Origin of the sequence: Pseudomonas sp. BF-RE-25 (assembly GCF_019956105.1) — a bacterium.
In the GTDB taxonomy this organism is placed as follows: domain Bacteria; phylum Pseudomonadota; class Gammaproteobacteria; order Pseudomonadales; family Pseudomonadaceae; genus Aquipseudomonas; species Aquipseudomonas migulae.
Map to the genome: position 1 here is coordinate 57,672 of NZ_JAHBDB010000004.1, position 55,598 is coordinate 113,269.

The 55,598-nt window shown below is 58.4% G+C and carries 56 protein-coding genes, 3 tRNA genes and 1 pseudogene (2 of these 60 cut by a window edge); 29 read left to right on the forward strand and 31 right to left on the reverse strand.

Going from position 1 to position 55,598, the window contains the following annotated elements; translation table 11 throughout:
- The 3 genes from KGB24_RS02135 to KGB24_RS02145 form a co-directional block, all read right to left on the reverse strand.
- Positions 1-1,118, reverse strand: the 5' portion of a protein-coding gene (locus KGB24_RS02135; protein WP_223416074.1) for a methyl-accepting chemotaxis protein. Its footprint begins 508 nt before the window's first position; 1,118 of the gene's 1,626 nt are visible here — the first part of the coding sequence; its start codon is at positions 1,116-1,118; the stop codon falls past the left edge of the window.
- Positions 1,119-1,464: 346 nt separating this feature from the next.
- Positions 1,465-2,607: a glycerate kinase gene (locus KGB24_RS02140; RefSeq protein WP_223416075.1), complete on the reverse strand. Its 1,143-nt coding sequence runs from the start codon at positions 2,605-2,607 to the stop codon at positions 1,465-1,467.
- Positions 2,608-2,848: 241 nt separating this feature from the next.
- A complete protein-coding gene (locus KGB24_RS02145; RefSeq protein WP_008036866.1) occupies positions 2,849-3,970 on the reverse strand; it encodes a sugar diacid recognition domain-containing protein in 1,122 nt (373 codons plus the stop codon).
- 161 nt (positions 3,971-4,131) lie between these two features.
- On the opposite strand from KGB24_RS02145, the gene KGB24_RS02150 reads away from it, so the two are divergent.
- The 3 genes from KGB24_RS02150 (at position 4,132) to rarD (ending at position 7,736) form a co-directional block, all read left to right on the forward strand.
- Positions 4,132-5,442, forward strand: a complete 1,311-nt coding sequence (locus KGB24_RS02150) for an MFS transporter (protein WP_008031098.1) — start codon at positions 4,132-4,134, stop codon at positions 5,440-5,442.
- A 194-nt stretch (positions 5,443-5,636) separates the two neighbouring features.
- Positions 5,637-6,650, forward strand: coding sequence for an aldo/keto reductase (locus KGB24_RS02155; protein WP_223416076.1), 1,014 nt, complete (start codon positions 5,637-5,639; stop codon positions 6,648-6,650).
- Between the two features lie 198 nt (positions 6,651-6,848).
- Positions 6,849-7,736, forward strand: coding sequence for an EamA family transporter RarD (gene rarD / locus KGB24_RS02160; protein ID WP_223416077.1), 888 nt, complete (start codon positions 6,849-6,851; stop codon positions 7,734-7,736).
- 83 nt (positions 7,737-7,819) lie between these two features.
- Here the strand turns inward: rarD and hppD are convergent, their stop codons facing one another.
- Both hppD and KGB24_RS02170 read right to left on the reverse strand, forming a co-directional pair.
- Positions 7,820-8,896: a 4-hydroxyphenylpyruvate dioxygenase gene (gene hppD / locus KGB24_RS02165; RefSeq protein WP_008031092.1), complete on the reverse strand. Its 1,077-nt coding sequence runs from the start codon at positions 8,894-8,896 to the stop codon at positions 7,820-7,822.
- A gap of 252 nt (positions 8,897-9,148) precedes the next feature.
- On the reverse strand, positions 9,149-10,093 hold the full coding sequence (locus tag KGB24_RS02170; RefSeq protein WP_008031089.1) for a DMT family transporter: 945 nt from the start codon (positions 10,091-10,093) through the stop codon (positions 9,149-9,151).
- A gap of 78 nt (positions 10,094-10,171) precedes the next feature.
- Between KGB24_RS02170 and KGB24_RS02175 the strand changes: the two genes are divergently transcribed.
- The 3 genes from KGB24_RS02175 to KGB24_RS02185 all read left to right on the forward strand — a co-directional run bounded on the left by KGB24_RS02175 (position 10,172) and on the right by KGB24_RS02185 (position 13,294).
- Positions 10,172-11,044: a LysR family transcriptional regulator gene (locus tag KGB24_RS02175; RefSeq protein WP_223416078.1), complete on the forward strand. Its 873-nt coding sequence runs from the start codon at positions 10,172-10,174 to the stop codon at positions 11,042-11,044.
- A gap of 115 nt (positions 11,045-11,159) precedes the next feature.
- Entirely contained in the window at positions 11,160-12,695 is a 1,536-nt protein-coding gene (locus tag KGB24_RS02180; RefSeq protein ID WP_223416079.1) for a cyclic diguanylate phosphodiesterase, read from the forward strand.
- Positions 12,696-12,928: 233 nt separating this feature from the next.
- Positions 12,929-13,294, forward strand: coding sequence for a histone-like nucleoid-structuring protein, MvaT/MvaU family (locus KGB24_RS02185; protein ID WP_008031084.1), 366 nt, complete (start codon positions 12,929-12,931; stop codon positions 13,292-13,294).
- 165 nt (positions 13,295-13,459) lie between these two features.
- Here KGB24_RS02185 and KGB24_RS02190 read toward each other — a convergent pair whose 3' ends face one another.
- Complete coding sequence (locus KGB24_RS02190) at positions 13,460-13,984, reverse strand: DUF4946 domain-containing protein (RefSeq protein ID WP_223416080.1); 525 nt, start codon at positions 13,982-13,984, stop codon at positions 13,460-13,462.
- 145 nt (positions 13,985-14,129) lie between these two features.
- Here KGB24_RS02190 and gloA point away from each other — a divergent pair, with 145 nt between their 5' ends.
- Positions 14,130-14,651 (forward strand): lactoylglutathione lyase, encoded by a 522-nt coding sequence (gene gloA, locus KGB24_RS02195; protein ID WP_008031081.1) that lies wholly within the window; start codon positions 14,130-14,132, stop codon positions 14,649-14,651.
- A gap of 175 nt (positions 14,652-14,826) precedes the next feature.
- Here gloA and ahpF read toward each other — a convergent pair whose 3' ends face one another.
- The 3 genes from ahpF to KGB24_RS02210 form a co-directional block, all read right to left on the reverse strand.
- Positions 14,827-16,392 carry an alkyl hydroperoxide reductase subunit F gene (gene ahpF, locus KGB24_RS02200; RefSeq protein WP_223416081.1) on the reverse strand — a complete coding sequence of 522 codons (1,566 nt, stop codon included), beginning with the start codon at positions 16,390-16,392 and terminating at the stop codon, positions 14,827-14,829.
- 144 nt (positions 16,393-16,536) lie between these two features.
- On the reverse strand, positions 16,537-17,100 hold the full coding sequence (gene ahpC, locus KGB24_RS02205; protein ID WP_007975937.1) for an alkyl hydroperoxide reductase subunit C: 564 nt from the start codon (positions 17,098-17,100) through the stop codon (positions 16,537-16,539).
- Positions 17,101-17,237: 137 nt separating this feature from the next.
- Positions 17,238-18,176, reverse strand: coding sequence for a site-specific integrase (locus tag KGB24_RS02210; RefSeq protein WP_223416082.1), 939 nt, complete (start codon positions 18,174-18,176; stop codon positions 17,238-17,240).
- Positions 18,177-18,456: 280 nt separating this feature from the next.
- On the opposite strand from KGB24_RS02210, the gene KGB24_RS02215 reads away from it, so the two are divergent.
- The gene (locus tag KGB24_RS02215) at positions 18,457-19,467 is read left to right on the forward strand and encodes a DNA-binding protein (protein WP_223416083.1); all 1,011 of its coding nucleotides are present in this window, start codon (positions 18,457-18,459) and stop codon (positions 19,465-19,467) included.
- Here the strand turns inward: KGB24_RS02215 and gorA are convergent.
- Positions 19,464-20,822, reverse strand: a complete 1,359-nt coding sequence (gene gorA, locus KGB24_RS02220; protein WP_223416084.1) for a glutathione-disulfide reductase — start codon at positions 20,820-20,822, stop codon at positions 19,464-19,466. The genes KGB24_RS02215 and gorA overlap by 4 nt on opposite strands.
- Positions 20,823-20,953: 131 nt before the next feature.
- A complete protein-coding gene (gene galU / locus KGB24_RS02225) occupies positions 20,954-21,793 on the reverse strand; it encodes a UTP--glucose-1-phosphate uridylyltransferase GalU (RefSeq protein ID WP_008031071.1) in 840 nt (279 codons plus the stop codon).
- Positions 21,794-22,072: 279 nt separating this feature from the next.
- Between galU and KGB24_RS02230 the strand changes: the two genes are divergently transcribed.
- Together KGB24_RS02230 and KGB24_RS02235 are read left to right on the forward strand one after the other, a co-directional pair.
- On the forward strand, positions 22,073-22,261 hold the full coding sequence (locus tag KGB24_RS02230; RefSeq protein ID WP_008031068.1) for a hypothetical protein: 189 nt from the start codon (positions 22,073-22,075) through the stop codon (positions 22,259-22,261).
- Positions 22,262-22,403: 142 nt separating this feature from the next.
- Positions 22,404-22,685, forward strand: coding sequence for a hypothetical protein (locus tag KGB24_RS02235; protein ID WP_008036896.1), 282 nt, complete (start codon positions 22,404-22,406; stop codon positions 22,683-22,685).
- An 11-nt stretch (positions 22,686-22,696) separates the two neighbouring features.
- On the opposite strand, the gene KGB24_RS02240 is transcribed toward KGB24_RS02235, so the two are convergent.
- On the reverse strand, positions 22,697-22,927 hold the full coding sequence (locus tag KGB24_RS02240) for a hypothetical protein (RefSeq protein ID WP_008031064.1): 231 nt from the start codon (positions 22,925-22,927) through the stop codon (positions 22,697-22,699).
- A gap of 72 nt (positions 22,928-22,999) precedes the next feature.
- On the reverse strand, positions 23,000-23,359 hold the full coding sequence (locus KGB24_RS02245) for a hypothetical protein (protein ID WP_223416085.1): 360 nt from the start codon (positions 23,357-23,359) through the stop codon (positions 23,000-23,002).
- Positions 23,360-23,571: 212 nt separating this feature from the next.
- On the opposite strand from KGB24_RS02245, the gene KGB24_RS02250 reads away from it, so the two are divergent.
- From KGB24_RS02250 to ada, 5 genes are all read left to right on the forward strand, one after another.
- Positions 23,572-23,874 (forward strand): DUF1883 domain-containing protein, encoded by a 303-nt coding sequence (locus KGB24_RS02250; protein ID WP_008031060.1) that lies wholly within the window; start codon positions 23,572-23,574, stop codon positions 23,872-23,874.
- A 34-nt stretch (positions 23,875-23,908) separates the two neighbouring features.
- Positions 23,909-24,079: a hypothetical protein gene (locus KGB24_RS02255; RefSeq protein ID WP_162130704.1), complete on the forward strand. Its 171-nt coding sequence runs from the start codon at positions 23,909-23,911 to the stop codon at positions 24,077-24,079.
- Positions 24,080-24,204: 125 nt separating this feature from the next.
- Complete coding sequence (locus KGB24_RS02260) at positions 24,205-24,912, forward strand: 2OG-Fe(II) oxygenase (protein WP_223416086.1); 708 nt, start codon at positions 24,205-24,207, stop codon at positions 24,910-24,912.
- Entirely contained in the window at positions 24,902-25,582 is a 681-nt protein-coding gene (gene alkB / locus KGB24_RS02265; RefSeq protein WP_223416087.1) for a DNA oxidative demethylase AlkB, read from the forward strand. Before KGB24_RS02260 ends, alkB begins: the two co-directional genes overlap by 11 nt.
- Positions 25,583-25,668: 86 nt before the next feature.
- Complete coding sequence (gene ada, locus KGB24_RS02270; protein WP_223416088.1) at positions 25,669-26,733, forward strand: bifunctional DNA-binding transcriptional regulator/O6-methylguanine-DNA methyltransferase Ada; 1,065 nt, start codon at positions 25,669-25,671, stop codon at positions 26,731-26,733.
- Between the two features lie 47 nt (positions 26,734-26,780).
- On the opposite strand, the gene KGB24_RS02275 is transcribed toward ada, so the two are convergent.
- Complete coding sequence (locus tag KGB24_RS02275) at positions 26,781-27,764, reverse strand: MDR family oxidoreductase (RefSeq protein ID WP_223416089.1); 984 nt, start codon at positions 27,762-27,764, stop codon at positions 26,781-26,783.
- A gap of 187 nt (positions 27,765-27,951) precedes the next feature.
- On the opposite strand from KGB24_RS02275, the gene KGB24_RS02280 reads away from it, so the two are divergent.
- The 9 genes and pseudogenes from KGB24_RS02280 (at position 27,952) to KGB24_RS02320 (ending at position 33,535) form a co-directional block, all read left to right on the forward strand.
- A complete protein-coding gene (locus KGB24_RS02280) occupies positions 27,952-29,016 on the forward strand; it encodes an NAD(P)H-dependent flavin oxidoreductase (RefSeq protein ID WP_223416090.1) in 1,065 nt (354 codons plus the stop codon).
- A gap of 135 nt (positions 29,017-29,151) precedes the next feature.
- Positions 29,152-29,919 carry a molybdate ABC transporter substrate-binding protein gene (gene modA / locus KGB24_RS02285; RefSeq protein WP_008031048.1) on the forward strand — a complete coding sequence of 256 codons (768 nt, stop codon included), beginning with the start codon at positions 29,152-29,154 and terminating at the stop codon, positions 29,917-29,919.
- A complete protein-coding gene (modB, locus tag KGB24_RS02290; RefSeq protein WP_192416215.1) occupies positions 29,920-30,600 on the forward strand; it encodes a molybdate ABC transporter permease subunit in 681 nt (226 codons plus the stop codon).
- Between the two features lie 3 nt (positions 30,601-30,603).
- Positions 30,604-31,683 (forward strand): molybdenum ABC transporter ATP-binding protein, encoded by a 1,080-nt coding sequence (gene modC / locus KGB24_RS02295; RefSeq protein ID WP_192227046.1) that lies wholly within the window; start codon positions 30,604-30,606, stop codon positions 31,681-31,683.
- A gap of 39 nt (positions 31,684-31,722) precedes the next feature.
- A pseudogene (locus KGB24_RS02300) lies at positions 31,723-31,836 on the forward strand (DNA topoisomerase IB); the annotation flags it as partial.
- 72 nt (positions 31,837-31,908) lie between these two features.
- Entirely contained in the window at positions 31,909-32,130 is a 222-nt protein-coding gene (locus KGB24_RS02305) for a hypothetical protein (RefSeq protein WP_223416091.1), read from the forward strand.
- Positions 32,131-32,245: 115 nt separating this feature from the next.
- Positions 32,246-32,476 carry a hypothetical protein gene (locus KGB24_RS02310; protein WP_008031039.1) on the forward strand — a complete coding sequence of 77 codons (231 nt, stop codon included), beginning with the start codon at positions 32,246-32,248 and terminating at the stop codon, positions 32,474-32,476.
- A 301-nt stretch (positions 32,477-32,777) separates the two neighbouring features.
- Positions 32,778-33,062 carry a hypothetical protein gene (locus KGB24_RS02315; RefSeq protein WP_008031038.1) on the forward strand — a complete coding sequence of 95 codons (285 nt, stop codon included), beginning with the start codon at positions 32,778-32,780 and terminating at the stop codon, positions 33,060-33,062.
- Between the two features lie 263 nt (positions 33,063-33,325).
- A complete protein-coding gene (locus tag KGB24_RS02320) occupies positions 33,326-33,535 on the forward strand; it encodes a hypothetical protein (protein ID WP_008031035.1) in 210 nt (69 codons plus the stop codon).
- Between the two features lie 85 nt (positions 33,536-33,620).
- On the opposite strand, the gene KGB24_RS02325 is transcribed toward KGB24_RS02320, so the two are convergent.
- From KGB24_RS02325 to KGB24_RS02355, 7 genes are all read right to left on the reverse strand, one after another.
- Positions 33,621-33,971, reverse strand: coding sequence for a hypothetical protein (locus KGB24_RS02325; protein WP_223416092.1), 351 nt, complete (start codon positions 33,969-33,971; stop codon positions 33,621-33,623).
- Positions 33,972-34,091: 120 nt separating this feature from the next.
- Positions 34,092-34,178 (reverse strand) — tRNA-Leu (locus KGB24_RS02330).
- Positions 34,179-34,373: 195 nt separating this feature from the next.
- A tRNA-Cys gene (locus KGB24_RS02335) sits at positions 34,374-34,447 on the reverse strand.
- Between the two features lie 251 nt (positions 34,448-34,698).
- Positions 34,699-35,139, reverse strand: coding sequence for a CBS domain-containing protein (locus KGB24_RS02340; protein ID WP_008029579.1), 441 nt, complete (start codon positions 35,137-35,139; stop codon positions 34,699-34,701).
- Between the two features lie 40 nt (positions 35,140-35,179).
- The gene (gene nirD, locus KGB24_RS02345; protein ID WP_008029576.1) at positions 35,180-35,557 is read right to left on the reverse strand and encodes a nitrite reductase small subunit NirD; all 378 of its coding nucleotides are present in this window, start codon (positions 35,555-35,557) and stop codon (positions 35,180-35,182) included.
- Positions 35,557-38,118, reverse strand: a complete 2,562-nt coding sequence (gene nirB / locus KGB24_RS02350) for a nitrite reductase large subunit NirB (RefSeq protein WP_223416093.1) — start codon at positions 38,116-38,118, stop codon at positions 35,557-35,559. Before nirB ends, nirD begins: the two co-directional genes overlap by 1 nt.
- Before the next feature lie 338 nt (positions 38,119-38,456).
- Positions 38,457-39,626, reverse strand: a complete 1,170-nt coding sequence (locus tag KGB24_RS02355) for a DUF1624 domain-containing protein (protein WP_223416094.1) — start codon at positions 39,624-39,626, stop codon at positions 38,457-38,459.
- Between the two features lie 285 nt (positions 39,627-39,911).
- Here KGB24_RS02355 and KGB24_RS02360 point away from each other — a divergent pair, with 285 nt between their 5' ends.
- Positions 39,912-41,651 carry a dipeptidase gene (locus KGB24_RS02360; RefSeq protein ID WP_223416095.1) on the forward strand — a complete coding sequence of 580 codons (1,740 nt, stop codon included), beginning with the start codon at positions 39,912-39,914 and terminating at the stop codon, positions 41,649-41,651.
- Positions 41,652-41,939: 288 nt separating this feature from the next.
- Positions 41,940-43,196, forward strand: a complete 1,257-nt coding sequence (locus KGB24_RS02365; RefSeq protein ID WP_192227021.1) for an OprD family porin — start codon at positions 41,940-41,942, stop codon at positions 43,194-43,196.
- Positions 43,197-43,259: 63 nt separating this feature from the next.
- On the opposite strand, the gene KGB24_RS02370 is transcribed toward KGB24_RS02365, so the two are convergent.
- The 3 genes from KGB24_RS02370 to KGB24_RS02380 all read right to left on the reverse strand — a co-directional run bounded on the left by KGB24_RS02370 (position 43,260) and on the right by KGB24_RS02380 (position 45,929).
- On the reverse strand, positions 43,260-43,724 hold the full coding sequence (locus KGB24_RS02370) for a RidA family protein (RefSeq protein ID WP_223416096.1): 465 nt from the start codon (positions 43,722-43,724) through the stop codon (positions 43,260-43,262).
- 79 nt (positions 43,725-43,803) lie between these two features.
- Positions 43,804-44,553, reverse strand: a complete 750-nt coding sequence (locus KGB24_RS02375; RefSeq protein WP_223416097.1) for a creatininase family protein — start codon at positions 44,551-44,553, stop codon at positions 43,804-43,806.
- Between the two features lie 62 nt (positions 44,554-44,615).
- Positions 44,616-45,929, reverse strand: coding sequence for an MFS transporter (locus tag KGB24_RS02380; RefSeq protein ID WP_008037095.1), 1,314 nt, complete (start codon positions 45,927-45,929; stop codon positions 44,616-44,618).
- 138 nt (positions 45,930-46,067) lie between these two features.
- Here KGB24_RS02380 and KGB24_RS02385 point away from each other — a divergent pair, with 138 nt between their 5' ends.
- A complete protein-coding gene (locus KGB24_RS02385; protein WP_223416098.1) occupies positions 46,068-47,006 on the forward strand; it encodes a LysR family transcriptional regulator in 939 nt (312 codons plus the stop codon).
- 131 nt (positions 47,007-47,137) lie between these two features.
- On the opposite strand, the gene KGB24_RS02390 is transcribed toward KGB24_RS02385, so the two are convergent.
- From KGB24_RS02390 to KGB24_RS02415, 6 genes are all read right to left on the reverse strand, one after another.
- Positions 47,138-47,213, reverse strand: a tRNA-Gly gene (locus KGB24_RS02390).
- 67 nt (positions 47,214-47,280) lie between these two features.
- Positions 47,281-47,838 (reverse strand): CDP-diacylglycerol--glycerol-3-phosphate 3-phosphatidyltransferase, encoded by a 558-nt coding sequence (gene pgsA / locus KGB24_RS02395; RefSeq protein ID WP_008029556.1) that lies wholly within the window; start codon positions 47,836-47,838, stop codon positions 47,281-47,283.
- Positions 47,839-47,870: 32 nt separating this feature from the next.
- Complete coding sequence (gene uvrC, locus KGB24_RS02400; protein WP_008029554.1) at positions 47,871-49,694, reverse strand: excinuclease ABC subunit UvrC; 1,824 nt, start codon at positions 49,692-49,694, stop codon at positions 47,871-47,873.
- A gap of 2 nt (positions 49,695-49,696) precedes the next feature.
- Positions 49,697-50,338, reverse strand: a complete 642-nt coding sequence (gene uvrY / locus KGB24_RS02405) for a UvrY/SirA/GacA family response regulator transcription factor (RefSeq protein ID WP_008015884.1) — start codon at positions 50,336-50,338, stop codon at positions 49,697-49,699.
- Between the two features lie 126 nt (positions 50,339-50,464).
- Entirely contained in the window at positions 50,465-50,908 is a 444-nt protein-coding gene (locus tag KGB24_RS02410; protein ID WP_223416099.1) for a GNAT family N-acetyltransferase, read from the reverse strand.
- Positions 50,908-51,666, reverse strand: coding sequence for a carbon-nitrogen hydrolase family protein (locus KGB24_RS02415; protein WP_223416100.1), 759 nt, complete (start codon positions 51,664-51,666; stop codon positions 50,908-50,910). The genes KGB24_RS02410 and KGB24_RS02415 overlap by 1 nt, the downstream gene beginning before the upstream one ends.
- Positions 51,667-52,293: 627 nt before the next feature.
- Between KGB24_RS02415 and KGB24_RS02420 the strand changes: the two genes are divergently transcribed.
- Positions 52,294-53,370 carry a 3-deoxy-7-phosphoheptulonate synthase gene (locus KGB24_RS02420; protein WP_223416101.1) on the forward strand — a complete coding sequence of 359 codons (1,077 nt, stop codon included), beginning with the start codon at positions 52,294-52,296 and terminating at the stop codon, positions 53,368-53,370.
- A 235-nt stretch (positions 53,371-53,605) separates the two neighbouring features.
- Complete coding sequence (locus tag KGB24_RS02425) at positions 53,606-53,965, forward strand: hypothetical protein (protein ID WP_008029545.1); 360 nt, start codon at positions 53,606-53,608, stop codon at positions 53,963-53,965.
- Here the strand turns inward: KGB24_RS02425 and KGB24_RS02430 are convergent.
- Positions 53,962-55,598, reverse strand: partial view of a colicin-like pore-forming protein gene (locus KGB24_RS02430; protein ID WP_223416102.1) — the 3' portion only. 55 nt of this gene lie beyond the right edge of the window; 1,637 of the gene's 1,692 nt are visible here — the last part of the coding sequence; its start codon lies off the right edge, out of view; the stop codon is at positions 53,962-53,964. The genes KGB24_RS02425 and KGB24_RS02430 overlap by 4 nt on opposite strands.

Genomic DNA, 55,598 nt, shown 5'->3' on the forward strand with positions numbered 1-55,598 from the left:
TTGCCGATGTCCCGGCCCTGAGCGGCTAGGCCTTCGATCATCAGCGAGGTGTTCTGCACGTCGTGGGTCATGGTCTGGATCGCATCGACGGTTTCCACCACGCGGTCGCGACCTTCACGAGCAGCCTGGGTCGACTGGTTCGAGGCTTCGGAAGTCGACACGGCGTTGCGCGCCACTTCTTCCACGGCGGCGGTCATTTCGTTGACAGCGGTGGCGGCTTGTTCGATTTCATTGTTTTGCTGTTGCAGACCGCGGGACGCTTCTTGCGTGACCGTGCTCAGCTCTTCGGCGGCGGCGCCCAACTGCGTGGCGGAACCGGCGATCTGCTCGATGGTTTTGCGCAAGTTGGCCTGCATGTTGGACAACGCGCTGAGCAAGCGGGCCGGTTCATCCTTGCCATCGATTTCGATGGCTTTGCTCAGGTTGCCGCCGGCGATGGTTTCGGCCGCCAGTAATGCGCGGTTCAGCGGCGTTACGATGCTGCGGGTCAGCAACCAGGCCAGCAACACGGTCATCAGTGCCGCGACCACCGCCACGACGATGATGCCGGTGATTGCGTTGTTGTATTCCTTGCCAGCCTCGTCCAAAGCGGACTTGGCGTAGTTGGTATTGAGTGCCACCAGTTTATTGAGCTGCTCGCCCATCTGGTCGGTGCCATCCTTGATCCGCGTATTGATGAGGGTGCGCATTTCATCAAGCTTGTTCTGCCGCGACAGCTCCATCATCTGGTTCTGCGCTTGCATGTAGTTGTCGAGGGTGGCCTTGAACGTCTTGTACAGCGCGGCTTCTTCCGGCCGGGCGGGCAACGCGGCATAACTGGCCTGGGCGCTGTGCAGCTTGTCAGTCAGGACGCCAATCCGGGTCTGGGCTTCCTGCAACGCCGCCGGTTCACGGTTGACCAGCACTCGGAACGAGAGGATGCGCATACGCAAGACGCTTTCAGTCATGTTGCCGAGGAAGCCGACGCTGGGCAGTTGCGTCGAGCCCATATCAACCGAGGCCTGGCGGATGATCGACATGCGGTTCACGGCAAACACGCCCAGCACAATCACCAGCAAGGCGATGAAGGCAAAACCCAGGAAAGCTCGAGGCGCGATATTCAGATTACGCAGGGACATAGGACGATACTCGGGTGATTGAGTCTTCGAGCGTCCTTGCCGTGATCACTGGCGGGCGGGCGTGGAGGCGCAACCGGTCAGTGGGCGCCACTGTTGTAATAGGTTTGTGTGCGCCTGATATCTGTATCGGCTGGGGTTGAGGATTTTTGCGGGGATTTACGAAATATATTTCAAGGGATTACGAGTGTTTCATCCGTGAAACACTGATCTTTGATTCGCCGCATCCCCCTGTAGGAGCGAAGCTTGCTCGCGAAGGTCGTCAACGATGACGCTGGTTGTCTGGATGAACGCGTTGCCCTCACGTTCTTCGCGAGCAAGCTTCGCTCCTACAATGGCCGTGGGGTATTCAGGATTGGCGTTTGGCGATACGCCAGACCCGGGCGATGTCGCTCGCCCGCTCACGCAACAACCGTGACGCCTCGGTGCACGCCTGCTCCAGGGTCATCGGCCCGCTCGCCAAGGCAAACGCGGCGTCGATGCCATGTTCGTACAGGGCCTGATAGCCCTCGCCCAAGGTGCCGGCGATGACGATGACCGGCACGCCGTGTTGCCCGGCGATGCGTGCGACACCAAACGGTGTCTTGCCGCGCAGGGTTTGCGCATCGAAGCGGCCTTCGCCGGTGATCACCAGGTCGGCGCCCTTGACCGCATCGGCCAGACCAACCAACTCCGCGACCACTTCAACCCCGGCCTTGAACTGCGCGCCCAGGAAGGCCTTGGCGGCAAACCCCAGGCCACCCGCCGCGCCGCTGCCCGGCTCGTCACGCACGTCATTGCCGAGGACCTGGGCGCAAAGCCCGGCGAAGTGCCCGAGGGCGCGATCCAGTTGCTCGACCTGCGCAGGCGTTGCGCCTTTTTGCGGACCGAAAATCGCGGAGGCGCCGTGGGGGCCGCACAGGGGATTGTTAACGTCGGCGGCAATGTCGAAACGCACTTCGGTCAGACGCGGATCGATGTCACTGAGATCGATGCGCGCCAGTTGCGCCAGTGCCAATCCGCCGGGCGTCAGGGTTTGGCCTTGTGCATCGAGCAGTTTCACGCCCAGCGCTTGCATCGCCCCTGCGCCGCCGTCGTTGGTGGCGCTGCCGCCAATCGCCAGGATCACCCGTTGCGCCCCGGCGTCGAGTGCCGCGCGGATCAACTCACCGGTGCCGAAGGTGCTGCTGATGCACGCATCGCGTTGCCCCGGCGGAACGAGTTGCAGGCCGCTGGCCTCGGCCATCTCGATGATGGCGGTGAGGCTCTGGGGCAACCAGCCCCATGCGGCGTCGACCGTTGTACCCAGCGGCCCTTTGACGCGGGTGCGACGGAGTTGACCTTCGCAGGCGGCCAGAATCGACTCGACCGTGCCTTCGCCACCATCGGCCATCGGGCATTTGACCAGTTGCGCATCGGGCCAGACTTCAACCAGACCAAGGGCAATGGCATCGGCCACGCCTTGTGCGCTGAGGCTGTCCTTGAACGAATCGGGGGCGATGACGATTTTCATGCGAATTCTCCAGTTCCAATGCCCCCATGCTGCCAGCCGGCCTGAACAATAACGCCGGTCCGCTGCACAAGTGGCACGGAGGATTATTGTTCATTTTCACAAAACCCTGTGGGAGCGAGCCTGCTCGCGAAAGCAATCTCAAGTACGCCGAAAAACCTGTAGGAGCCCGGCTTGCCGGCGATGGCGATTTCGAGGACGCCATCGCCGGCAAGCCGGCTCCTACAAGGACGTGTTCACAACGTCATGGATTTGCGTCGGTTTGTGGGAGTAGCTGCACGCCGAGGTACAGCGCCAGCATGCCATCGAGGCGCAACGGGTCGACGCCGCTGAGCTCGGCAATCCGCTCCATCCGGTAACGCAGGCTGTTGCGGTGAATGCCCAGCGCATCGGCGCAGGCCTGGCTCTGGCCATCGTGATCGCACCAACTGCGCAGCGTCGCCAGCAATTGGCCGTTGCCGTCCTTGGCGATGACTTTGCGCAAGGGCTTGAGCAATTCGTCCAGCGCATCATCGTTGCGATGGCGCCAGAGCATCACCGGCAATCGATAGCGGGTCAGCGTCAGCAGACGCGAATGCGGCAGTACATCGCGCCCATAGGCCAGCAAGTCGCCGACCCGCCGATAGCAACGGCGCAAGCCCGACAAGCCATCGGCCTGCCCGCCCACGGCGATGCGCAAGATATTCCAGCCGAGGCCGTCGAGTTTTTCCAGCAAGCGGTCGTTCTCTATCGCCTGGTTGGCCGGCCGGCACCACAGCAACGACGACTTGGCCGAACTCACGCACCAACTGTCCGGGTAGCGCGAGGTCAGCCAGGCGCTGAGTGCGTCGACGGTTTGCCCCGGACCGTGCTCCATTCCCAGCTCGAACAAATACGGCACCCGCGTCAATTGCGGTTTGAGCCCAAGCTGTTGCGCCTCATCGATCAAGCGCGGCGAATCCCCTGCCTCGCTGAGCAGCAACGCCAGCAAGTCATCGCAACGCTGGCGCCGCCATTGCTGCTCGGCCTGCTGATTGCGCTGGCCCACCAGCATCTCGGCGGTCATGCGCACCAGTTCGGCGTAGGTGCGCAATTGCTCGGGTTCGCCGGTGATGCCGAGCACGCCAATCAGCCGTTGATCGAGCAACAGCGGCAGGTTGATACCCGGTTGTACGCCCTTGAGGTGGATAGCGGTTTGCGCATCGATTTCCACCACCCGCCCGTTGGCCAGCACCAGTTGCGCGCCTTCGTGCCGGGTGTTGACCCGCTCCGGTTCACCGCTGCCGAGAATCAACCCCTGGCTGTCCATGACGTTGACATTGTAAGGCAGGATGGCCATCGCCCGGTCGACGATGTCCTGGGCCAGGTCGTGATCGAGTTCGAACATTGTGGTGGTCCTTCAAAGCACGGTTGTTCACCCGCACAGGGCTTGGTTGCAAACCCTGTGCTCAGGCACAAAGACAGCAGCCCTGAGGGTGGTCGAGACTCTCAGGGCGATCAACGTTACCCTTTGCATCGCAAAAAATCATAATAAAGAGAGAGCCCGCCATGTCACAGAGCGCCGCCGCTACCCAGGCCATCGTTGACGAAAAAAATGCCGTCTACAAACGCATTACCCTGCGTTTGATCCCCTTCATCTTCATCTGCTACCTGTTCAACTACCTCGACCGGGTGAACGTTGGATTTGCCAAGCTGCAGATGCTCGACGCGCTGAAATTCAGTGAAACCGTGTACGGCCTCGGCGCCGGGATCTTCTTTATCGGCTACGTGCTGTGCGGCGTACCGAGCAACCTGGCGCTGACCAAATTCGGCCCGCGCCGCTGGATCGCGCTGATGATGATCACCTGGGGCACGCTGTCGACCTGCCTGCTGTTCGTCACCACCCCGACCGAGTTCTACACCTTGCGCCTGTTCACCGGCGCGGCCGAAGCAGGGTTCTTCCCGGGCGTGGTGTTGTACCTCTCGCAGTGGTTCCCGACCTTCCGCCGTGGCCGCATCATGGCGCTGTTCATGTCGGCGATCCCGGTGTCCGGCCTGCTCGGCAGCCCGTTTTCCGGCTGGATCCTCAACCACTTCGCTGCGGGCCAGGGTGGCCTGGCCGGCTGGCAGTGGATGTTCCTGCTGCAAGGCATCCCGACCGTGATCCTCGGCGCCCTCGCCTACTTCCTGCTGAGCGACAGTTACGCCAACGCCAAATGGCTCACGCCGTTCGAACGCTCGGTGCTGGAAGCCGACCACGCTGAAGACCTGGCCAACAAACCGAAAACCACCACCGACTCGCTGCTGGCGGTGTTCAAGAACCCGGCGATCTGGGCGTTCGGCTTGATCTACTTCTGCATCCAGAGCGGGGTCTACGCGATCAACTTCTGGCTGCCGTCGATCATCAAGAACCTGGGTTTCAACGATAACCTGGTGATCGGCTGGCTGAGTGCGATCCCGTACCTGCTGGCGGCCGTGTTCATGCTGATGGTCGGCCGCTCGGCGGACTTGCGCAAAGAACGTCGCTGGCATTTGGTGGTGCCCATGTTGATGGGCGCAGTGGGCCTGCTGATTGCCGTGAACTTCGCCACCACGCCAGCCATCGCCATCCTTGGCCTGACGATCGCCACCATGGGCGCCCTCACCGGCCTGCCGATGTTCTGGCCGGTGCCGACCGCACTGCTGAGCGCCGGCGCGGCTGCCGGTGGTCTGGCGTTGATCAACTCGATGGGCCAGATGGCCGGCTTCCTCAGCCCGTACCTGGTCGGTTGGGTCAAGGACACTACTGGCTCGACCGATGCCGCGTTGTACTTGCTGGCGGGCGTGATTGTCTGCGGCAGCCTGCTGGCGTTGCGCATGACCCGCACCCTGCGCGTCTGACACCTGTCCCCTGTGGGAGCGAGCCTGCTCGCGATGAGGGCCTGACATTCAACATCTTGATTGACTGATCTGGCGCTATCGCGAGCAGGCTCGCTCCTACAGTTTGATCTGGGGGGTGTTCAATAATTGTGTTTGCCCCGTGCGGTTGTTCTGGTATTTGATTGAGCCTTTCCCACTGGTAAAAGGATTTCGTCATGAGCTACCGCACGCTGGGTCACTCGGGATTGCAGGTGTCCACCCTGACCCTGGGGACCATGATGTTCGGCGAACAGACCAGCACCGAAGATTCCCTGCGGATCATCGACAAGGCCTGGGACCAGGGCATCAATTTCATCGACACCGCCGACGTCTACACCAACGGTCGCTCTGAAGAGATCGTCGGCGAAGCGATCGCCGGCAACCGCCACGAATGGGTGCTCGCCACCAAGGTCGGTTTCGGCCCGGTGGACGGTGTGCCGAACCGCAGCGGCCTGAGCCGCAAGCACATTTTCAATGGCATCGATGCCAGCCTCACGCGCCTGGGCACCGACTACGTCGACCTCTATTACCTGCACCGCGAAGACCACAACACGCCGCTGGAAGTGACGGTGTCGGCCATCGGCGACCTGATTCGCCAGGGCAAAATCCGCAACTGGGGGTTGTCGAACTACCGTGGCTGGCGCATCGCCGAGGTCATTCGCGTGGCCGACAAACTGGGTGTCGACCGCCCTGTCATCAGCCAGCCGCTGTACAACATCGTCAATCGCCAGGCCGAAACCGAACAGATCACCGCCGCACAGAACTACGGCTTGGGCGTTGTGCCTTACAGCCCTCTGGCGCGTGGCGTGCTCAGCGGCAAATATGCACCGGATGTAAAACCGGATGCCAACAGCCGCGCCGGGCGCGCCGACAAACGTATTCTGGAAACCGAATGGCGCGTCGAATCCCTGCGCATCGCCCAGCAGATCCAGCAATACACGCAAGATCGTGGTATCGGTATCGTCGAGTTCGCGATTGCCTGGGTGCTGAACAACAGCGCCGTCACCTCGGCCATTGTCGGGCCGCGCACCGAAGAGCAATGGGATGCCTACACTAAGGCGCAGGCGGTGAAGATCACGGCGCAGGATGAAGCGTTTATCGACTCGCTGGTGACACCGGGGCATGCGTCCACGCCAGGGTTCAATGATGTGAGCCATTTCGTGTCGGGCCGTAAACCGCGCAACGCCTGAATCAACACAAGACAACTGTAGGAGCGAGCTTGCTCGCGATGGTGCATCAGCTACATCGGTGTCAGCTGACACACCATCGCGAGCAAGCTCGCGCCTACAGGGTGTCGGTGTTGTAAATATTGATCATCCGGACAATATTCAGCACAAAAACCACGTATCCTCCGCACCCCGTTTCACGTTCAACTTCGCGAGGACAGTTTGTCTAAAGGTATCGCTCTATCGGTTTCGGCCTCTGTGCTGTTTGCCGTCATGTATTACTACACCTCACTGCTCAGCCCGTTGAGCGGTGTGGAAATTTTTGGCTGGCGCATGCTGCTGACAGTGCCGTGCATGACCGTGTTCATGGTGGTGTCCCGCGAATGGAAGCGCGTGGTCGAGCTCGTTCGCCGAGCCATCGCCCAGCCGAAACTGATTGCCGCCCTGATCGCCTCTTCGGCCCTGCTGGGCGTGCAACTCTGGCTGTTCATGTGGGCGCCGCTCAACGGCTACAGCCTTGATGTGTCGCTGGGCTATTTCCTGTTGCCACTGACCATGGTCCTGACCGGACGGCTCGCCTACGGTGAGCGCCTCTCCTACCTACAGAAAGTTGCCGTGTTTTTTGCCTGCCTCGGTGTGATCAACGAGCTGTATCAGGTCGGCGGGTTTTCCTGGGCGACGTTGCTGGTGTGCATCGGCTATCCAACGTATTTCGTCCTGCGCAAGCGTCTGGCGACGGACAACCTCGGCGGCTTGTGGCTGGACATGGCGTTGATGCTGCCGGTGGCCTTCTGGTTCGTACAGACCGGCGAGCAAGGTTTCAATGTGTTTGATCAGCATCCGTGGCTGTCACTGTTGATCCCGCTTCTCGGCGTAATCAGTGCGTCGGCGCTGGTGATCTACATCATCGCAAGCCGGCTGTTGCCCTTCAGCCTGTTCGGGCTGTTGAGCTACGTCGAGCCGGTGCTGTTGCTTGGCGTTGCGTTGCTGCTTGGGGAAAGCATCAAGACCGGGGAATGGCTGACCTACATTCCGATCTGGATGGCGGTGCTGGTGCTGATGTTCGAAGGGTTCAAGCACATGATGCGACAAAGACGCGGTTCCATGTAGGAGCGAAGCTTGCTCGCGAAGGCGTCTTCGAAAACGCCAGAAGCTTCGCGGGCAAGCCTCGCTCCTACAAGGTTCTAAAGCGCTTAGTCGGTGGAGAGCACACCACGACGAACCTGGTCACGTTCGATCGATTCGAACAGTGCCTTGAAGTTACCCTCGCCGAACCCGTCGTCGCCTTTACGCTGGATGAATTCGAAGAACACCGGGCCCATCAGGGTTTCCGAGAAGATCTGCAACAGCAGACGCTTGTCGCCCGACTCGGACGAACCGTCCAGCAGGATGCCTCGCGCTTGCAGTTGATCTACCGGTTCGCCGTGGTTCGGCAAGCGGCCTTCAAGCATTTCGTAATAGGTTTCCGGTGGCGCCGTCATGAAGCGCATGCCGATACTTTTCAGGTGATCCCAGGTCTTGATCAGATCATCGCTGAGGAACGCCACGTGCTGGATGCCCTCGCCGTTGAACTGCATCAGGAACTCTTCGATCTGCCCGGCGCCCTTGGAGGACTCTTCGTTCAACGGGATGCGGATCATGCCGTCCGGCGCGGTCATCGCCTTGGAGGTCAGGCCGGTGTATTCGCCCTTGATGTCGAAGTAGCGGATTTCACGGAAGTTGAACAGCTTCTCGTAGAAGTTCGCCCAGTACGCCATGCGGCCGCGATACACGTTGTGAGTCAGGTGGTCGATGATCTTCAGGCCGGCACCGACAGGGTTGCGGTCAACGCCTTCGATGAACACGAAATCGATGTCGTAGATCGAGCTGCCTTCACCAAAACGGTCGATCAGGTACAGCGGCGCGCCGCCGATGCCTTTGATCGCCGGCAGGTGCAGTTCCATCGGGCCGGTTTCGATGTGGATCGGCTGCGCGCCGAGTTCCAGCGCACGCTTGTAGGCCTTTTGCGAATCCTTGACGCGGAACGCCATGCCGCACACCGACGGGCCGTGCTCGGCCGCGAAGTACGAAGCGACGCTGTGAGGTTCGTTGTTGAGGATCAGGTTGATCGCGCCCTGGCGATACAGGTGCACGTCTTTGGAACGGTGAGTCGCGACTTTGGTGAAGCCCATGATCTTGAAGATCGGCTCCAGCGTGTTCGGGGTTGGCGATGCGAATTCAATGAATTCAAAGCCCATCAGGCCCATCGGGTTTTCGTATAAATCTGCCATGGTCGGCGCCTCATCATTTTCTGGTCAATTAACGAATCGTTAGTTGCTGGCAATGCTGAGACCGGCGGGTGGCGCGCAGGAGATGCCCCGCACGCTGCGCGCGAGGAAGTCACCGTAGATCAATTGAAACCCAAAACTCTTCATTGTCGACCCAAGGCTATTACGGGCGAGGCTTCTGCTGCCAGAAGCCATTTATTCTTATATGCGTAACCGGATTCTACACAGCGTAAATAGGTTTGTCCGCCTTCTGTATCAAATCCCCTTTTTCCCTACTCGCGCAAGGGGTTTGTTGCAGAGGAAAATCCCCGCCAGAATCAGCCCGCCGCCCAGACACATCGTCAGGGTCAATTGCTCGCCGAGCAGCAACGCACCCAGGATGACAGCGGTCAGCGGATTCAAGGCGATGAACACCCCGGAACGGGTCGCGCCGATTTTGCGCAGGCCGTCGTAATAGCCAATATACGCCAGCGCCGAGCCCAACACGCCCAGATACATCAGGCTCAACCATTGCGCCGGGTCAAGGCTGACCAGCGCCGCGACACTCACCTCGCCTCTGATGGCACTGGCCACCCAGAGCATCACCGTGCCCAGCAAAATCGAATACGTCACCGTTTGCACCGGCCCCAGGGTTTGATTCAGATCCTTGGAGAACAGTGAGTAAATGCCCCAGCCGAGCACGCAGCCGAAAATCAACAGATCGCCGAACCAGGCATCCGCCTGACCGGCCAGCAACTGCGGATGACGACTGACAATCACCAGGCTTGCCCCGGCAATGCAGATCGCGATGCCGATGACTTTCGCTCGACTCAAGCGCTCCTTGAACAGCAGCCACGAGGCCAGTCCGATCACGGCCGGGTTCAGCGCCACGATCAATGACGCCCGCGAGGCATTGATGTAGTGCAGGCCATAGAAGAAGCACAGGTTATAGAAAAAAATCCCGAAGAAGCCCAACAGCGCCAGTTGCAACCATTGCCGAGGACTCGGCCGAGCCAGTGGAATGCGCGCGAGCAGCAAAAACAGGAGCAGCGCCGCGCTGGCCAGCAAAAAACGCAGGCTGGCAGCGAACAACGGGCTGAGGCTGTCCGCAAGAAACCGCCCCGCGACGAAAGTGCCGCCCCAAATCATGGTGACCGCCGCGAGTTTGAAATAAACCGCGACATCAGACGGCTCCGACAGGCTTTGCTCACATGCAGTCATAAGTCTCCAGAACGACAGATCGATTCGATGACGTATCATTCCGCTAATATTCGATCATCGTAAAATGAGTAAAAGCTCATGACCCTCACTCAGCTGGAGATCTTCTCGCTCGTTGCCGAACTTCACGGCTTTACGGCGGCGGCCAATCGTCTGGGCATTTCTCAATCCGCGGTGTCTCACGCCCTCAAGTCGCTGGAACAGGAACTGGGCGTAGAGCTGCTGCGCCGGCATCAGTCTCAGGTCGAACTCAGTGACATCGGCCAACAGCTGCTATTACGCGCCCGGGCAATGCTCGGGCTGGCCAACACCTTGCGCCAGGAAGCGGCGGATGCCCGCGGTATGAAACGCGGCACGTTGCGCATCGGCTCGTTCGGCCCGACCTCGTCGATCAAGTTGTTGCCGACGATCCTGCAGCACTACCGCGCCGCTCACCCCGGCATCGAGGTGCACATTGATGAAGGCCCCGACCGCCAGGTGATCCAGTGGCTGGAAGAGCGACGCATCGACATCGGCTTCGTGGTGTTGCCCGAGGAGCGCTTCGACACCTTTACGTTGTTCGAGGACCAGATGGTCGCGTTGCTGCCCGCCCGTCATCCGCTGGCGGCTCATGCCAGCCTGACCTTGGGCGATTTGTGTCACGATCCGTTCGTGCTGACCGAGGCCGGCTCTTCGGAGCTGGTGTCCCGTTTATTCAGTGCCGCGCGGTTGAAGCCGAACATCCGTTATCGCTGCTCGCAGTTGCTCAGCACGCTGGATACCGTTGGCCGGGGCGATGCCTTGACTGTGGTCGCCGAAGGCTCGCTGCCCACGCATCACGACGACCGCTACCTGAAAAAACCACTGTCGCCAGCGATCGCACGCCAGGTCGGCCTGGCCGTGCTCGACCAACGCCAGAGCTCTCCGGCAGCACTGGCCTTTATCAAACTGGCCACAAGTCTGGCCTACCGTTGAGCGGCATTAGCCACAAAGGCCAACTATCATGGCCTCTGACCGAACTCTTTTGGGGAGGCGTGCCGTTGTCCTGCCTGCATTTGAGAGCCCTATTTCATCGCTACAGGTTTCGCAAATGCCACTGACTGTAAAAACCCGCCGCCAACGCGGCAGACGAATTATTGTCACCCTATTGAGTGGTTTGCTCCCGATGTTGCTCGGGTTCGCCATTCTTTACCTGCAAGCTGAGCGCGCGCTTGAGCAAAGCACCCGACTGACCGCCGAAGAAGCCATACGCCAATTCGAACTGATGCTCGACAACACCGCGCAGGCCGCACGCGAATTGCTGCCGCTGGCCGGGAAAAGTTGTATTGACGTCAATCTGGCCTTGCGCGAGCAAGTCACCCGCCGTCCGTTTGTGCGTTCGACCAATCTGGTGTGGGACGACATCAATTACTGCAGTTCTTTGTTCGGCGACTTTCGCGAAAAAATCGAGGCGGGCGACTACAGCAACGGCACGTTGCAACTGATGAAAGGTAATCTGGTCACGCCCGATTCCGCGGTGCTGGTGTATCGCATCGGCGAAGGAAAAAAAGGCGCGCTGAGCACACTGGATGGTTATCACCTGAGCAACGTACTGCGCATGATCGGCCGCTCGACAGTACTGATGCTGCAAGTCGGCCCCCATTGGCTGACCGCCGATGGCCAGTTCCATCAAGACCCCCTCCCCACTTTGCCCGTGGCGCAAACCAGGCTCGGTTCCTCGCGCTACGCGTTCTCTGTGACGGCCGGATTTCCCGAAGGCGAAACGTGGCGCTACATGAGTAGCGAATATCCGCCGCTGTTCAGTTTGTTGATCTTCTTCGGCGTGGTATCAGGTTCCATCGGGCACTTTCTACAAAAGCGCTCTTCGTCGCCAAGCCATGAGCTACGCCGTGCGCTGGAAGCGGCGGAGTTCGTTCCTTACTTTCAGCCGGTGGTTCATGGCGACAGCAAAAAGTGGTCAGGCGCCGAAGTGCTGATGCGCTGGAAGCACCCGAAGGAAGGGCTGGTTCGTCCCGATCTGTTTATTCCGTTCGCCGAGCATTCCGGGCTTATCGTGCCCATGACCCGTTCTTTAATGCAGCAAACCGCCGCATTGCTGGCGCCCTTGTCGACCTCATTCGAAAGCCCGTTTCACGTGGGCATCAACATCACTGCCAGCCACTGCAAGGACTTGGAACTGATCGAGGATTGCCGGGCATTTCTGGGCAACTTTGCGCCGGGCTCCATTCACCTGGTACTGGAGCTGACCGAGCGTGAACTGATCGAGCCCACCGCCATCACGCTGCAGTTGTTCGAGCAACTTCATGCGCTGGGCGTGATGATCGCCATCGATGACTTCGGCACCGGTCATTCAAGCCTGGGTTATCTGCGCCAGTTCAATGTCGACTTCCTGAAAATCGACCAGAGCTTTGTCGCCATGATCGGTGCCGACGCCCTCTCCCGGCACATTCTGGACACCATCATCGAACTCTCCGCCAAGCTCGATCTGGGCATCGTCGCCGAAGGCGTGGAAACCGAAGAGCAAAGTGACTACCTCACCGCCCATGGCGTGAACTTTCTGCAAGGATATCTGTTCGGCCGGCCGATGCCCGGTGCAGACTTCATTAAGGCATTAAGTCACCATTAACTAATGGCATTAAGCGACGAGACAACGGCGATGCGCACCAAATTGAATCAAAAGACTACTCTCGTTACATGAAGAAAAAGTCAGGATTTACTCTTTTCCCATTAACTACTACAATTTTTCATGCCTGCTATAAATTGGCAGGTGAGCCACTATCACCGAGTCGCTACAAGGCTCTTGGCTTATAGCTTTGTTTGCGGTTGGTATCAGCCAAACACACTATTGGAGTAAAGATATTGTCCAGACTCGCTGAATTTCGTGCAGCTGAAAAGGCCCTTCAAGAGCAGCTCAAGCAGCTGGAATCCCTGAAGAACGATGCCGGGCTCAAGAAAGAAATCGAATTCGAAGAAAAGCTCCAGGGGCTGATGAAAACCTACGGCAAGAGCTTGCGCGACATCATCGCCATTCTCGATCCGAACCCGGCAAAATCCGGCCTGCAGCAGGCCGCCGCGCCGAAAACCCGCCGCGCTCGCGTGGTCAAGGTTTATCAGAATCCGCACACCGGTGAACTGATTGAAACCAAGGGCGGCAACCACCGCGGCCTGAAAGCCTGGAAGGAACAATACGGTGCCTCCACCGTTGATTCCTGGCTTCGCGGCTAAGCACTCGCGGTGACAAAAAAGCCCTGCATCAAGCAGGGCTTTTTTATGGATACCTGTTAAATGCAACGATTGAAATCGATCAATTCGCTACATATCGACTAACTTTGTGCTTAATCCCTTTGGGTATCTAAACATTGCGAAATGCACGACCGTGCAAACCGTTATCTAAAGTTTCAAGCTGTTACGAGCAGCCTCTATTTCACCCAGGCTTGCCTTGTAAGCCTCTGCCTGACCTGCGTACGAAAGAACATAAGCCTTATCGGCATCCACCGCCGCGACCAATGTTTGCGAAAGCACGTGGCGTCCGTTCTGCGTAATGGTGCAGGTAGTTTCCAGTGCCTCCAGGCGGCTCAACGTTGCCGGATGGATTTTGTTGCACACGCTTTGATAGCCGCCCTGAAAGAAGTCCTTCTGCACGGACTTGCGCATTTCCAGCAGCACACCTTGCAGATTGACCTGATGACCGCTTTCCACTGTCGTCATGGTCAACTCCATCACCATCAACGGCGTACCGCCCTGATCGTTTTTCACCGCGCGCTGCCGGGACACTTGAGGCGTAGCCTGATCTGGCGGGGTGGCTTCGACTTCCCAGCCATCTGGCCAGGTCACGATCGGGGCATCCGCATGAGCACAGGTAACGCCTGACAGCAGGAAAATCAGAACGAACAGCGATTTACAGGATCGGATCATTGCAATGAATACTCACGGATTGAGCGATAAAGTCTGAGCCTCGTCCGCCTGTCAGGCAATAGCGGGTGGTTTGGGTTTGGTGATGCCTGCGCCCTTGCGTATCATTGACGCCATTCGTTAGCCCCACTTATTTTCCGGAGGGCCCATGAGCCTGCACGAATTGAACACCTTCCCAGGCGTCACCGCCCAACCTGACACCGCAACGCAGAACTTCGTGTTCAACCACACAATGCTGCGGGTCAAAGACATCACCAAGTCCCTGGATTTCTACACGCGGGTCCTCGGTTTCTCGCTGGTGGAAAAGCGCGACTTCCCGGAAGCCGAGTTCAGCCTGTATTTCCTGGCGCTGGTCGACAAGAACCAGATCCCGGCCGATGCCGCCGCCCGCACCCAATGGATGAAGTCGATCCCTGGCATCCTTGAGCTGACCCACAACCACGGCACCGAAAACGATGCGGATTTCGCCTACCACAACGGCAACACCGACCCGCGCGGTTTCGGCCACATCTGCATCTCGGTGCCGGACATCGTCGCTGCGTGCGAACGCTTCGAAGCGCTGGGCTGCGATTTCCAGAAGCGTCTGAACGACGGCCGCATGAAGAGCCTGGCATTCATCAAGGACCCGGATGCTTACTGGGTCGAGATCATCCAGCCAGCGCCGTTGTAATGTACGACACCGTCCCCCTGTGGGAGCGAGCCTGCTCGCGATGCGGACTCAACTTCAACACTTGAGTCGTCTGACACACCGCTATCGCGAGCAGGCTCGCTCCCACATTCTGGACTGTGCAAGACACAAAAAACCCCATGATCACTCATGGGGTTTTGTGTTTTCAGCGTCCGGTTTATGCCGGGGCCGATGTCCGGATCAAGTGATCGAATGCGCTCAGCGAAGCCTTGGCGCCCTCGCCTACTGCAATCACGATCTGCTTGTACGGCACGGTCGTCACGTCACCGGCGGCGAACACGCCCGGCATCGAGGTTTCGCCACGGGCATCAACGATGATCTCGCCGCGAGGCGACAACTCGATGGTGCCTTTGAGCCAGTCGGTGTTGGGCAGCAGACCGATCTGCACGAAGATACCTTCAAGGTTCACCGTGTTGAACTCACCCGAATCGCGATCCTTGTAGACCAGCCCGGTCACCTTCTGGCCGTCACCCTTCACTTCACTGGTCAGTGCGCTGGTGATGACATCAACGTTGGGCAGGCTGAACAACTTGCGTTGCAACACCGCATCGGCGCGCAGCTTGCTGTCGAATTCCAGCAGCGTGACGTGGCTGACAATACCGGCCAGATCGATCGCCGCTTCAACGCCGGAGTTACCGCCGCCGATCACCGCTACGCGCTTGCCTTTGAACAGCGGGCCATCGCAGTGCGGGCAGAAGCACACGCCTTTGGCTTTGTATTCCTGCTCGCCCGGCACCCCCATTTCACGCCAGCGGGCGCCGGTGGCAAGAATCAGCGCCTTGGTCTTGAGGGTCGCGCCGCTTTCGAAACGAACCTCGTGCAACTCGCCTGGATTCTTCGCCGGGACCAGCGCGGTGGCCCGTTGCAGGTTCATGATATCGACGTCGTATTGCTTGACGTGCTCTTCGAGCGCGCTGGCCAGTTTCGGCCCTTCGGTCTCCTGCACGGAGATGAAGTTTTCGATGGCCATGGTGTCCAGCACCTGCCCACCAAAACGTTCAGCTGCCACACCGGTGCGAATGCCTTTACGGGCGGCGTAGATCGCTGCCGAAGCACCGGCCGGGCCACCGCCGACCACCAGCACATCAAAGGCTTCTTTGGCGCTGATTTTCTCGGCCTGACGCTCGGCGCCACTGGTGTCGATCTTGGCGAGGATTTCTTCCAGGCCCATGCGGCCCTGGCCGAAAATCTCGCCGTTCAGGTAAATGCTTGGCACGGCCATGATCTTGCGATCATCGACTTCGGCCTGGAACAACGCGCCGTCGATAGCGACGTGACGGATGTTCGGGTTGAGCACGGCCATCAGGTTCAGCGCTTGAACGACGTCCGGGCAGTTCTGGCAGGACAGCGAGAAGTAAGTCTCGAAGCTGAACTGGCCTTTGAGCGAGCGGATCTGTTCGATCACTTCCGCACTGGCTTTCGAAGGGTGGCCACCGACTTGCAGCAGGGCCAGCACCAGCGAGGTAAATTCGTGGCCCATCGGGATGCCGGCGAAACGCAGGTTGATGTCGGCACCGGCGCGGTTGATCGAGAACGATGGTTTACGCGTGTCGTCACCGTTGTCGAGCAAAGTAATTTGGCTGGAAAGACTGGCAACGTCTTTCAGCAGTTCGAGCATTTCCCGGGATTTCGCACCGTCGTCGAGGGATGCAACGATCTCGATCGGCTGGGTGACCCGTTCCAGGTACGATTTCAACTGGGCTTTAAGATTGGCGTCCAACATACGGGCGATTTCCTTGGTTTTATTGAGACGAAGGCTTTTTTGAGGCGAAAAAAAGCCCGAGCGAATCTCGCCCGGGCTTTTCTATTGGGCGGTGCAGCTTACTGAGTAGGTGCGGAGTTCCGCCCTTTGAAACGTGTCACAGACTTAGATCTTGCCGACCAGGTCCAGGGACGGAGCCAGAGTGGCCTCGCCTTCTTTCCACTTGGCTGGGCAAACCTGGCCTGGGTGAGCAGCGACGTACTGGGCAGCCTTGATTTTGCGCAGCAGCTCGGAAGCGTCACGGCCAACGCCGCCATCGTTCAGCTCAACGATTTTGATCTGGCCTTCAGGGTTGATCACGAAGGTGCCACGGTCAGCCAGACCAGCTTCTTCGATCAGTACGTCGAAGTTGCGGGAGATAGCGTGGGTCGGGTCGCCGATCATGGTGTACTGGATTTTGCCGATGGCTGGCGAAGTGTTGTGCCAGGCAGCGTGGGCAAAATGGGTGTCAGTGGAAACGCTGTAGATCTCGACGCCCAGTTTCTGGAACGCGTCGTAGTTGTCAGCCAGGTCTTCCAGTTCGGTCGGGCAAACGAAGGTGAAGTCTGCTGGGTAGAAGAATACAACCGACCACTTGCCTTTCAGGTCAGCGTCCGAGACTTTTACGAAGTCGCCGTTTTTGAATGCGTCAGCTTTGAATGGTTTAACTTGGCTGTTGATGATAGGCATCGTTGACTCTCCGTCAGGGTTAAGAAGTTGATGGAGTGAACTCTACCCACTCGACGGACGGATGGCTCATTGGCAAACCTCATGCTGCTGATTGGTTTTCGCTATTAGCAGACAGTATTAATAGAAGGAAAAGGTATCTAGGGCGCCAACGGCTTTTCCGAAATCCGCGTCATTCCCAGAAATGGACTGGCTTCTACGTAACGCATGGCCGATTTCATATCCTTCCAGCCGACGTAATTCATCAGCGATTTCAAATCCCAACCGCTTTGATGGGCCCACGTGGCAAAACCACGTCGCAACGAATGGCTGGTGTAGTGCTCGGCCGCAATGCCGGCGCGCTCCAGTGCCTGGCGCAATAACGGGATGATGCTGTTGGCGTGCAAGCCCTCTTCGCTTAAATGCCCCCAGCGGTCGATGCCACGGAACACTGGCCCGCGCACCAATGCAGCCTCGGTCATCCAGTCGATGTATGCCTGCACCGGACACAATCGCTGCAACGCCGGTGTCTGGTAAGTCTTGCCAAGGTTTTCGCGGTCGCTCTTGCTGCGTGGCAGATACAGGGTGATGCCTGAACCGGCACTGGCCTGTACGTGCTCAATCTGTAGGCGGCATAACTCGTCGCTGCGGAAACCGCGCCAGAAGCCCAGCAAGATCAGCGCCCTATCGCGCCGGGCTCTTAACAGCGCCGGTCGGTCGTCTTTTGATTTCGCGGTTTGTGCCTCCTGCTCAAGCCAGGCCACCACTTGCTCCAGATGCTGAAGCTGCAATGGCTCCGCCTGCTTCTCCTGCGCCGGGTGCAGCGCGCGAATGCCTTTGAAGACTTTGCGCACCACGGGCGCCTTGGTCGGATCGGCAAACCCCTGGCTGTTGTGCCACTGCGCCAGGGCCGACAACCGCAGTTTCAACGTATTGATCGATAACTCACCCGCATACGCCACCAGATAACGCGCAACGTTGTCAGCCGTGGCCGGTAGAAACCCGCCCCAATCGACTTCGAAATGTTCGATGGCCGCCCGGTAACTTCGGCGAGTGTTGTCGCGTGTGGCGGCTTGCAGGTAACGATCCAGATCGCTCATGGCGGTGACTCCTGTAGGAGCGAGCTTGCTCGCGATGGACGTAAACGATGACGCTAACTGCCTGAGTGATCGCGGTGCCTGGAGGTTTTTCGCGAGCAGGCTCGCTCCTACAGGAGGGTTGTGTACGGAAATGGAGCTTCGAACAATTCAGGATCGCTGTCACACGGGGTAATACCAGTATATCCCGCGTGAATACTTCGTGTATTTAATGTTGTTTGCTGGCGTGGTACATTGTGTACTTTAGTGGTACGTACCACAGTACGAAATCGTAGGAGAGTTCATGGCACGCGGTGGTGTTAACAAAGCAGTGGTGCAAGCGGCACGCTTGGCAATTCTGGCTCGCGGTGAAAACCCCAGCATCGATGCAGTACGGATCGAAATGGGCAATACCGGCTCGAAAACCACTATTCACCGGTACTTGAAGGAGCTGGATGACGGCGCCGAGCCGGTAGCGCCCTCCTCCGAACCCATCGATGACGAGCTGGCCGGGCTGGTCTCGCGCCTTGCGCAACGGCTCAAAGAGCAGGCGCAGGAACCGATCGATCAGGCTCGCGCGCAGTTCGAACAGCAACGAAAAAACCTGGAAAGCCAGCTGACAGACGCCCAGGAAGCCAACAGCGAATTGCAGCAGCAGTACGAGATTCAAACCCTGGCGCTGACGCAGGAGTCCGACACCCTGCAAAACACCCTGTCGATGCTGCAGACCGAGCAAACCCGTAACGCCGGAATGAACCAGGCGCTCGCCGATTTCGAGTTGCGCTTGCAGGACAAGGACGAGCAGATCCGCTCCCTTGAGGAAAAGCACCTGCACGCCCGTGACGCACTGGAGCACTATCGCAACGCCGTCAAAGAGCAGCGCGAGCAGGAACAAAGCCGCCATGAGGGCCAGGTGCAGCAGATTCAGATGGAGTTGCGCCAGGCCCAGCAAAACGCCCTGGTGCGTCAGGATGAAATCACCCAATTGCACCGCGACAACGAACGCCTGCTGACCGAAAACCGTGGCACGCTGCGCGAGCTGAGCCTATTGCAAGAACAGCTCAAGCACACCCATACCCGCCAGGATCAACTGCTGGAACAGGTCAACCGGATCGACAGCGAACGCACCCTCCTCCAGGAACGCCTGCGCGCAGCACTGCTGGAGAGCCAGTCGCTGAAGCAGAACGTCGAGGAGCAGTCGCAGATAAACAAAGCGCTGGAAATTGAATTACTGAAGACTCAGGCGAGCCTCGATGAAAGCGTGCGCCTGGCAGCGGTCATTGCGACAGCGCCAGACGCAGCCAAGGCCGATTAACCCGCGACCGGTGTACGCATGGTGACGAACTCTTCGGCGGCCGTCGGGTGCACGCCGATGGTTTCGTCGAAGTCACGCTTGGTAGCGCCCGCCTTCAAGGCAATCGCCAGACCTTGCACGATCTCGCCGGCATCCGGTCCGACCATGTGGCAACCCAACACCTTGTCGGTTTTGCCGTCCACCACGAGCTTCATCAGCGTGCGCTCCTGACATTCGGTCAGGGTCAGCTTCATCGGGCGGAAACGGCTTTCGAAGATCGCCACGTCATGGCCGGCCTCGCGAGCCTCTTCTTCCGTGAGGCCGACCGTGCCGATGTTCGGCAAGCTGAATACGGCCGTCGGGATCATCTTGTAATCCACCGGGCGATACTGCTCAGGCTTGAACAAGCGACGCGCAACGGCCATGCCTTCAGCCAGCGCAACCGGCGTGAGCTGAACCCGGCCGATCACATCGCCCAGCGCTAGGATCGACGGCTCGGCGGTCTGGTATTGCTCATCGACCTCGACGAAGCCTTTCTTGTCGAGTTTGACCCCAGTGTTTTCCAGCCCCAGGTTGTCCAGCATCGGACGCCGGCCTGTGGCGTAGAACACGCAATCCGCCTCCAGTTCGCGACCGTCCTTGAGCGTTGCCTTCAAGCTGCCGTCGGCGAGCTTTTCAATGCGCTCGATGTCGGCATTGAATTGCAGGTTCATGCCACGCTTGGTCAGCTCTTCCTGCAAGTGCTTACGCACCGCGCCGTCAAAACCGCGCAGGAACAGATCCCCGCGATACAGCAACGTGGTTTCGGCGCCTAGGCCGTGGAAAATACCGGCGAATTCAACGGCGATGTAACCGCCACCGACAACCAGCACACGTTTTGGCAGCTCTTTGAGGAAGAATGCCTGGTTGGAGCTGATCGCGTGTTCATGCCCCGGAATCTCCGGAATCTGCGGCCAGCCGCCCGTGGCGATCAGGATGTTCTTCGCAGTAAAACGCTCGCCATTAATCTCGACCGTATTAGGATCGACGATCTTCGCGTGCCCTTCATGCAAGGTCACACCGCTGTTAACCAGCAGGTTGCGATAGATACCGTTCAGGCGATTGATCTCGCGATCCTTGTTGGCAATCAGCGTTGCCCAATCAAACTGTGCTTCGCCCGGCGTCCAGCCAAAGCCCGAAGACTGCTCGAAGTCTTCGGCGAAGTGCGCACCGTAGACCAGCAATTTCTTCGGCACGCAGCCGACGTTCACGCACGTACCGCCCAGATAACGACTCTCGGCCACGGCCACTTTCGCGCCAAACCCGGCCGCAAAACGCGCCGCTCGCACACCGCCGGAACCGGCGCCAATCACATAAAGGTCAAAATCGTAGGCCATTTTCAATCTCCTCGGCAGGCAAACAGCATACCCGCAGACGTCCATTGGGCAAGCGCTGCAAACGATATGGGGCCGGAAAATGAAAAAGCCACCCGAAGGTGGCTTTTAAGAAACAAGCAGGTCAAACGCTATCAGTAAGCCTTGCCAGTCTTGTAGAAGTTCTCGAAGCAGAAGTTGGTTGCTTCGATGTAGCCTTCAGCACCACCGCAGTCGAAACGCTTGCCTTTGAATTTGTAGGCAATGACGCAACCGTTTTGCGCCTGTTTCATCAGGGCGTCGGTGATCTGGATCTCGCCGCCCTTGCCTGGCTCGGTTTGCTTGATCAGGTCGAAGATGTCCGGGGTCAGGATGTAACGACCGATGATCGCCAGGTTCGACGGCGCGTCTTCAGGCGCTGGTTTCTCGACCATGTTGCGAACGCGGTAGAGGTCATCACCGATCAGGTCACCGGCAATTACGCCGTACTTGTTGGTTTCCTGCGGATCGACTTCCTGGATCGCAATGATCGAGCAGCGGTACTGTTTGTACAGCTTGACCATCTGCGTCAGTACGCCGTCACCCTCGAGGTTGACGCACAAGTCATCCGCCAACACCACGGCGAAAGGTTCGTCGCCGATCAGCGGACGACCGGTCAGGATGGCATGACCCAGGCCTTTCATTTCGGTCTGGCGAGTGTAGGAGAAAGAGCACTCGTCCAGCAGTTTGCGGATGCCGACCAGGTATTTCTCTTTGTCGGTGCCCTTGATCTGGTTTTCCAGCTCGTAGCTGATGTCGAAGTGGTCTTCCAGGGCGCGCTTGCCACGACCGGTAACGATGGAGATTTCGGTCAAACCGGCATCCAGAGCTTCTTCGACGCCGTACTGGATCAGTGGCTTGTTTACCACCGGCAGCATTTCTTTGGGCATGGCTTTAGTCGCTGGCAGGAAGCGAGTACCGTAACCGGCTGCTGGGAACAAGCATTTCTTGATCATAAAAGTCCTTGAAAGGGCTGTGTGTACGAGTTTCGGCGCAGTCTAATCAGGCGGCGTGCACCTTACAATGCCCCGCACTGGCTAACCGATGCCAACATAGAGAAATATTCTTGCGGATAGTTCCGCAGAACGTCGCGATGCCTCTTATAGATAGCAGATTTTCGGGGCTGCACAGGCGACAACCGAGCATGCAATCGCACCCACCCTACACCCATCAACACCGATTGCGTGCGTTTGGCGTTATCATTGCGCAATTGAACCAGCCAACGAGGCAGATAGATGTCGGTAGCAAAAAGTGTCAACGGGTTCCTGATCAATCAGGCGAAAGACGGCCAGTGGTGGGTAGCCAGCGTCGGCGGCGAGAATATCGCCGGGCCATTCCCGACTGAAGCGTTGGCGATTGAAGTGGCGTCTGTATTGGAACTCGAACACCCGGAGCCGAAGCGTCGCGGCAAGGACAAGTCCTGATCCGGAGCCGATTTGCATGACCAAGCCCTGCCTCGCGCAGGGCTTTTTTGTGATTGGATGAAACGAAGTGGCCTTTCGCTATAACCTTTTGATGCCGGCGCTGTCACAGGCTTGGCCCCATCACCCTGACGACGACCACGACATGAATAGATTTTTGCCTTTGATTGCGATATTGGCCCTGAGTGGCTGCGCCACCTCTGAAAAGACTTACCTGGGCAATGGCGAAACAGGCCTGTCCATCGACTGCTCCGGCGAAGCCAATTCGTGGGCCTCCTGCTATGAAAAAGCCGATGCCTCCTGCGCTGGCACCGGCTATCGAATCGTCGGCACCGACGGAACCCCGTCGACCAAGGAAAGCGACAAGACCCTCGGCGTCGACGTAGGCAACTACAAAAACCGCAGCGTCGTGGTGGTCTGCAAGTAAGGCGCCCTGCCCTACATGTGAATTTCGGCGAACTTGATCCCGAGACCGCGCACGGTCTCGATCAGATCGTCGAGACGACTGAAGGATTCGACTTCATCGTTATCGTCCACCAGAAAATAGCTGCGCCCGGCGCTTTTCTTGAAAAACACGATCCATTCCCCCGGATCAGCCGGATTTTGAATCACATGGGTAGCAGAGATGTGACCCTCTGCGTGCCGTTCCCGTACCTGCTCTCGCTTCATGCTCGACTCCAGAAATGACAATGCCGCCAAAGCGTTGCTTTGACGGCATCGATGCTGACTGTCGCCAGTCTATCAGCCGGAAATGCACGCCGTGGCGGCATCGCGCACATCCATGGGGCGTAACGGCACATTGGAGATGCGCTCATGCAGCTTGATGCTGCTGCCACTGGAGCGTTCTTCGATATCGAATACGGCGGCCGGGCCAGAGGAGAACTTCTGCGGCACAATGACCCGCACACCGTCTTTGCCCTGCGGCTCGACTTGCAGGGCGCCGCGACTGCTGGCCAGTTTTTCGGTCAGGCATTGTGCGTACTCATGGGGCTTCTTGCCTGAAATCACGCTCATGGTGGGCAGCGATTCGTTGATTTCCGAGACGCTCGCACAACCACTCATCGCCAACGCCAACGGCAAGCCCCACACACCCCACTTCATAAAAAACCTCCGACAAAGACCCTCCGACAGCACAAATGCTGGTTTTCTCCGAGGCCCACTGCTTTTATCGCTCATAGAATTCCGAATAACTGTTTTTAATTGTCAAAGCGGAGCTCGACGACCGGATAATAACCCGTTCGGGCTGATAAACTGCGCCAATCGCCCATGCTATCGTTTTGATTTTGTAGAAAAAGCCCTTCTGGAGGCGCCTCATGAAATTTATCCACCAGCGCGAGCACCTCAACGAAGACGACATCGTCGTCATCCAGTGCTCGCAAATGTGCAACATCCGCTTGATGAACGACGCCAATTTCCGCAGCTTCAAAAATGGCGGCCGTCACACTTACCATGGTGGTGCATTCGACACCTTCCCGGCCCGTATTACTGCACCAAGCACCGGTTTCTGGAACATCACCATCGACACCGTCAACCGTCGGGCGATCAGCGTGACCCGCAAACCGACCTTGTCCCACTCGATCAAGATCATCCGCCGCTCCACCACGAAACTGAGCTGAGCACCGCCCGACTCGAACACAGGCAGATATGACCGTGACCCAAACAACCAAGTACGTCATCAAATACAAACTCAACGGCGAACGCCGCTTCGAATTTGCCCAGCTTGAAAACGGCACCGAAGCAGAAGCCAAAGCCGCGCTGGACGCCATTCATGGCCAGGGCGAAGACGTCATCAGCGAGATCAGCGTCAGCAAAGCGCTGTAACGGGATTCGGAGCGACAACCGGGATGTCTGCTCCGTCCGTTGAATTTGACCGCAAGCGCCGGAGTGTTCACGACGGCAGCGCTCCCTAGACTGGCCACCTCAACCCTGGGTTAAGGAGTCAGCACATGTTTAACGAGCGTACGCTCGATGCACTCGACTGGGACATTCTGTACCAGCAACTCGATCAGGATGGCTGCGCCATCATCCGGTCATTGCTGAGTGCCGAAGAGTGTGACGACATCAGCGCGCTCTATGCGAACCCAGAGCCTTTCCGCTCCCAGGTCATGATGGCCCGCCACGGCTTTGGCCGCGGCGAGTACAAATACTTCCGCTATCCGCTACCGGATCTCGTCTGCCGAATGCGCAATGCGCTTTACCCGCGACTGGTGCCGATTGCCAATCGCTGGTACGAGCAGATGGACTTGCCGATCCGCTTCCCTCCAAGGCACGAGGCGTTCCTAGAGCGCTGTCATGCCGCGGGTCAGCAACGCCCAACGCCGTTGTTGCTGCAATATGGGCCACAGGACTACAACTGCCTGCATCAGGATCTGTACGGTGAACACGTTTTTCCACTGCAAGTGGCGATTCTTCTGTCAGAGCCAGGCGAAGATTTCACCGGCGGCGAGTTTGTACTGACCGAGCAACGGCCACGGATGCAGTCTCGCCCCCAGGTGATTGGCCTGAAGAAAGGTGACGGGCTGATCTTTGCCGTCAACCAACGACCAGTCAAAGGCGTTCGCGGCTTCTACCGTGTCACGTTGCGCCACGGGGTCAGTCGCCTGCACAGCGGAAAACGGCATACCCTTGGAATCATCTTTCACGATGCGACATGACCCCATGACCCCGAGCACTTTCGACCTGTTTGCCGACGCCGAGCCCGAGCAGCTACCTCGGCGCGAGCAGATCGGCGAACAGTCCTGCGTACTGAGAGGCTTTGCCCTGCCCTGGCTGGATCGTTTGCTGCCTGCACTGGAAGCGGTTCTGGCCGCCGCGCCGTTTCGGCAGATGGTCACGCCCGGCGGCTTCATCATGTCGGCAGCCATGAGCAGTTGCGGCACCTGGGGCTGGACCACCGACCGCAGCGGTTATCGCTACACCCGCAATGATCCGCAAACCGACGCGCCCTGGCCGGCTATGCCTGCGGTGTTTTTGGCGCTCGCACAAGCGGCGGCGCGCGAAGCCGGTTTTGCTGATTTCGTACCCGATTCGTGCCTGATCAACCGTTATGTCCCCGGCGCCAAAATGTCATTGCATCAAGACAAGGATGAAGCGTCCTACGCGGCGCCGATCGTTTCGGTCTCCCTGGGCTTGCCGGCGATGTTCTTGTTTGGCGGGTTTGAACGCAGCGATAAAAGCCAGCGAGTGCCACTGTTGCACGGCGATATCGTGGTCTGGGGCGGCGTTGATCGCTTGCGTTATCACGGTGTCTTGCCGATCAAGGACGGTCAGCACCCGCGAATGGGCGAGCAACGGATCAACTTCACGTTTCGTACCGCAAAATGAATCTTCGAATTTGACCGCAAGCCCCGGAGTGCGACGACTGCGCCGGCTGGATAATCTGAATCAAACAGGTCAACGGACAAGAAGCCATGACACGCCAATCGACAAGAATCGCCACCGAAAACGATCCGCGCTGGGCCGCCGTCGTCGCACGCGATCCCCGCGCAGACGGGCAGTTTGTGTATGCCGTGAAAACCACCGGCATCTATTGCAGCCCCAGCAGTCTGGCGCGTTTGCCCAAGCCGCAGAACGTCGAATTCTTCGACACCGCCGAGCAAGCCCAGGCGGCCGGCTACCGCCCGAGCAAACGCGCGGCGAAGGATCAAAGTGACGTCGCCGCGCAACATGCCGCAACGGTGGCTGCCGCATGCCGTCAGATCGAGACCGCAGAGCATCTGCCGGCACTGAGTGAACTGGCCGACGTGGCGGGCCTGAGCAGCTTCCACTTTCACCGAGTGTTTAAAGCCGTGACCGGGCTGACGCCCAAGGGTTACGCCACGGCCCATCGTTCACGCAAGGTTCGCCAACGTTTGATCGATGGAGGCTCGGTGACCGATGCCTTGTATGACGCCGGTTTCAATTCCAATAGCCGATTTTATGAGGCGGCGGATCAATTGTTGGGGATGAAACCTGGCGACTACCGCGCCGAAGGCCAGAACAACGATATTCGGTTTGCCGTCGGCCAGTGTTCTTTAGGGGCGATTCTGGTGGCGCAAAGCGAACGTGGGGTGTGCGCGATTCTGCTGGGTGATGATCCGCACCAATTGGTGTGCGACCTGCAGGACAAGTTTCGGCGGGCCAACCTGATCGGCGCCGACCACGGGTTCGAGCAGTTGATCGCCCAGGTTGTCGGGTTTATCGAAGCGCCGGCTATCGGCCTGGACTTGCCTCTGGATGTGCGCGGCACGGCGTTTCAGGAGCGCGTCTGGCAAGCCCTGCAGGAGATTCCTGTCGGCAGCACCGCCAGCTACGCCGACATCGCGCAGCGCATCGGCTCGCCGAAAGCGGTGCGCGCCGTGGCCCAGGCCTGTGGCGCGAACAGTCTGGCGGTGGCCATCCCGTGCCATCGCGTGGTGCGCAGTGACGGCAACTTGTCGGGGTATCGTTGGGGAGTGGAGCGCAAGCGGCAGTTGTTGGAGCGCGAAAGCCAATAAATAAAAAGCTCGCAGCCTGCGGCAGTCGCAGGCTGCGTTTTTTGCTTTCAGCGATTCACATCCACCACCACACGGCCGCGCAGTTGACCGGCGAGCAATCGCGGTGCCGCATCGATCGCCTCACTCAAACCGATTTCGTGGCTGATCAGCGGCAGCAAGGCAAAGTCCAGATCCTTGGCCAGACGGTTCCAGGCCAGTACCCGTTTGGCTTTGGGTTGGGTCACGCTGTTGATTCCGGCCAGGGTCACACCGCGCAAAATGAACGGGGCGACAGACGCCGGAAAGTCCATGCCCTGCGCCAGACCACACGCGGCAACAGTGCCGTTGGCTTTCGTGCTGGCACAGGCGTTGGCCAGGGTGTGACTGCCGACCGAGTCGATCACGGCCGCCCAACGCTCTTTGGCCAGCGGTTTTCCCGACTCGGACAAGGTCGCGCGGTCGATGATTTCGCTGGCACCCAATTGCTTGAGGTAGTCGTGTTCGGAGGTGCGGCCAGTGGACGCGACCACCCGGTAGCCGAGCTTGTTCAACAGCGCGATGGCGAAACTGCCTACACCACCGTTGGCGCCCGTGACCAGAACATCACCCTGCTCAGGCGTCACCCCGTTATGTTCCAAGGCCAGGATACTCAGCATCGCCGTGTAACCGGCCGTGCCTATCGCCATTGCCTGGGCAGCGGTGAACTCTCGAGGCAGCGGAATCAGCCAGTCGCCATTCAGGCGCGCCTTCTGCGCCAATCCGCCCCAATGCCCTTCACCTACTCCCCAGCCATTGAGTACGACTTGATCACCGACCTTGTAGTCCGGATGCCCACTGACTTCGACAGTCCCCGCCAGATCAATGCCCGGCACCATCGGGAATTTTCGCACCACCGGGCTGCTGCCGGTGATCGCCAGACCGTCCTTGAAGTTAAGCGTGCTGTACGCCACACGCACTGTCACATCGCCCTCGGGCAGTTGATCGTCATTGATCTCTTGCAGTGTGGCCCGGTAACCGCTGTCGTCTTTGTCGATCAAAATGCCTTGGAACATTGTCGTCTCCTGTCAGATCATTCAGTTGTCGTGCTACTGGAATATCACACGGCAACCTTTTGCCGTACCCGACTTTAAGCCAATCCAGGAATGCCCCATCCTGAAACCCGATTGGCCTTGCGCCTGTCTTTGCTGATACAAGTCCCGTTCTACAGCCCTTCCCCGTCATGACCCGGAGAACCTTGAAATGAGCCAATGGCCAGATACCCGAATCATTGATTTGCTGGGGGTCGAACTGCCGATCATCCAGGCTCCGATGGCTGGCGCAACCGGTTCGGCCATGGTGATCGCCGCGAGCAATGCCGGCGGCCTGGGCTCGATGCCCGCAGCCATGCTGACCACCGAACAGTTGCGCGAAGAATTGAAGACCATTCGCCAACACACTCAACGCCCGATCAACGTCAACTTCTTCTGCCATCAGCCGCCCGCTGCCGACGAGCAACGTGCCCGGGACTGGAAGAATCTGCTGGAACCCTACTACCGCGAACTCGGCGTGGATTTCGACGCGCCGACGCCCGTATCCAATCGCGCGCCGTTCGATAACGCGACCTGTGAAGTGATCGAAGAATGCCGCCCCGAAGTGGTGAGTTTTCACTTCGGCCTGCCGGAAAAATCCCTGCTGGATCGTGTCAAGGCGACCGGGGCGAAAGTGCTGTCTTCGGCAACGACTGTCGAAGAAGCCGTCTGGCTTGAGCAACATGGCTGTGACGCGATCATCGCCATGGGTTACGAAGCCGGTGGCCATCGGGGCATGTTTCTCAGCGACGATTTGAGCAGCCAGGTGGGCCTCTTCGCGCTGCTGCCACAAATTGTCGACGCGGTGAAAGTGCCGGTGATTGCCGCTGGCGGCATTGCCGATGCACGGGGCGTGGCAGCGGCGTTTCTGTTGGGCGCGTCCGCGGTGCAGGTGGGCACGGCGTATTTGTTTACGCCGGAAGCCAAGGTCAGCGCCTCTCATCACAAGGCGTTGCGCACGGCCAAAGAAAGCGAGACGGCCGTCACCAACATTTTCACCGGCCGCCCGGCACGCGGGATTCTCAATCGCGTGATGCGCGAACTCGGACCGATCTGCGATAAAGCACCGGCCTTCCCGTTGGCGGGTGGGGCATTGATGCCATTGCGGGCAAAGGGCGAAGCGGATTTCAGCAACCTCTGGGCCGGGCAGGCGTTCAGGTTAGGGGTTGAGATGACGACAGCAGAATTGACGCAGCGTCTGGCCCAAGACGGATTGGCGAAACTGTTGCACCGCTAGGCACAAGACCTGAGGCGAGGCGTTTCGCCGCAATGCAATCGAGATCAACACATTCCGTTTGCAGGCAATTCGCTATATATTCCGCTATATAGCGTTTTAACCCCTCGCTGTCCCTGCCTACAACGGAGCCGTTTCATGACCATTCGTGCCTCACGTTTTGCCCCTACTTGCCTGGCGAGCCTGCTCGCTGTGTTCGCCATTGGCGCGGCCCAGGCGGACGAAGTCCAGGTCGCCGTCGCGGCCAACTTCACCGCGCCGATCCAGGCTATCGCTGCCGATTTCGAGAAAGACACCGGGCACAAACTGGTCACCTCCTTTGGGGCAACCGGCCAGTTCTATACGCAGATCAAGAATGGCGCGCCGTTTGAAGTGTTCCTGTCGGCGGACGACACCACCCCGCAAAAACTCGAAGCCGAAGGCGACATCGTCAAGGGTTCGCGCTTCACTTACGCCGTTGGCACCCTGGCGTTGTGGTCGGCCAAGGAAGGTTACGTCGATGCCAAAGGGGACGTGCTGAAAAAGAACGAATATCAGCATCTCTCCATCGCCAACCCGAAAGCCGCTCCTTATGGCCTGGCTGCCACCCAGGTTTTGGCCAAGCAGGGCCTGACCGACAAGGTCAAAGACAAGATCGTTGAAGGCCAGAACATCACCCAGGCATATCAGTTTGTCTCAACCGGTAACGCAGAACTGGGCTTTGTCGCCTTGTCGCAGATCTACAAAGACGGCAAAGTCACCAGCGGTTCGGCGTGGATCGTTCCGGCCAGCCTGCACGACCCGATCAAACAAGACGCGGTGATCCTCAACAAAGGCAAGGACAACCCGGCTGCCAAGGCGCTGGTTGACTACCTCAAAGGTCCGAAAGCCGCTGCTGTCATCAAATCCTACGGTTACCAACTCTAAATGACGCTAACGAGTGCCGATTTTTCCGCCATCTGGCTGACCCTGAAACTGGCGTCCCTGACGACGGTTATCCTGCTGGTGATCGGCACTCCGATTGCGTTATGGCTCTCGCGCACCCAATCCTGGCTGCGCGGCCCGGTCGGGGCGATTGTCGCCCTGCCCCTGGTGCTGCCGCCCACGGTGATCGGTTTTTATCTGTTGCTGGCGTTAGGCCCTAACGGCTTTATCGGCCACTTCACTCAATCGCTGGGGCTTGGCACCCTGACGTTCAGTTTTGCCGGATTGGTGATCGGCTCGGTGCTCTATTCGATGCCGTTCGTGGTCCAGCCGTTGCAAAACGCTTTTTCTGCCATCGGCACCCGCCCGCTGGAAGTGGCTGCGACCTTGCGCGCCAATCCCTGGGACACCTTTTTCAGCGTGATCCTGCCTCTGGCCCGACCGGGGTTCATCACCGCCGCGATTCTCGGTTTCGCTCACACTGTCGGTGAGTTTGGCGTGGTGCTGATGATCGGCGGCAACATCCCCGACAAGACCCGCGTGGTCTCGGTGCAGATCTACGATCACGTCGAAGCCATGGAATACGCCCAGGCCCACTGGCTGGCCGGGGCGATGCTGGTGTTCTCGTTTGCCGTTTTACTGGCGCTGTACTCCAGCCGTAAAACCAAAGCGGGCTGGAGCTGATCGATGATTCAAACACGTCTGAAACTGAGGTATTCGGGGTTCGCCCTGAATGTGGACTTGCAACTGCCCGGCCGTGGCGTCACCGCGCTTTACGGCCATTCCGGCTCGGGCAAGACCACCTGTTTGCGCTGCATCGCAGGCCTGGAACGGGCCGAACAAGGCTTTATCCAGGTCAACGATGAAGTCTGGCAGGACAGCGACAAGAAGATTTTCGTAGCGCCGCACAAACGCGCGATCGGTTATGTCTTCCAGGAAGCCAGTCTGTTTACGCACTTGTCGGTGTTGGCGAACCTGCAGTTCGGCCTCAAGCGAATTCCCAGGCAACAACGCCGGGTCGACATGGCGCACGCGACGGAACTGTTGGGCATCGGTCATCTGCTGGACCGCCATCCGCAGCACTTGTCGGGTGGCGAGCGACAGCGTGTCGGCATCGCCCGCGCGCTGCTCACCAGCCCGAAACTGTTGCTGATGGACGAACCGCTGGCGGCGCTGGATTCGCAACGCAAAAGCGAAATCCTGCCCTACCTGCAAAGGCTGCACGATGAGCTGGACATCCCGGTGCTGTACGTCAGCCATTCCCAGGATGAAGTGGCGCGACTGGCCGACCACATCGTCCTGCTCAGCAACGGCAAAGCCCTGGCCAGCGGCCCTATCGGCGAAACGCTGGCCAGGCTCGATTTGCCTTTGGCGTTGGGCGATGACGCCGGCGTGGTGATCGAGGGCCACGTCAGTGCCTATGACGCCGATTATCAGTTGCTGACCTTGCAACTGCCAGGCACCGCTCTGAACATCCGCGTGACGCACACGCCAATGGACCCCGGCCAGGCGTTGCGTTGCAAGGTCCAGGCGCGCGATGTCAGCCTGAGCCTGCACAGCGCCGAGCAAAGCAGCATCCTCAACCGTCTGCCGGTGACCGTGATCAGTGAAATGGGCGCAGACAACGCCGCCCACGTGCTGATTCGCCTGGACGCGGCAGGTACACCGCTGCTGGCGCGAATCACCCGCTACTCCCGGGATCAGTTGCAGGTGCATCCCGGCCAACAGCTCTGGGCGCAAATCAAAGCGGTGGCGGTGCTGGCGTAAATCCGCTGGCACGCGTCAATGGCCGTAACGGCCCCTGATGGGGCATTGGCCGAGTTACCGCGCCCGAGAACACGTAAATGCTTGAGGGCTGAGGAAGTCGGGCTGGCGATGTATGTGGAGAAGATGATCGAGGTAACTCAACCGACGAACTGACCTGTCCATTTTTTGCGCGATCACCAATGGCTTCTATAGTTGTTGTGACATGAATTAGCTTCGAGTGAAGCCATGGAAGACATTTACGTTGTCAAGCGCTGCAACAAGATCATCGTTTATGGCCGCCGAGCAGGCGAAGACCAACATCAGCCCCCTGAAGCCGCCGTCTGGTATCGCATCACCGATACCCGGACTAACGGCTACATCGGTGACGGCTACGATCTTGAAGAAAAAGCCCAACGCACGTGCGATCAACTCAATGCCCGATCGCAAGTGGTGGCCCGACAAGGCTGAAGTCCGGGTCTATACTGAAAAATGGCTGAGGGAACAGCGAACCCATCGGCAGAAAGCTCGCTCCTAGCGGGCTTTTTGCTGCCACTGCCAGGTTTCTTGAACGGAGGTGTTTGCCATGTCCGAAAAAGAGTCCATCACCACCCTGCTCACCCTGCTCGACTCGCGCCAGGTTCGCTTGGCTGCAGCGTGCAAGGAAATCGCCGACTGGGTCGATCATCAAGGCGGGCACCCGACTGCCCTCAGGATTCGTGATCGCCTGAACGACATCGAGAAGGACACGCCGCTGATTCGTAACACGCTGTCTTCGCTCAAACCTGTCGAGCCGCCGCTGCCGCGGTTCAGATGATTCGATCTGGACTCCGGACACGAGCGCACGGCCAGGACGCATGAACGGCGACGATGATCGTCACCGGGTGCGTCCTTGCCTGATCACCTGCCGCTGAATCCCAAACCCGGCCCTGTACCGGGATTTTTTTTGCCCGGTCATTTCACACAGCCTTCACAACTCACGCCTTACTGTAGCCCTACTCCTTTTGAAACATCCCTTGGCCCGCCCGCATGCGGGCCTTCTTTTTGCTCGCCTGCACTCAACGAACGTCATCACTCGCGAGAGGTCAAACGGTCACACGTCACGAAGGAGGCGTCTGATGGTTACTCACTTCAAAGTTGCCGGGCATCTGGCCTGCGGCCACAAAGGCAGCAAGCTCACCTCAACCACTGAACTGAACCGAGTGAAATGCAGAAGTTGCCGAAACACCGATGCATACAAGGATGCACGCAAAGACCAACGCAACGCGGCACGCCGCGCCGCACGCAAAGCCAAAGCCACTCACGCCGCCAATGACTGGCGCGCAGCATGGGTCGAGCGACTTACCGCCATGGCCGGGCTGCAACGGTTGCCCCGTGGTTTTAGCGGTCAACCATTCGTTTAACAGACAGGTTCGGCGGCTGAAGCGCGTTCACTTGGCTCAGCCGCTGGCCCCATGATTTCTCGTTTCGGCGATTTCACTCTGTTCGACGCACGGCGGCTACGGGTGTCTGGGGTTGAGATCAGCCGAATAGATTATTCGACGATCAGTTCAATAGCGTTGTGTGCCATTTCATTTTTGGCGATAAGCGTTTTCCTCAGCTAGGGTTTCTATCGCATCGATTCTGCCCCGACGATGTGGGCAGGCGCCCGATCAAGGAGGAGTAAATGACGACGATCCGTGAGGCGGAAGAAGAATACTGCCGCTGGTCCAGCCCGATCTTGCTGGAGCTCAAAGCAAGAGAACATCAGCTTGATCCGGCAGCTCGTCAGGCATTGCAAAATATATTGCGAGAAAGAAGGCTCGTTGACACCGGCAACCCTTCCGGCGCTGATCGACGCAAGGCGAATCAGCCTGCTGACAAAAGCGGCAAGTGAAAATAGTTGACCGGAAACAAACAAGGGTTTGCATCAGCTTTCGCTCGCAAACCCTTGATTTTATAAATTACGGTAAGAGTCCCACTCAAGCCGGTTCGCAGGTCAGCCTCCACGACTGCTCAAACAATTCCCCAGCGTTTCGGCTTTCAAACTCTTCTTCCAGTACAACTCTGTTATCGCGAGGAAGTGCGATGAACCTTGAAAAACCGACCATTCCCCCGAAGCTGTTTCTACTGTTCACCTCGCCGCAAAATACCTGGTGCCTGGAGTCAATGTTCCTGAACACCGCGGATTGAGGGTCTTTCAGAAAATCCCTGACAAGGTTTTTAGCCTGGTACTCCATGTAGTAATTGAAGTACACATACCTTGACGCGTAGGCCACGCTCACCAGAACGATGCCCGATACCATCAGGTACTTAAGTGTCTTCCATGCCATCCTGGGCCTCGCAACAAGATGAAGTCGGCAAAGTGATCGTTCGCAGAACACTTCGAAAAATAGCCGAGTAAAAATGAAAAAGGCCTGCGTGAGGTATCTCACGCAAGCCTTTGGTATTCATGGTGCCCGAAGCCGGAATCGAACCGGCACGCCCTTACGAGCGGGGGATTTTAAGTCCCATGCGTCTACCAGTTTCGCCATTCGGGCGGTAGCGCGGTCAGGCAGTCTGATGGCTGACAAATGACGATCTGTCAGTTCTGACGCCTGTGCAGCAGAGGACGAAATATATACATCCCGTCCCGGTGAAGCAAGTTTGCAAACGCCCATTTCAAGACTAAATCTTGCAGGACAACGCAAATAAAAAAGCTCCGTAAATCATCGATCTACGGAGCTTGTTTAAAGTGGAGGCCGAGGTCGGAATCGAACCGGCGTAGGTGGATTTGCAATCCACTGCATAACCATTTTGCTACTCGGCCTCAAACATCTGATGTCATGTAGCACAACACCAAACGCGTACAGTCTTGGAGAAGATCTAGATCTAACTCCTTGAAAACATTGAGCTTTTTCAGCGGTCAGTGCTTTCGATGGCGTGAATTATGTACTGATTTCCGAAGGCTGGCAACCCCTTGATTTCAAAAAAAATTTGTCAGGTGCTTTGCATGTTGCGACGCAGGCTCAACGCTTCGCCCGCGCGCGCCAATGCGGCTTCAGCATGCCCCCGGCCCGCTTAGTGCCCACGAATGTAGTACTCCAACTGCCGGATCAAATCGGCCTGCTCGACAATCGCCTCTTTGACCAGGTCGCCAATCGACAATAACCCGATCAGCTCGCCGCTATCTAACACCGGCAGATGCCGCAGGTGGCTGTCGGTCATGACTTCCATACAACGCTCGATGCTCTGCTGACTGTCGGCTGTCACCACCGGCGCGCTCATGATGTCGCGCACCGGTGTGCCGACCGAGGAGCGTCCCTGTAGAACGACCTTGCGCGCATAGTCGCGCTCGCTGATAACGCCGACCACCTGCCCCGCTTCGATGACCGGCAGCGCGCCCACATTCTTCTCGGCCATCATTTTCAGCGCTTCAAGCACCATCTGGTCTGGCGCGATGCTGTGCACGTGCTGGTTTTGCACGACTTTCAGTTTCAGCAGCTGTGCGGCTGTTTTCATGGATGCCTCCGCTATCGTTGCTTATTGCCGATGCTTGACCTCAAGCCAGCCCGACTTCCACCACGCCGCCGTTAAGCCGCACCGGCCAGACCCGCAAACGTTGCTGCGGGTACTCCAGGCAACTGCCGTCCTCGAGGCGAAAATGCTGTTTGTAGATCGGTGAAGCAACCACGAGGTCCCCCTTGATGCTGCCGACCAGCCCGCGCCCGATGACGTTCGCCCCGGATTGCGGGTCATGGTTGTCGATGGCGTAGAGGCTTCGCCCCTCCGCGCCCGGCAGGTAGAACAGCGCCACTTGTGCGCCGTCGAGCCACACGACGACGCCGGAGTTAGAGACAAGGTCCTGCTGCTCGCACACGGTTTGCCAGACATCGCTGTCGGCCAGGGAATCGATGCGTTGGGTAGTGGACTGGCTCATCAGGCAATCTCCTCGGTGACAGGGATCAGGTTGAGTTCGGCGGCCATGATCGGGCGCCGTTGGCCGCGTTCCTGGACAAAATGGATGTCCGGGTCCGGGCGTTTATCGTTGACGAAGGTCCGGAAGCGCTTGAGTTTTTCCGGGTCTTTGAGGGCGTTGGCCCACTCGCATTCGTAGCGGTCGACCACCAGTTGCATCTGCGATTCGAGTTCCGCGCCGAGCCCGAGGCTGTCGTTGATGATCACCTCTTTGAGGAAGTCGAGGCCGCCCTCCAGGCTTTCGCGCCACACCGAGGTGCGTTGTAGTTTGTCGGCAGTGCGGATGTAGAACATCAGGAAACGGTCGATGTAGCGGATCAGCGTGGCATCGTCCAGGTCTGTGGCGAACAGCTCGGCGTGGCGTGGGCGCATGCCGCCGTTACCGGCGATGTAGAGGTTCCAGCCCTTCTCGGTGGCGATCACGCCGACGTCTTTGCTCTGGGCTTCGGCGCACTCTCGGGTGCAACCGGACACTGCGAACTTGAGCTTGTGCGGCGAGCGCAATCCCTTGTAGCGGTCCTCGATGGTCAGGGCCATTTGCACGCTGTCCTGCACGCCATAACGGCACCAGGTGCTGCCGACGCACGACTTCACCGTCCGGGTCGATTTGCCGTAGGCGTGCCCGGTTTCGAAACCCGCCTCGATCAGCTCGGCCCAGATGTCCGGCAATTCATGCAGTTGCGCGCCGAACAGGTCGATCCGCTGACCGCCGGTGATTTTGGTGTAGAGGTCATATTTTTTCGCCACGACACCGATGGCGATCAGTTTGTCGGCGGTGATTTCGCCGCCGGGAATGCGCGGCACCACCGAATAGGTGCCGTTTTTCTGCATGTTGGCCATGAAGGTGTCGTTGGTGTCCTGCAATGGCACCAGCGATGCGTCCATGATCGGCTGGTTCCAGCACGACGCGAGAATCGAGCCCACGGCCGGTTTGCAGACGTCGCAACCGGTGTGGCCACGGCCGTGTTTGGCCAGCAGTTCTTCGAAGGTGATGACCCCTTCTACGCGGACCAGCGCATACAGTTCCTGACGGGTATAGGCAAAGTGTTCGCACAGGCTTTTGTCGACACTGACGCCCCGGGCGATCAACTCATGTTCGAACACTTGCTTGAGCAGACCGGCGCAACCGCCGCAGCCGGTGCAGGCTTTGGTCTGAGACTTGAGCAGGCCCAGGTCGGTGCAGCCGCCATCGATGGCCGAGCAAATGGAACCCTTGGTGACGTTGTGGCACGAGCAGACCGTGGCCGATTCGGGCAACGCGCCCGGGCCCAGAGTCGGCGCGCCTTCGGATGACGGCAGGATCAGGCTGGCGGGTTCCCCCGGCAAGGCAATCGCGTTCTGCATGTATTGCAGCAGCGTGTCGTAATAGCTGTTGTCGCCGACCAGCACCGCGCCGATGACATGCTTGCCCGAGGCATCCACCACCAGCCGTCGATAGCTGGCCGTGGTTTCGTCGATGAACTGATAACTGCGTGCGCCTGGCGTGTTGCCGTGGGCATCGCCGATGGAGCCGACGTCGACGCCCAACAGTTTGAGTTTGGTCGACATGTCGGCGCCCAGAAACGGCTCGGCTGTGTCGTTGCACAGACGTGCCGCCACACCGCGCGCCATCTGGTAGCCCGGCGCAACCAGGCCGAAAAGACTGCCGTTCCAGGAGGCACATTCGCCGATGGCGTAAATGTCCGGATCGCTGCTCAGGCATTCGTCATTGATCACTACGCCGCCGCGCGGGCCGATTTCCAGCGTGCACTGCCGGGCCAGCGCATCTTGTGCACGGATGCCCGCCGAGAACACGATCAGGTCGGTTTCAAGAAACTCGTCGTTGGCGAAGTTCATGCGGTAGCGATATTCCTCGCCCGCACTGATCGATTGAGTAGAGCGCGACAGGTGCACACCGACACCGAGTCTTTCGATCTGCGACTTGAGCGCGAGCCCACCCATTGTGTCCAGCTGCACCGGCATCAGGCGCGGGGCGAATTCCACCACATGCGCTTCCAGGCCGAGGCTTTTCAGGGCATTGGCGGCTTCAAGGCCCAGCAGGCCACCGCCAACCACGACGCCGCGTCGGGCATTGGCTGCCGCAGCACGGATCGCATCGAGGTCTTCAAGGGTTCGATACACCAGACGCGAATCGCCTTCGGCACCTTCGACTGGCGGCACAAACGGGTAAGAGCCGGTGGCCAACACCAATTTGTCGTAAGGGATGCTGCCTTGCGCGGTAATCACCTGGCGACGGGTGCGGTCGATTTCCAGCACCGGCACACCCAAATGCAGGGTGACGCCCGGCGTCTGGTAAAGCGACGCATCCGACAGCGCCAACGATTCGGCATCACGCCCCGAGAAATACTCGGACAGATGCACGCGGTCGTAGGCACGCATCGGCTCCTCGCTGAAGACGTGCAGCCGATACTGGTCAAGCGCGCCCCGCTCAATCAACTGCTCGACGCAATGATGTCCGACCATGCCATTGCCGATCACGATCAGCGTTTGCACTTTGTTCAACGCGGCAACATTGGAATTCATAAGAAGCACCCGGCTAAAACGGTTCAAAAAGCAAAAAAAAACGCCTGAAACCTTGCGGTTCCAGGCGTCTTTGCCTGTTCTTTTGCGGTGTTAGCACCAGACGTCTATGCCTGATCCACCGATGTTGCCCATGATTCGATCGTCGTTGACCGAGGGGGCTGCCCACTCGACTGCGTTTATGGTGGGCCTGTCCGGTGTATTGCAGTGTTTGTGCCAGATCGCGAAAACGCTGATTGCGCAGCGTTTTTCAGGCGCGAGCACCGAACAGGCTCCAGACTTTTGCCTTCGCATAGTGCAGACCGAGGCCTCACGGCTTTATAAAAGTGCATTCATGGGCATTACAGGTATTTGAGCCAGGCGATGTCGCGACGTCGGGCCTTCAGCCCGGAGAACCAACGGACCGGTCGATAAAGCGCAATGGCCAACAGGATTGCGGCGATCCAAACCGCGCCTACCGAGTCGAAACCGAAGTACGCGCCCTGATTCAATCCAAACAGCGCTACAGCGATGAGATACAAAACCTTCAGTGCGTAAAGGTGTAACAGATAGAAGAACATCGGCGCTGAGCCAAACACCGTCAAGGGACGCAACCATCGGCTCTTCTGCAAGCGCTCAAACCAAAGAAGCAGCAAGCATCCGAGGCTCAGGGTCAGCGCAATAAACAGCAGCGACGGCGGGTATTTGGTGATGTTGAAAAAACTCATCAGTGTTTGCACGGAGGTATCGCCAACGCTCCACGGCTTCTCGCCATAGCCGTTGAGCAGCCGCAGTGCGACGAAACCGGCCAGCCCCAAAACGCCACAGAGCAGCAATTTGCGCTGACGCCCCTGGGCCTGCGCCGCTCGCCCGAACCACGGGCCCATGGCGTAACCCAAGCCAATGACTCCTATCCACGGCAGCACCGGATAGGACGTGCGCAACCGAAACCCTTCGGACAATTCGATCCAGCCGCGATCATGGAGAATCGCCCATGGCACGTGCATCGCCGATTCGATCGGAAAATGCAGACCGTCCAGCACGTTGTGACCGGCGATGATCGCCAGGCTCAGGAGCAGCAACACTGGACGCGGCAGCCAGACCATCACCGACAGGGCCAGCATGCTCAAGCCGATGGCCCAGATCACCTGCATGTAAATGACGGTCGGCGGAAACTGGAACGTCCAGGCGAAGTTCACCAGGGTGAACTCAAGCACCACCAGAAACAGCCCGCGCTTGAACAAGAAGCTGCAAACGTCGGCCTTGCCGGCGTACTTCTCACCGTACAGCCAGGCCGACATACCGGTGAGCAGCACGAAGACCGGCGCGCACAAATGAGCGAGCGTGCGACTGAAAAACAGCGCCGGCTCGGTCGTGGTGATGTCCATCGGATCGGACACTTGCCGATGCAGGAAAAAAGTTTCGCGGACGTGATCGAGCAGCATGAACAGAATTACCATGCCCCTCAATGCATCGATGGAAAGAAGCCGACCAACTGCCGTGCAGGTGGAGCGAGAAGGTGCAAGGGTCATGGATGTTTCGCAACGCAAGGGGTGAATAAACGTGTCCCGCAGGACAGCCTGCCGGGCACCTTATATTGTTACCCTATAACATTTCCAGCTAATTATTAATTTGTACACATTTAGAAGGAAACCATGTGGGAGCGAGCCTGCTCGCGATGGTCGTTAACGAAAACGCGTGTTGCCTGGGTAAACGCAGCGTCCTTTAGACCATCGCGAGCAGGCTCGCTCCTACAGTGTTAATGTTGAAATGTTTTGTTTCATTAATCAGACACCTGCAAAGGAATGCCTTCAACAATGGACTTCTCACTCAAGCACCTGGCCGCGACAACGTTGATGCTGGCCAGTCTTTCGTCGTTCACCACAGCAGCGCACGCCAACATTACCCCGCAGCAAGGCGCGGCCATCCTCAAGACGTTCAGTGACGCATCGATCACGGATTTCAGGCAGTTCCTGACAAGCGTGGCCAAGAGCGACCTGGCCAAAACCGACGACCTCGGCACGGCAATCTCTGCCTTCCTCGACAACAAGAGCCTTTCCGCCGACCAGCAGAACGAAATCCATCGCCTGCTCGGCCTCTATGCCCGGGTGAAATACGGCAGCGCCGCCACCGAGACGCTGCGTGAACTGGTGGCCATCCCGACCTTCCGCGTGGACGGCGTTGCCCAGCACGACAACCCTGAATTCATCAAGATCGCCGACAAGATCAAGAGCCTGGCCCAGGCCTTCAACCTGACCTTTCGCAACGTCGACAACCGCGTCTATGAAATATCCCTCGAAGGGAGCGGCAATGAAGTGGTGGGCATTCACGCCCACGCCGACGTGGTGCCCGTGACACCGGAAAACTGGGTCCTGAAAGACGGCACCCGCCTCGATCCGTTCAAGGTCACGCTGATTGGCGATCGCATGTATGGCCGTGGCACCGAAGATGACAAAAACGGCATCGTGGTGGCGCTCTACGCCATGAAAGTCATCAAGGAAGAAAAGCTGCCGTTGGCGAGGAATTTCAAGTTGCTGGTGGACACCACCGAGGAAACCAGCGGCGACGCCATCCCTTATTACTTCGAACACAACCCCACACCTAACTACAACCTGGCGCTGGATGGCGGCTACCCGGTGGTGATCGCCGAGAAAGGCTACGGCACGGTCATGGCCAACTTCCCCAAGCGCAAGGCTGACGGCAAGGGCGCTGAAATCGTCTCGATGACTGGCGGCCTGGCCACCAACCAGATTCCGTCGGCGTCGGTCTCCACCCTGCTGAGTGACAAACCCGCCGAGCTGGCCGCCAGCCTGCAAAAGGCCGGTACCGAGTACGCCAAGCGCAATGGCGGCGATTTCGAGGTGACGGCCAAGGTCGTCGGCAAAGACGTCACGCTGACAGTCACCGGCGTTTCCGCCCACTCCTCCGAGCCCGAGTCCGGAATCAACCCGGTGGCGAGAATGCTGGTGTTCATCAACAGCCTCGACGGCAAGGTCGCCCTCAAGCACAACCACATCACCGACGCGGCCCGCTACTCTGCCGACAACTGGGGGCTCGATTATCTGGGTGGCAAATTGGCGGTCGGTTTTTCCGATGCGTTCATGGGGCCGTTGACCACCTCCCTGACCTTTGTCGGGATGGATGAAAACACCTTCAAACTCGCGGTCAACCTGCGCGTACCGAAGGGCAAGTCCCCGGAAGTGCTCAAGCGCGAAATCGCCGACAAGCTGGACGCCTGGAGCAAGAAATCCCAGGTTGCGGTGGCCTTCGATTACTCGATCGCCGAACCGATGTACCGCAATCCCGAGGGTGAATGGGTCAAGGCCCTGCTGGCCGTGGCCAGCGAAAACCTGGGCATGGAACACAAATTCGGCACCTCGGCCGGCGCCACTTCGGTCCATGAACTGCCCAACGGCGTGCAGTTCGGCCTGGCCCGGCCCGAAGTCAAATACACCGGCCACACCGACAACGAGTTCAAGACCGTTGACCAGTTCCTGCTGGACTTGCAGATCGTGACCGAGATGTTCGGGCGCATCGGCCAGTTGCCAAAACTCTAAGCCCTCCCCTTCGGACCCGCTGCTCTGGCGGGTCCGACGTTTACAACGTCCTGATCCACTTTCCTGAAGCAGTCTTTTCACGCCTTGCCATCAGCGTTGCCTCCAGAGCAACGATCTCTGAATTAAGTTGCTCTTGCTGCCATTGGTCAATGGAGCGAGCATCGCTCTCGACACCGGAGCGGCTGCGAGCGCCACATCCTACCGGCTGTCTTACCTCCCCCGCACGCGCACAAGCCCCGACAGAGGGCCTACGGGAGAGTCATGTCTAATAAAAACAAGAGTTAAATTATGACCAGAGACAAAGGCAAACTGTGTGTACTGCTGTTTACCGGGGCTGGCGCCAACCTTGCCCAAGCCGCCGACAGCGGATTCGTCGAACAGTCCACCGCTACCCTGCAAACCCGAAACTATTTCTTCAGCAGAGACTTCTCCGATATCCGAGGCTCGGAAAAATCGATGGCTCAGGAATGGGCCCAAGGGTTCATCCTCAACTTCAAATCCGGCTACACGCCCGGACCAGTAGGATTCGGCCTGGATGCCATCGGCAAATTCGGCATCAAGCTCGACAGCAGCCCAGACCGGGTCAACTCGGGGTTATTGCCGGTCAAGGACGATGGCCATGCCGCTGACAATTATGGTCGCCTCGGGTTGGCGGCGAAGATGCGCGTTTCCAAAACCGAGCTGAAGGTCGGTGAACTGCAACCCAACCTGCCGACACTGGTCTTCAGCGACATCCGCTTGCTGCCCCCGGCCTATCAGGGCGCAAGCATTACCAGCAGCGAAATCCCCGGCCTGACGCTGCAAGCCGGGCATTTGACCTCCACGACCCTGCGCAATGAAGCCGGCGAGAGCAAACTCCAGGCGTTGCTGGGCAACAAGCCGCAACGGCAAGTGTCGAGTGATGCCTTCAATTACGTGGGCGGCGATTACGCGTTCAACAGTAACCGCACCACCGTGAGTGCCTGGCATTCCCGACTGGAAGATATCTACGAGCAAAACTTCTTCGGTTTGAAACACAGTGTGCCGGTGGGCAGTTGGGTGCTGGGCGCCAATCTTGGTTACTACGACGCTCAGGAAGAAGGTCGCAAACTGGTGGGCAAGGTCGACAACCAGTCCTTCTTCTCGTTGCTATCGGCCAAGCTCGGTGGCCATACGTTTTATGCCGGTTACCAGGGCATGTACGGCGACAGCCCCTTTCCTCGCGTGTTTCTCAATGTCAGCGCCCTTGGCAACGAACTGCCGACCTACGAGTTCGTCTCCACCCATGAGCGCTCCTTTCAACTGCGCTATGACTATGACTTCGCGGCCCTCGGCGTGCCTGGCCTGTTAGCCAGCACGCGCTATGTCACCGGCGACAATGTGAAGACGGGGATGGGCTATGAAGGCAAAGATCGGGAGCGTGACCTCGACCTCAGTTACACCTTCCAGGCAGCCCCATTGAAAGGCCTCGGCGTGCGAGTGCGCAATGCGGTGGCACGCTCCAACTACCGCACGGATATCAACGAGAACCGACTGATCATCAGTTACACGTGGACGCTGTTCTGATTTCTAAAAACAAGTGTGGGGGCGAATCACTTCGCGCCCACAGGTTTTACTGTTACCCGGCCTTCAACTGACTTCCACGGTCATCTCGATTTCGACACAGGCGCCCAACGGAATCTGTGCCACGCCGAATGCCGAGCGCGCGTGTTTTCCCTTATCCCCAAACACCTCGGCCAGCAGCTCCGAGGCGCCGTTCGTGACCAGATGCTGCTCGGTGAAACCGGACGTTGAATTCACCAGGCTCAGCACTTTGACAATCCGCGTGACCCGATTCAGATCGCCAAGATGCGCGTGCAACGTCGCCAACAAATCGATGGCGGTCGAACGCGCGGCCACATAGCCCTCCTCTGTCGTCAGCGTTTCGCCCAGTTTTCCTGCCCAGACTTTGCCGTCTTGCTTCGCGATATGGCCGGACAGGTAAACGACGTTGCCACTCTGCGCACTCATAACATAGGCAGCAGCGGGAGCGCCGGTAGTGGGCAACTCGATACCGAGGTCTTTCAGGCGGGTATAAACATCATGTTCAATCATGGGTTTTCCTCGAATAGAACGTGCCAACGCCCGGAACTTCCGGGCGCTGGGCAAGTTGAAAAACGTTTGATCCGGTTGTTTAGCCGGGTATCGATTCGCGGCTGAAGGCGTCGAGTTCCTGCACCAGGCTCTGTGCTGCCAACATCACCAGAGCGCGGCCCTTATCAGGAGTGGCCAGGGACGGATCCGAGCCCATGCGGCCATCCGGATGGCGTGCGCGGAAATCCAGCGCTTCGCGAATCGGCCCCCACGGCGCGATCTGCGGCGAGTACTTGGCGGACTTGATGGAATCCGGGTAGGCCCACTGAGTCACGGCAATCTCGGACGGCGTGGCATGAATGCCGTGCCCCTCAGGAAACTGCTCCCGCGCCAACTCACCGATTCCGTCCAGATCCCACCAATTACACAACTTCAGCGCGAACCCCGCAGGGCGTCGAGCGAAGCTTGCTTCGGCGTAGAGCTCCGAGAACGCCGCTTCAATCGATGCGACGTTGCCGCCGTGGCCATTGAGGAAGAGGATTCTTTCAAACCCGTGAGCGGCCAACGAACGCACCCAGTCGCCAATGGCCGCAATGAACGTCGAGGGGCGAAGTGAAATGGTCCCGGGGAATCCAAGATGGTGTTGGGCCATGCCGATGTTGAAAGTCGGCGCAATCAGGATGTCTGCCGACTTCTGCGCTTCGCACGCAATGATTTCGGGGCACATCCAGTCGGTCCCCAGAAGGCCGGTCGGACCGTGTTGTTCATTGGAGCCGATCGGGATCACGATGGTGCGGCTGCGCTCAAGGAATTTCCCGATCTCGGCCCAGGTCGATAGGTGTAAAAGCATGTGGGTTCTCTCTTTAAAAGGGTTCCGTTCGGAACACGACTGATCAAGTGGGAGGCGGTTGATCAACCCGCGCTGAATTCAGAAACCGGGCGCTCACGCGGTTGCCGTTTGGTGGCAAGGATCACGAACGCTGCACACAGGAAGACGCAGCCCACAACGACGATGCCGAGATTGGCGCTGCCGGTTGCCGTTTTTGCCCAGCCAATCACCGCAGGCCCCCAGAAACCGCCGGAAAGACCGATTGTGTTGATCAAGGCAATGCCTCCCGCCGCCGCATCACCCTTGATGTGCTCGGAGGGCATCGCCCATAACACGGTGTAGGCCATGAACATCATGGCGGTCGCCACTGTCAGCAGAACCAGCGACGCCATCAGGTTGCCGTCGGCAAAGGGATACATGAGCAACAGGATGGCGCCAATGCCCGCAGGGACTGCGCAGTGGTAGCGTCGTTCGCCGACCCGGTCGGACCGACGCCCTATCCAGTACATGCCGCATGCCGCCGCGACATAGGGAATCGCGGCATACCAACCCAGCTGCATGGTGTCGTTGACGCCCTGGGCCTTGAGGATTGCCGGCAGCCAGAAACTCATGGCGTAGATCGAGAAGATGATGCAGAAATAGGCTGAGGCGAGGATGTAGATTTTCGGATCGCGCAACACCGCCCGGAACGAATGGGCTCGCCCCGAGGATGTACCGAGTTCACTCTCCAGCAGTGTCCTTTCTTCAACACTCAGCCATCGGGCCTCCGAGGGCCGATTGGAGAGAACAAAATAGGTCAGGATGCCAAGGAACACGCAAGGCAGACCTTCAATCAAAAACATCCATTGCCAGCCGGCCAGACCGCCGACGCCTTCGAACGTGGTGATCAGCCAGGCAGACAGCGGACCGCCGATAATGCCGCCGATGGGACCGGCAATAAACACGATCGCAATGGCCCGCGCCATACGCTTCGGGCCGTACCAGCAAGACAGGTAATAGATCATGCCGGGGGCAAAACCGGCTTCGAATACACCCAGCAGAAAACGCATCGCATAAAACATCGGCACGTTGCGCACAAAGAGCATGCAGGCCGATGTGATGCCCCAACACACCAAAATGCGGCTGAAGGTTTTTCGCGCCCCCACCTTCGGCAACATCAGGTTGCTCGGCAACTCAAACAGCACGTACCCCAGAAAGAAAATACCCGCGCCCGCTCCGTAGGCCGCATCGGACAGTCCAAGGTCATTTTGCATCTGCAGCTTGGCGAAGCCGACGTTGATCCGGTCCAGATACGCAAAGACGTAGCAAATGAACAGGAGTGGCAACAGCCGCCAATTGAGCTTGCGGTAAAGGGCAGAAACGGCATCACTGCTTGCCGGTGTCAGTAAGGTTGACATGCGAGTCTCCAATTATTCTTGTTGGTCTGCGTTCGTGCCAAAGAATGTTGCACCGGCACCGCAGCCCCAGCAAGAGCAACTAAGTTCGTGTATCGTTGCCCTACAAGCAACACAAACTTTCTGGCGAGAGGGCTCGGGATGCGCGAGATCAACCAACAACGGCTGCGGTATTTTCATGAAGTGCTGATCCACGGCTCGATTCGTGGCGCGGCGGACAGCATCAATACGTCGCCCTCTGTTATCACGCGCCAGATCAAGCTGCTGGAAGAGGAACTGGGTGCAAAACTGTTCGAGCGCCAGGCACGCGGCGTGCAGCCCACCGAGGCGGCGGCGCATTTGCTGGAGTTCTGGCGCGGTTATCGATCACACCAGGAGAAACTCGAAGACCAGCTTCAAGCGATCAAAGGCCTGCAACAGGGCCAGGTGCGAGTCGTCATCAGTGAGGGCTATGTCGATGCCTTGGTCGACAACGTGCTCGCCCCCTTCTGCAAACAGTACCCCAAGCTCGATGTCCGGCTGGACATCCTTCCCGTCGACGACGTGCTGAACGAAGTCGCCGAAAACCGTGCGCACATCGGCCTTGCCTACAATCCGCCGCCGCATTCGCAAATCGATTACCGCGCGACGTCATCGCAGCCAGTGATGCTGCTGGTTCGCCCTGATCATCCGTTGGCAGTGCGAGGGGGAACGGCAACCGTCGAGGACATACTCACCTGCCGACTGGTGCTGACGCCCCCCACATTCGGCATTGGTCATGCGATCAAGATGCTTGAGTACGCCGAGAAAATCGAAATCCGCCCGGCACTGGTCAGCAACTCTCTCGCGGCACTCAAGCGCCTGGTGGCCTCCGGAGATTTCACCTCATTACTCGGCGAGTTCGCTGCCTATCGGGAAATCGAACAAGGCAGCCTTGCGGCGGTACTGATCGACCATCCGCTGTTCCTGGGCGTGGAAGCGAAACTGCTGGTGAAGTCCGGCCGACCGCTGGCCGCGCCGGCTCAGGAGCTGCTGAACTGGATGTTGCAGCGCTTGCCGATGTTTGTGTCGGGTGACGGAGTGACATTGGCCTCACGGTAACCTCAGCGCTGTTTGCTGACCGGCTCAATGTAATCGCTGAAAAAAAAGAGGCCGAAGCCTCTTTTTCTAATTCCAACCCTAAAAAATGCACAAAAAAAAGCGCCACTCATTGAGTGGCGCTTTTCTGTATTTGGAGCGGGAAACGAGACTCGAACTCGCGACCCCGACCTTGGCAAGGTCGTGCTCTACCAACTGAGCTATTCCCGCGTCTTGGTGTGGCGCATTCTATAGAATCCAGAAGCGCCGTCAACCCCTTGATTCAAAAAAGTTTTATTTATTTTTCCACATCGGTCTTCAGATGCGGCCAGGCAGCCCGCAGGTATTGGACCATGGACCACAATGTCAGGCCCGCAGAGATCATCAGCAAGGCGTAACCCACCAGGACCCAGAACGTGAAGTCCGACGGATTGGCCAGCAGGATCACCAGCGCCAGCATCTGCGCAGCGGTTTTCCATTTGCCCAGGTTCGACACGGCGACGTGAGCACGAGCACCGAGCTCGGCCATCCACTCGCGCAATGCCGATACCACGATCTCGCGACCGATGATCACGGCAGCCGGCAGCGTGAGCCACAAATTACCGTGTTCCTGCACCAGCAGCACCAACGCCACGGCGACCATCAGCTTGTCGGCCACCGGATCGAGGAACGCCCCGAACGGCGTACTTTGCTCCAGACGACGAGCCAGGTATCCGTCCAGCCAGTCTGTGGCAGCGGCAAACGCGAAGACCGAAGCGGACGCCAGGTAGCTCCATTGGTAAGGCAGGTAGAACAGTAAAATGAAGATCGGGATAAGCAGGACGCGTAGAACGGTAATCAGATTAGGGATATTCATCGGCACAACTGGCTACGAGGTGAGGGGGCATTCTACTCGCTGTGCAGATTTGCATAAATCAACTCTGCGAGCTTTTTACTGATCCCGGGTGCTTTGGCGATCTCTTCGATGCTGGCACGAGACAGCTCCTGCAATCCACCAAAATGTTTCAACAAATCGCGCCGACGGGTCGGACCCACCCCGGCTACACCCTCAAGCGTAGACGTACGGCGCGTTTTGCCACGACGGGCACGGTGTCCGGTAATTGCAAATCGGTGGGCTTCATCGCGGATCTGCTGGATCAAATGCAGTGCCGGAGAATCGCCACGCAAGGTAAATTCGTGGGCGGCGTCATTGAGGTACAAGGTTTCGAAGCCGGCCTTGCGCGTCGCACCCTTGGCCACGCCCAGCAGAATCAGGTCGGGCACCGCCAGTTCATTGAGCACATCGCGCGCCATGGACAACTGCCCCTTGCCGCCGTCCACCAGCAGAATGTCCGGCAACTTGCCCTCCCCGTCCTTCAGTTTGCTGAAGCGCCGGGTCAGGGCCTGGTGCATTGCGGCGTAGTCATCGCCCGGCGTGACACCCTCAATGTTGTAGCGACGGTAGTCGGACTTGATCGGGCCTTCAGGGCCGAACACCACGCAGGACGCCACGGTCGCTTCGCCGCTGGAGTGACTGATGTCGTAGCACTCGAGGCGCTGCGGCGGCTCATCCAGTTTCAGCACATCGGCCAGGGCATCGAAACGTGCCGCAACGTGTTGGCGGTTGGCCAGGCGCGCGCCCAGAGCCTGCTCGGCATTGGTCACGGCCAATTGCTGCCAGCGTGCCCGCGTGCCACGAACCCTGTGACTGATGCTCAGCTCACGACCGCGCAGCTCTTCGATGGCCGCGATCAGGGTCGGGAAGTCTTCGTGAACCACGTTGACGATCAGCTCGCTCGGCAAGTCGCGTTCGGGGCTGCTGACGAAGTACTGACCGAGAAACGCGGCCATGACTTCGGAAACGTCTTCCTCAATGCCCACCTGCGGAAAGAAATTCTTGCTCCCCAGCACCCGACCGCCGCGCACGCTGATCAAATGGACACAGGCACCGCCCGGATTGACGAACGCGGCGATGACGTCGACGTCACCGGTCCCGCCTTCCATGCTCTGTTGATCCTGGACCCGGCGCAGCAACGAGATCTGGTCGCGCAATTCGGCGGCACGTTCGAATTCGAGGTTGATCGCCGCCTCTTCCATGCCGGCGGACAATTCATCGGTCAGCGCATTGCTGCGCCCTTCGAGGAACATCACCGAGTGACGAACGTCCTCGGCGTAAACCTCGGGCTCCACCAGCCCTACGCACGGCGCCTTGCAGCGCTTGATCTGGTATTGCAGGCATGGACGTGTGCGGTTCTTGTAGTAGCTGTCTTCGCACTGGCGAACGAAAAAGGTTTTTTGCAGCAGGCTCAGGCTTTCGCGAATCGCCCCGGCACTGGGATAAGGGCCGAAATATTTGCCCTTGGCCTTTTTCGCCCCGCGATGAATGCTAAGGCGTGGGAACTGGCCGTCGGAAAGAAACACATACGGGTAGGATTTATCGTCGCGCAGCAGAATATTGTAGGGCGGACGCCATTCCTTGATCAGCGTCTGCTCAAGCAGCAAGGCTTCGGTTTCGTTGGCCGTGATCGTCGTTTCGACCTGGGCGATACGCGCCACCAGCGCAGCGGTCTTGGGCGCGAGGCCGGATTTGCGGAAGTAACTCGACAGACGATTCTTAAGATTCTTGGCCTTGCCGACGTAGAGCAGGCGTGCCTCACTGTCGAACATGCGATAGACGCCGGGGCGTCCGCTGACCGTCGACAGGAAAGCACTTGGATCAAAGGTGTCAGTCATTTTCAGAGGCTGGCATCAACCATGCCGTGACGAACTGCCAACAGCGTCAATTCGACATCGCTGCTGATCGAAAGCTTTTCGAAAATTCGGTAACGGTAGGTGTTCACGGTTTTGGGCGACAGGCACAGTTTGTCGGAAATGATCTGGACCTTCTGGCAGCCGACAATCATCAGCGCGATCTGGATTTCCCGCTCCGACAATGCGTCGAAGGGCGAATCGTTGGTCGGCTGAAAGGATTTGATCGCCAGTTGCTGGGCAATCTGCGGGCTGATGTAGCGTTGCCCGGCAAACACCAGACGGATGGCCTGGACCATTTCCGGCAACCCGGCGCCTTTGGTCAGGTAGCCCGCGGCCCCGGCCTGCAACAAACGTGTAGGAAACGGATCTTCCTCGCATACGGTGACCGCGACGACCTTGATATCCGGATGACTGCGCAACAGTTTGCGCGTGGCTTCAAGACCGCCGATACCCGGCATCTTGACGTCCATCAGCACCACATCGGGTTTCAACTCACGCGCCTTGAGCAGGGATTCTTCCCCGGACTCAGCCTGGCCGACTACTTGCAGGCCATCGATGTCAGCCAGCATTCGTGTAATGCCTGTACGAACGAGATCATGGTCATCGACTACTAGCACCCTAATCAAGCAGACACCTCGCGATATGGTCTTATTGAGTTGCCGACACCTTAGCAAAAAGCAACTGGCAGACCTAGCGGCAAGCGTCATATAAAAAGTTTCAATACATCTTGAAAGGCTTGTCTCATGCGTGTTTCAGCGATGCGAGGCATCGATATCGCGCTGCATTCTCAGGAAACACTCGTCTTTGCCGACCACTGCCAGGCCCTTTCGCTCGTATAACGCTTTCGCCGGATTATTTGCAAAAACCGTCAGGCGCAATGCCGGGCGTCGTTCCTTGCACGCCATTGCCAATACCTGATCGATCGCCCAGGAACCGGCGCCCTGCCCCCGGAACGCTTCGAGCACGTGTAACTCACGGATGTACAAGGCCCTTGCATCCCGACTCAGGCTTACATAACCCAGCCGTACATCATCGCGGACGATCAGCCAGTTTTCCCGCCCCGCCCAGGCCACATCGAAAGCCTCGTCCTGCCACAGCAGATCGTGCTGAATGTAATAGCGGAGCATGGTTTTACAGGTCAGTTCACGAGCAAAGTCGAGGTCTTGCGATGTCGCAGGACGTAATTCGAATCCCATCAGGCCTCCGCGACGGCGACGACGCGCCCCGTCCAGTTGTCAGCATTGCGGCGAGCAACGACCAGCAGATTGCCGATGCCCGGTGCGGCAGCGATCAGCGAACCGTCCGACGCCCAGATGGCGCTGCGTCCTGCCGACTCCCAGCCCCCCGTCGCACCGCCATGGTTGGCCATCAGCACCGCCATCGAATGCCTGACGGCATAGCCTTGCAACAACGCAGTATCGGGGGCGTAACCATTTTCGGTGATCAGCACGCCTGCGGCATACAGGTCGGCGCCCTGTTGCGCCGCTGCGGCCGCATGAATGGCGTGGGAAAAATCGGCGCACACCGCCAAGGCTATCGTATCGCCGCCGATGATAAGGGGCGAACCGCCAGTGCCCGGTGCAAACGCGACTTCCTCGCCGGGATGCAGATGCTGCTTGCTGTAGACCCCGAGTGAACCATCGGCGCCCAGTACCAGCGCTCCAATCAACACCGGCGAATGCTCCGACAGACGAACAGGCATCCCGACTACGGTCGTTACGCCGACTTCCTGCGCAAAATCGCGCAACGGTTGCAGCACCGAATCCTCCGGTGCAATGGCCAACTCAGCCGCCAGCCCGCGCTCGTACCCGGTCAGCGAGAGTTCCGGAAACACCAGCAACTGCACACCCTGCTCCGCCGCCACCTGCATGAAGCGTTGATGCCACGCGATATTGGCGACCAGGTCTCCAGCGCTGGAGATCGATTGAGCGGCGGCGATGGTCAGCGTCGTCATGATTCGTCCTTGTGACGGTGTGTTTTTGTTTAAACGGCGAGTGTGTCACAACCGCCGACGCACTCAAGCGATAGAAAACGCCGCCAGTAATCAATAGCAATTTCTGATTGAATCCGTGTACCGGCCTCTAGTAAGCTCGGCGCATCCATCGGAGACAGACCATGTTCAACGCCCTCTCACAGCTTCGTTCCGCCAGCGCCCCGCGCTCGGTTGCGGCTGCCCGGGTGAATGTCGTTTGCGCTTCGGTCAGCTTTTATTTTGGGTATTGGTTTAGCCACTGGCGCGCCTGATACCCACACGGCGCCCACTTTAAACGGGTCGCCACCAGAGAATTCTCAACCCCCGGTCGGCCTCCCGACCGGGGGTTTTGTTTTTTCAGCCCCCACACTTTTTAGCAACAACACAGACATTTTGAGGATTCACGACATGAACTACGCCACTTATTACCGTCACGACAGTTTTACCGCCTGGCGATTTAGCAGCCTCCGCTCGGGACAGCCTGCCGCCTCCGATCGGTCACCCACAGGTGGCAAGCACACACACGCAGCCAATCCGGCCAATTGTCGAACACCCCAGTAGGGCCGAGCGTGCGGGAACGAACCCGCCGCCCGCCCAGGAAGCCTGAACATGAACTCGTCCGTCTCTGCTTTGCCGCTGTCCACCCTGAGCCCTGCCAATGAAGCGCTGACCCTGCGCCTGCCAAGCTCATTGCAACTCAAACAGCAACTGCCGCTCAGCAACGCCCTGACCCGGCAAGTCGCCGCCCACCGCGATGCGGTCCGCGCGATTCTCAACGGTGAAGACTCCCGTTTGCTGGTCATCGTCGGTCCTTGCTCGATTCACGATCCGCAGTCCGCCCTCGAATACGCCAGTCACCTCGCCCGCCTTGCCGCCGACGTCAGCGATGAAATGCTGCTGGTGATGCGCGCCTACGTCGAAAAACCCCGTACCACCGTCGGCTGGAAAGGCCTGGCCTACGATCCGCACCTGGACGGCAGCGACGACATGGCCGGTGGCCTGACCCTGTCACGGGAGCTGATGCGCGAAATGCTTCGACTCGGCCTGCCGATTGCCACCGAACTGCTGCAACCGATGGCCGCCGGGTACTTCGACGACCTGCTCAGCTGGGTCGCCATTGGCGCCCGCACCACTGAATCGCAGATCCACCGGGAAATGGCCAGCGGCCTGAACATGCCGGTCGGTTTCAAAAACGGCACCGATGGTGGCGTCGGTGTTGCCAGTGACGCCATGCGCTCGGCCGCTCATCCGCACCGGCATTTCGGTGTCGACAGTCAGGGGCACCCCGCGATCATCCAGACTCCCGGCAACCCTGACACTCACCTGGTATTGCGCGGCGGTCATCGCGGCCCGAACTACGACCGCAACAGCGTCGCCCAGGTGAACAGCGACCTGACCAAACTGAAGATCCCGGCCCGGATCATGGTCGATTGCAGCCACGCCAACAGCGGCAAAGACCCGCTACGTCAACCGGCGGTGTTCAACGATGTGCTTGAGCAGCGTCTGCAAGGTGATCGCTCGCTGATCGGGATGATGATTGAGAGTCACCTGTTCGAGGGTTGCCAGCCGCTGAGTCCGTCGCTTCAGTACGGTGTATCGGTGACGGATGGCTGCCTTGGGTGGGATGGGACCGAGGTGTTGTTGCGTCAAGCGGCGGATCGGTTGCGCGCGCAACGCAAAACTTGAAATGTTTAGACGCGGTTTTCTGGAGACTTTTGGGGACGGATTGGCACGCCAAGGTTTGATCGTGCCCTCAAGTCTGAAATCATGGCCGCTGTCTGCATAGAGTGCCCGAGCGATGAGTCGCGAGGGCTTCTGAATGATTATGCATGGATGCAAATCAGCAGACTGAAAACAAGCGGCGCCAGCTCGATACGAGCAGGTGCTACACCGTCGTCATTCGGTAGTAATGAGGTCAAGGATGGACAAAAAGTATTTCGTGAAAAACTCGCTGACAGGCTTCCTGTTTCTGATTGTAGCCATCGTTGCTTTTTATACTGGCGATGAGTTGTTCTACAGAGATGTTCGGTTGGTCGTATTCATGGTGCTCAGCACTCTACTGTATCCACTATCCAGATATCTGATACAGGCAACTGCCTACAGATTCAAGAGCCCCATCTTCTGGAAAAAAGCATTCCTCCTCCACTATTCGGATATTTCTGGAGTCACTGCATTATTTGCATTTTTTTGCATAGCATTTGCAATCCCTATTGGCAGCATCTACCTGACCTATATGATTTTTAATAGGGGGGCGACTAAAGCGCCCCCCTCCTCGCGTTAAATACTTATGACAAACTCGTTCACCTTGCTAACTAACTCATCATTTATAAGTGAGCTTGTAACCGCCATCAGCAAAGCGAACCCCAGGATTCCCACGGGCGTCAGGACCGTAAAACCAAACATGAACGCTAACAAGCCTGCGACGACCTGACCTGCGACGACGGTTTCCGCCTTGATAAAAAACGGCTTCCAATCCCCACTTTCCGCTGACTTTTTCGCCTCTATAGTCAGATCTCGGAAATTTATGGCATGACCTGCCAAGCCGAATCCTCTTCCAAATTTTTCCAGAGTCCTTGCCATCATTTCCTTATCCAGCGAGTCGATAGCCCTGACAATCGCTTCTTTATCCTTGACGCCAAACTTCCTGTCCAACACATCTTTATACTGATCAAAGGCTTTAATTGCCTCTTCGGCATTTCGAATTTTCTTTCCTCTGGCGCTTGCAGAAAGCTCCTTCGCGAGCGCTGAAGCTTTCTCACCAAATTTTTCAGTCAATTCCTTGTAAAAGTCCGCCGTGAACTTGATCGCATTCTTGATCTGTTCCGCATCATTCGAACGCTCGACCAGCCCGCCAAACGCATTTGAAGTAGCCGTCAAATGCCGTGCAGATTCAGCCTTCAACAACGCATCGTGGTAACTAAGCCATTTGGTCCCTATCGGGGTATTGTTTTGCAGGTACACCAACTCATTCAGCGCCTCCAGTTCCGGCTTGCTCAAGGGCGCTTTGATTTTCGGATTGTTCAAGGTGAAGTTGATGGTCAGGCCATTAATCCGATAAGGTTCGGTCGGCTGTACCGGCCTCATCTCTGCGATTTTGGTCGCCGCCATACGTTCCAGCGTCATCTTGTAGTGGGTCAGGGTTTGAGTGGGTGTCAGGCCTGCCACCGAACCTGCTGCCGCAATCAATTCCGCCTGTAGAAACGCCGGAAGTTGCTGAGCGTGGATATCCCGTTCCAAACCGATGTCGGCAAGGCGCTGATCCTGCGCAGTCAGCCATGCCTCATCATCTAAAGGAACACCCGCCTCTGCTTCATTTCTTTTACTGGCCAGCTCTGCAAGTTTGCTGGCCAAAACATCCACCGAGAGCGCGAGCCTCTTGAGCTCCATTGCCGACTTATAGACATTGTTGAACAGGCCATACAGGTTATAGAGCGCATAAGGATCATGGTAAGGGGAAGTCAGGACCTCACTTATTTTTCGACGCGGTAATACCTCCATCAGAAAATAAGGACTCTGACCGTAAAGCCCATAGATACCGGGCGCCGTGGAGATGTACTGTGACTTTTTGGAATCGATAAGATCCAGAGCGGCCTTTTGGTCCCTGGCGGCAGACTCAGCGGCAGCAAGAATTTGCCCCTCTTTGGCAACCTGCTTCCTTTCCTCCAGTTCACGTTCGGTATCTGCAAACAGTGTGCTGAATCGTGCGTTGTATTCGTTATCAATCTCTAGCTGGTCGGCGACCTGAACGCCCGCAAACTCGGCCATGACGTTCGGCCCCGGAAGGTCTCGAATACTGCTTGGACCTCCTTCCCCTCTACGTGGCCCTTCCTGAAGCCCCCAACCGCTGTTGTTTCCAATGTAACCGCCGCCACCGCCAGCCCCGAATGTCTGCTGGCGATCAGGGGCAATGAACG

Excerpts from the sequence above, each read along its gene's own strand:
- KGB24_RS02325 (WP_223416092.1), bottom strand. The coding sequence starts at position 33,971 with ATGGCATGGAAGACACTTAAGTACCTGATGGTATCGGGCATCGTTCTG.
- KGB24_RS02250 (WP_008031060.1), top strand. The coding sequence starts at position 23,572 with ATGAAATTTATCCACCAGCGCGAGCACCTCAACGAAGACGACATCGTC.
- KGB24_RS02150 (WP_008031098.1), top strand. The coding sequence starts at position 4,132 with ATGTCACAGAGCGCCGCCGCTACCCAGGCCATCGTTGACGAAAAAAAT.
- KGB24_RS02370 (WP_223416096.1), bottom strand. The coding sequence starts at position 43,724 with ATGATTGAACATGATGTTTATACCCGCCTGAAAGACCTCGGTATCGAG.
- KGB24_RS02170 (WP_008031089.1), bottom strand. The coding sequence starts at position 10,093 with ATGACTGCATGTGAGCAAAGCCTGTCGGAGCCGTCTGATGTCGCGGTT.
- KGB24_RS02215 (WP_223416083.1), top strand. The coding sequence starts at position 18,457 with ATGGCACGCGGTGGTGTTAACAAAGCAGTGGTGCAAGCGGCACGCTTG.
- ada (WP_223416088.1), top strand. The coding sequence starts at position 25,669 with ATGACACGCCAATCGACAAGAATCGCCACCGAAAACGATCCGCGCTGG.
- KGB24_RS02355 (WP_223416094.1), bottom strand. The coding sequence starts at position 39,626 with ATGACCCTTGCACCTTCTCGCTCCACCTGCACGGCAGTTGGTCGGCTT.
- KGB24_RS02380 (WP_008037095.1), bottom strand. The coding sequence starts at position 45,929 with ATGTCAACCTTACTGACACCGGCAAGCAGTGATGCCGTTTCTGCCCTT.
- modB (WP_192416215.1), top strand. The coding sequence starts at position 29,920 with ATGACGCTAACGAGTGCCGATTTTTCCGCCATCTGGCTGACCCTGAAA.
- nirB (WP_223416093.1), bottom strand. The coding sequence starts at position 38,118 with ATGAATTCCAATGTTGCCGCGTTGAACAAAGTGCAAACGCTGATCGTG.
- KGB24_RS02315 (WP_008031038.1), top strand. The coding sequence starts at position 32,778 with ATGGTTACTCACTTCAAAGTTGCCGGGCATCTGGCCTGCGGCCACAAA.
- KGB24_RS02190 (WP_223416080.1), bottom strand. The coding sequence starts at position 13,984 with ATGATCCGATCCTGTAAATCGCTGTTCGTTCTGATTTTCCTGCTGTCA.
- KGB24_RS02175 (WP_223416078.1), top strand. The coding sequence starts at position 10,172 with ATGACCCTCACTCAGCTGGAGATCTTCTCGCTCGTTGCCGAACTTCAC.
- uvrC (WP_008029554.1), bottom strand. The coding sequence starts at position 49,694 with ATGACTGACACCTTTGATCCAAGTGCTTTCCTGTCGACGGTCAGCGGA.
- KGB24_RS02425 (WP_008029545.1), top strand. The coding sequence starts at position 53,606 with ATGGACAAAAAGTATTTCGTGAAAAACTCGCTGACAGGCTTCCTGTTT.
- pgsA (WP_008029556.1), bottom strand. The coding sequence starts at position 47,838 with ATGAATATCCCTAATCTGATTACCGTTCTACGCGTCCTGCTTATCCCG.
- KGB24_RS02230 (WP_008031068.1), top strand. The coding sequence starts at position 22,073 with ATGTCGGTAGCAAAAAGTGTCAACGGGTTCCTGATCAATCAGGCGAAA.
- KGB24_RS02420 (WP_223416101.1), top strand. The coding sequence starts at position 52,294 with ATGAACTCGTCCGTCTCTGCTTTGCCGCTGTCCACCCTGAGCCCTGCC.
- KGB24_RS02280 (WP_223416090.1), top strand. The coding sequence starts at position 27,952 with ATGAGCCAATGGCCAGATACCCGAATCATTGATTTGCTGGGGGTCGAA.
- KGB24_RS02365 (WP_192227021.1), top strand. The coding sequence starts at position 41,940 with ATGACCAGAGACAAAGGCAAACTGTGTGTACTGCTGTTTACCGGGGCT.
- ahpC (WP_007975937.1), bottom strand. The coding sequence starts at position 17,100 with ATGCCTATCATCAACAGCCAAGTTAAACCATTCAAAGCTGACGCATTC.
- nirD (WP_008029576.1), bottom strand. The coding sequence starts at position 35,557 with ATGAGCCAGTCCACTACCCAACGCATCGATTCCCTGGCCGACAGCGAT.
- gorA (WP_223416084.1), bottom strand. The coding sequence starts at position 20,822 with ATGGCCTACGATTTTGACCTTTATGTGATTGGCGCCGGTTCCGGCGGT.
- galU (WP_008031071.1), bottom strand. The coding sequence starts at position 21,793 with ATGATCAAGAAATGCTTGTTCCCAGCAGCCGGTTACGGTACTCGCTTC.
- ahpF (WP_223416081.1), bottom strand. The coding sequence starts at position 16,392 with ATGTTGGACGCCAATCTTAAAGCCCAGTTGAAATCGTACCTGGAACGG.
- KGB24_RS02155 (WP_223416076.1), top strand. The coding sequence starts at position 5,637 with ATGAGCTACCGCACGCTGGGTCACTCGGGATTGCAGGTGTCCACCCTG.
- KGB24_RS02305 (WP_223416091.1), top strand. The coding sequence starts at position 31,909 with ATGGAAGACATTTACGTTGTCAAGCGCTGCAACAAGATCATCGTTTAT.
- KGB24_RS02210 (WP_223416082.1), bottom strand. The coding sequence starts at position 18,176 with ATGAGCGATCTGGATCGTTACCTGCAAGCCGCCACACGCGACAACACT.
- KGB24_RS02375 (WP_223416097.1), bottom strand. The coding sequence starts at position 44,553 with ATGCTTTTACACCTATCGACCTGGGCCGAGATCGGGAAATTCCTTGAG.
- KGB24_RS02245 (WP_223416085.1), bottom strand. The coding sequence starts at position 23,359 with ATGAAGTGGGGTGTGTGGGGCTTGCCGTTGGCGTTGGCGATGAGTGGT.
- KGB24_RS02310 (WP_008031039.1), top strand. The coding sequence starts at position 32,246 with ATGTCCGAAAAAGAGTCCATCACCACCCTGCTCACCCTGCTCGACTCG.
- KGB24_RS02260 (WP_223416086.1), top strand. The coding sequence starts at position 24,205 with ATGTTTAACGAGCGTACGCTCGATGCACTCGACTGGGACATTCTGTAC.
- modC (WP_192227046.1), top strand. The coding sequence starts at position 30,604 with ATGATTCAAACACGTCTGAAACTGAGGTATTCGGGGTTCGCCCTGAAT.
- KGB24_RS02240 (WP_008031064.1), bottom strand. The coding sequence starts at position 22,927 with ATGAAGCGAGAGCAGGTACGGGAACGGCACGCAGAGGGTCACATCTCT.
- KGB24_RS02415 (WP_223416100.1), bottom strand. The coding sequence starts at position 51,666 with ATGACGACGCTGACCATCGCCGCCGCTCAATCGATCTCCAGCGCTGGA.
- hppD (WP_008031092.1), bottom strand. The coding sequence starts at position 8,896 with ATGGCAGATTTATACGAAAACCCGATGGGCCTGATGGGCTTTGAATTC.
- KGB24_RS02145 (WP_008036866.1), bottom strand. The coding sequence starts at position 3,970 with ATGTTCGAACTCGATCACGACCTGGCCCAGGACATCGTCGACCGGGCG.
- KGB24_RS02180 (WP_223416079.1), top strand. The coding sequence starts at position 11,160 with ATGCCACTGACTGTAAAAACCCGCCGCCAACGCGGCAGACGAATTATT.
- KGB24_RS02385 (WP_223416098.1), top strand. The coding sequence starts at position 46,068 with ATGCGCGAGATCAACCAACAACGGCTGCGGTATTTTCATGAAGTGCTG.
- KGB24_RS02360 (WP_223416095.1), top strand. The coding sequence starts at position 39,912 with ATGGACTTCTCACTCAAGCACCTGGCCGCGACAACGTTGATGCTGGCC.
- KGB24_RS02275 (WP_223416089.1), bottom strand. The coding sequence starts at position 27,764 with ATGTTCCAAGGCATTTTGATCGACAAAGACGACAGCGGTTACCGGGCC.
- modA (WP_008031048.1), top strand. The coding sequence starts at position 29,152 with ATGACCATTCGTGCCTCACGTTTTGCCCCTACTTGCCTGGCGAGCCTG.
- KGB24_RS02410 (WP_223416099.1), bottom strand. The coding sequence starts at position 50,908 with ATGGGATTCGAATTACGTCCTGCGACATCGCAAGACCTCGACTTTGCT.
- KGB24_RS02235 (WP_008036896.1), top strand. The coding sequence starts at position 22,404 with ATGAATAGATTTTTGCCTTTGATTGCGATATTGGCCCTGAGTGGCTGC.
- gloA (WP_008031081.1), top strand. The coding sequence starts at position 14,130 with ATGAGCCTGCACGAATTGAACACCTTCCCAGGCGTCACCGCCCAACCT.
- KGB24_RS02340 (WP_008029579.1), bottom strand. The coding sequence starts at position 35,139 with ATGAAAACAGCCGCACAGCTGCTGAAACTGAAAGTCGTGCAAAACCAG.
- KGB24_RS02140 (WP_223416075.1), bottom strand. The coding sequence starts at position 2,607 with ATGAAAATCGTCATCGCCCCCGATTCGTTCAAGGACAGCCTCAGCGCA.
- KGB24_RS02320 (WP_008031035.1), top strand. The coding sequence starts at position 33,326 with ATGACGACGATCCGTGAGGCGGAAGAAGAATACTGCCGCTGGTCCAGC.
- alkB (WP_223416087.1), top strand. The coding sequence starts at position 24,902 with ATGCGACATGACCCCATGACCCCGAGCACTTTCGACCTGTTTGCCGAC.